Annotated in this window: 49 protein-coding genes and 1 tRNA gene (2 of these 50 running past the window's edge); 26 read left to right on the top strand and 24 right to left on the bottom strand. The window is 67.3% G+C overall.

Annotated elements, in window-relative coordinates; genetic code table 11:
* A protein-coding gene (locus DFR50_RS04145) for an MmcQ/YjbR family DNA-binding protein (RefSeq protein ID WP_113887932.1) crosses the window boundary here: on the bottom strand, positions 1 to 12 show its start. Its footprint begins 327 nt before the window's first position; only the first 12 of its 339 coding nucleotides appear in the window; the start codon lies at positions 10 to 12; its stop codon lies off the left edge, out of view.
* A 72-nt stretch (positions 13 to 84) separates the two neighbouring features.
* On the opposite strand from DFR50_RS04145, the gene DFR50_RS04140 reads away from it, so the two are divergent.
* Entirely contained in the window at positions 85 to 1,329 is a 1,245-nt protein-coding gene (locus DFR50_RS04140; protein WP_113887931.1) for a BaiN/RdsA family NAD(P)/FAD-dependent oxidoreductase, read from the top strand.
* Between the two features lie 120 nt (positions 1,330 to 1,449).
* Here the strand turns inward: DFR50_RS04140 and DFR50_RS04135 are convergent, their stop codons facing one another.
* A complete protein-coding gene (locus DFR50_RS04135) occupies positions 1,450 to 3,780 on the bottom strand; it encodes a Z1 domain-containing protein (protein WP_113887930.1) in 2,331 nt (776 codons plus the stop codon).
* 319 nt (positions 3,781 to 4,099) lie between these two features.
* Between DFR50_RS04135 and tcuC the strand changes: the two genes are divergently transcribed.
* Positions 4,100 to 5,386, top strand: a complete 1,287-nt coding sequence (tcuC, locus tag DFR50_RS04130) for an MFS transporter (protein ID WP_113887929.1) — start codon at positions 4,100 to 4,102, stop codon at positions 5,384 to 5,386.
* Positions 5,387 to 5,408: 22 nt separating this feature from the next.
* On the opposite strand, the gene DFR50_RS04125 is transcribed toward tcuC, so the two are convergent.
* A complete protein-coding gene (locus DFR50_RS04125) occupies positions 5,409 to 6,665 on the bottom strand; it encodes a 2-hydroxyacid dehydrogenase (protein WP_113887928.1) in 1,257 nt (418 codons plus the stop codon).
* Positions 6,666 to 6,721: 56 nt separating this feature from the next.
* Between DFR50_RS04125 and recF the strand changes: the two genes are divergently transcribed.
* A complete protein-coding gene (recF, locus tag DFR50_RS04120; RefSeq protein WP_113887927.1) occupies positions 6,722 to 7,897 on the top strand; it encodes a DNA replication/repair protein RecF in 1,176 nt (391 codons plus the stop codon).
* On the opposite strand, the gene DFR50_RS04115 is transcribed toward recF, so the two are convergent.
* Positions 7,888 to 8,490 (bottom strand): YqgE/AlgH family protein, encoded by a 603-nt coding sequence (locus DFR50_RS04115; RefSeq protein WP_113887926.1) that lies wholly within the window; start codon positions 8,488 to 8,490, stop codon positions 7,888 to 7,890. The genes recF and DFR50_RS04115 overlap by 10 nt on opposite strands.
* A gap of 76 nt (positions 8,491 to 8,566) precedes the next feature.
* Here DFR50_RS04115 and DFR50_RS04110 point away from each other — a divergent pair, with 76 nt between their 5' ends.
* Positions 8,567 to 9,367, top strand: a complete 801-nt coding sequence (locus DFR50_RS04110; protein ID WP_113887925.1) for a protein-disulfide reductase DsbD domain-containing protein — start codon at positions 8,567 to 8,569, stop codon at positions 9,365 to 9,367.
* Between the two features lie 128 nt (positions 9,368 to 9,495).
* On the opposite strand, the gene DFR50_RS04105 is transcribed toward DFR50_RS04110, so the two are convergent.
* Positions 9,496 to 9,924, bottom strand: coding sequence for a DUF2721 domain-containing protein (locus DFR50_RS04105; protein WP_113887924.1), 429 nt, complete (start codon positions 9,922 to 9,924; stop codon positions 9,496 to 9,498).
* A gap of 207 nt (positions 9,925 to 10,131) precedes the next feature.
* Between DFR50_RS04105 and DFR50_RS04100 the strand changes: the two genes are divergently transcribed.
* Positions 10,132 to 10,671, top strand: a complete 540-nt coding sequence (locus DFR50_RS04100; RefSeq protein WP_245427298.1) for a YbhB/YbcL family Raf kinase inhibitor-like protein — start codon at positions 10,132 to 10,134, stop codon at positions 10,669 to 10,671.
* A gap of 108 nt (positions 10,672 to 10,779) precedes the next feature.
* Positions 10,780 to 11,325 (top strand): YbhB/YbcL family Raf kinase inhibitor-like protein, encoded by a 546-nt coding sequence (locus tag DFR50_RS04095; RefSeq protein WP_113887923.1) that lies wholly within the window; start codon positions 10,780 to 10,782, stop codon positions 11,323 to 11,325.
* Positions 11,326 to 11,395: 70 nt separating this feature from the next.
* Here the strand turns inward: DFR50_RS04095 and DFR50_RS04090 are convergent, their stop codons facing one another.
* On the bottom strand, positions 11,396 to 12,433 hold the full coding sequence (locus DFR50_RS04090) for a nickel/cobalt transporter (RefSeq protein ID WP_113887922.1): 1,038 nt from the start codon (positions 12,431 to 12,433) through the stop codon (positions 11,396 to 11,398).
* Positions 12,430 to 13,077 (bottom strand): DUF1007 family protein, encoded by a 648-nt coding sequence (locus tag DFR50_RS04085; RefSeq protein WP_210208801.1) that lies wholly within the window; start codon positions 13,075 to 13,077, stop codon positions 12,430 to 12,432. Before DFR50_RS04085 ends, DFR50_RS04090 begins: the two co-directional genes overlap by 4 nt.
* 131 nt (positions 13,078 to 13,208) lie before the next feature.
* Between DFR50_RS04085 and DFR50_RS04080 the strand changes: the two genes are divergently transcribed.
* A complete protein-coding gene (locus DFR50_RS04080) occupies positions 13,209 to 14,183 on the top strand; it encodes an extensin-like domain-containing protein (protein ID WP_113887921.1) in 975 nt (324 codons plus the stop codon).
* A 704-nt stretch (positions 14,184 to 14,887) separates the two neighbouring features.
* On the opposite strand, the gene DFR50_RS04075 is transcribed toward DFR50_RS04080, so the two are convergent.
* From DFR50_RS04075 to DFR50_RS04055, 5 genes are all read right to left on the bottom strand, one after another.
* Positions 14,888 to 15,886: a glutathione S-transferase family protein gene (locus DFR50_RS04075; RefSeq protein ID WP_113887920.1), complete on the bottom strand. Its 999-nt coding sequence runs from the start codon at positions 15,884 to 15,886 to the stop codon at positions 14,888 to 14,890.
* 6 nt (positions 15,887 to 15,892) lie between these two features.
* The gene (locus tag DFR50_RS04070; RefSeq protein ID WP_113887919.1) at positions 15,893 to 17,695 is read right to left on the bottom strand and encodes a B12-binding domain-containing radical SAM protein; all 1,803 of its coding nucleotides are present in this window, start codon (positions 17,693 to 17,695) and stop codon (positions 15,893 to 15,895) included.
* A 102-nt stretch (positions 17,696 to 17,797) separates the two neighbouring features.
* A complete protein-coding gene (locus DFR50_RS04065; protein WP_113887918.1) occupies positions 17,798 to 18,409 on the bottom strand; it encodes a hypothetical protein in 612 nt (203 codons plus the stop codon).
* Positions 18,410 to 18,491: 82 nt separating this feature from the next.
* Positions 18,492 to 19,358 carry a prephenate dehydratase gene (locus tag DFR50_RS04060; protein ID WP_113887917.1) on the bottom strand — a complete coding sequence of 289 codons (867 nt, stop codon included), beginning with the start codon at positions 19,356 to 19,358 and terminating at the stop codon, positions 18,492 to 18,494.
* Positions 19,355 to 20,098, bottom strand: coding sequence for a 3-deoxy-manno-octulosonate cytidylyltransferase (locus DFR50_RS04055; RefSeq protein ID WP_113887916.1), 744 nt, complete (start codon positions 20,096 to 20,098; stop codon positions 19,355 to 19,357). Before DFR50_RS04055 ends, DFR50_RS04060 begins: the two co-directional genes overlap by 4 nt.
* A gap of 138 nt (positions 20,099 to 20,236) precedes the next feature.
* On the opposite strand from DFR50_RS04055, the gene DFR50_RS04050 reads away from it, so the two are divergent.
* Together DFR50_RS04050 and DFR50_RS04045 are read left to right on the top strand one after the other, a co-directional pair.
* Complete coding sequence (locus tag DFR50_RS04050) at positions 20,237 to 20,776, top strand: c-type cytochrome (RefSeq protein WP_113887915.1); 540 nt, start codon at positions 20,237 to 20,239, stop codon at positions 20,774 to 20,776.
* Positions 20,777 to 20,845: 69 nt separating this feature from the next.
* A complete protein-coding gene (locus DFR50_RS04045; protein ID WP_113887914.1) occupies positions 20,846 to 21,259 on the top strand; it encodes a GNAT family N-acetyltransferase in 414 nt (137 codons plus the stop codon).
* Positions 21,260 to 21,523: 264 nt separating this feature from the next.
* Here the strand turns inward: DFR50_RS04045 and nadC are convergent, their stop codons facing one another.
* From nadC to DFR50_RS04025, 4 genes are read right to left on the bottom strand one after another with little or no spacing between them, the layout of a single operon-like run.
* Complete coding sequence (gene nadC, locus DFR50_RS04040) at positions 21,524 to 22,375, bottom strand: carboxylating nicotinate-nucleotide diphosphorylase (RefSeq protein WP_113887913.1); 852 nt, start codon at positions 22,373 to 22,375, stop codon at positions 21,524 to 21,526.
* 2 nt (positions 22,376 to 22,377) lie between these two features.
* Positions 22,378 to 23,931 carry an L-aspartate oxidase gene (locus DFR50_RS04035; RefSeq protein WP_113887912.1) on the bottom strand — a complete coding sequence of 518 codons (1,554 nt, stop codon included), beginning with the start codon at positions 23,929 to 23,931 and terminating at the stop codon, positions 22,378 to 22,380.
* Positions 23,928 to 24,908 (bottom strand): quinolinate synthase NadA, encoded by a 981-nt coding sequence (gene nadA, locus DFR50_RS04030; protein ID WP_113887911.1) that lies wholly within the window; start codon positions 24,906 to 24,908, stop codon positions 23,928 to 23,930. Before nadA ends, DFR50_RS04035 begins: the two co-directional genes overlap by 4 nt.
* Before the next feature lie 56 nt (positions 24,909 to 24,964).
* Entirely contained in the window at positions 24,965 to 25,924 is a 960-nt protein-coding gene (locus DFR50_RS04025; RefSeq protein WP_425376061.1) for an NUDIX hydrolase, read from the bottom strand.
* Between the two features lie 154 nt (positions 25,925 to 26,078).
* On the opposite strand from DFR50_RS04025, the gene DFR50_RS31205 reads away from it, so the two are divergent.
* The 4 genes from DFR50_RS31205 to DFR50_RS04010 all read left to right on the top strand — a co-directional run bounded on the left by DFR50_RS31205 (position 26,079) and on the right by DFR50_RS04010 (position 30,079).
* Positions 26,079 to 26,513, top strand: coding sequence for a hypothetical protein (locus DFR50_RS31205; protein WP_147262649.1), 435 nt, complete (start codon positions 26,079 to 26,081; stop codon positions 26,511 to 26,513).
* A gap of 1,106 nt (positions 26,514 to 27,619) precedes the next feature.
* Complete coding sequence (locus tag DFR50_RS04020; protein WP_170153046.1) at positions 27,620 to 28,855, top strand: acyl-CoA dehydrogenase family protein; 1,236 nt, start codon at positions 27,620 to 27,622, stop codon at positions 28,853 to 28,855.
* Positions 28,852 to 29,895, top strand: coding sequence for a phosphotransferase family protein (locus DFR50_RS04015; protein ID WP_113887910.1), 1,044 nt, complete (start codon positions 28,852 to 28,854; stop codon positions 29,893 to 29,895). Before DFR50_RS04020 ends, DFR50_RS04015 begins: the two co-directional genes overlap by 4 nt.
* Positions 29,896 to 29,989: 94 nt before the next feature.
* Positions 29,990 to 30,079, top strand: a tRNA-Ser gene (locus DFR50_RS04010).
* 142 nt (positions 30,080 to 30,221) lie between these two features.
* On the opposite strand, the gene DFR50_RS04005 is transcribed toward DFR50_RS04010, so the two are convergent.
* Positions 30,222 to 31,193: a helix-turn-helix domain-containing protein gene (locus DFR50_RS04005; RefSeq protein ID WP_113887909.1), complete on the bottom strand. Its 972-nt coding sequence runs from the start codon at positions 31,191 to 31,193 to the stop codon at positions 30,222 to 30,224.
* 384 nt (positions 31,194 to 31,577) lie between these two features.
* Between DFR50_RS04005 and DFR50_RS04000 the strand changes: the two genes are divergently transcribed.
* From DFR50_RS04000 to DFR50_RS03975, 5 genes are all read left to right on the top strand, one after another.
* Positions 31,578 to 32,549, top strand: coding sequence for an ABC transporter permease (locus DFR50_RS04000; RefSeq protein ID WP_245427304.1), 972 nt, complete (start codon positions 31,578 to 31,580; stop codon positions 32,547 to 32,549).
* A gap of 30 nt (positions 32,550 to 32,579) precedes the next feature.
* Positions 32,580 to 34,184, top strand: coding sequence for a tannase/feruloyl esterase family alpha/beta hydrolase (locus DFR50_RS03995; protein WP_113887907.1), 1,605 nt, complete (start codon positions 32,580 to 32,582; stop codon positions 34,182 to 34,184).
* Between the two features lie 115 nt (positions 34,185 to 34,299).
* The gene (locus tag DFR50_RS03990) at positions 34,300 to 35,295 is read left to right on the top strand and encodes a sugar ABC transporter substrate-binding protein (protein ID WP_113887906.1); all 996 of its coding nucleotides are present in this window, start codon (positions 34,300 to 34,302) and stop codon (positions 35,293 to 35,295) included.
* 160 nt (positions 35,296 to 35,455) lie between these two features.
* Positions 35,456 to 37,492, top strand: a complete 2,037-nt coding sequence (locus DFR50_RS03985; protein WP_245427296.1) for an ABC transporter permease — start codon at positions 35,456 to 35,458, stop codon at positions 37,490 to 37,492.
* 1,114 nt (positions 37,493 to 38,606) lie between these two features.
* Positions 38,607 to 40,088: a sugar ABC transporter ATP-binding protein gene (locus tag DFR50_RS03975; protein ID WP_113887903.1), complete on the top strand. Its 1,482-nt coding sequence runs from the start codon at positions 38,607 to 38,609 to the stop codon at positions 40,086 to 40,088.
* 115 nt (positions 40,089 to 40,203) lie between these two features.
* Here DFR50_RS03975 and DFR50_RS03970 read toward each other — a convergent pair whose 3' ends face one another.
* A complete protein-coding gene (locus tag DFR50_RS03970) occupies positions 40,204 to 40,992 on the bottom strand; it encodes a GntR family transcriptional regulator (protein WP_113887902.1) in 789 nt (262 codons plus the stop codon).
* A gap of 297 nt (positions 40,993 to 41,289) precedes the next feature.
* Between DFR50_RS03970 and DFR50_RS03965 the strand changes: the two genes are divergently transcribed.
* The 6 genes from DFR50_RS03965 (at position 41,290) to DFR50_RS03940 (ending at position 47,333) form a co-directional block, all read left to right on the top strand.
* Positions 41,290 to 42,501 carry a thiolase family protein gene (locus DFR50_RS03965; RefSeq protein WP_113887901.1) on the top strand — a complete coding sequence of 404 codons (1,212 nt, stop codon included), beginning with the start codon at positions 41,290 to 41,292 and terminating at the stop codon, positions 42,499 to 42,501.
* 51 nt (positions 42,502 to 42,552) lie between these two features.
* Positions 42,553 to 43,941, top strand: a complete 1,389-nt coding sequence (locus DFR50_RS03960) for a TIGR00366 family protein (protein ID WP_113887900.1) — start codon at positions 42,553 to 42,555, stop codon at positions 43,939 to 43,941.
* A gap of 83 nt (positions 43,942 to 44,024) precedes the next feature.
* Complete coding sequence (locus DFR50_RS03955; protein ID WP_113887899.1) at positions 44,025 to 44,954, top strand: beta-keto acid cleavage family enzyme; 930 nt, start codon at positions 44,025 to 44,027, stop codon at positions 44,952 to 44,954.
* A gap of 106 nt (positions 44,955 to 45,060) precedes the next feature.
* Positions 45,061 to 45,927, top strand: coding sequence for a 3-hydroxyacyl-CoA dehydrogenase family protein (locus DFR50_RS03950; protein WP_113887898.1), 867 nt, complete (start codon positions 45,061 to 45,063; stop codon positions 45,925 to 45,927).
* A 115-nt stretch (positions 45,928 to 46,042) separates the two neighbouring features.
* Positions 46,043 to 46,783, top strand: coding sequence for a 3-oxoacyl-ACP reductase FabG (fabG, locus tag DFR50_RS03945; RefSeq protein ID WP_113887897.1), 741 nt, complete (start codon positions 46,043 to 46,045; stop codon positions 46,781 to 46,783).
* 271 nt (positions 46,784 to 47,054) lie between these two features.
* Positions 47,055 to 47,333, top strand: a complete 279-nt coding sequence (locus DFR50_RS03940) for a GlsB/YeaQ/YmgE family stress response membrane protein (RefSeq protein WP_113887896.1) — start codon at positions 47,055 to 47,057, stop codon at positions 47,331 to 47,333.
* A gap of 29 nt (positions 47,334 to 47,362) precedes the next feature.
* On the opposite strand, the gene DFR50_RS03935 is transcribed toward DFR50_RS03940, so the two are convergent.
* From DFR50_RS03935 to DFR50_RS03910, 6 genes are all read right to left on the bottom strand, one after another.
* Positions 47,363 to 48,511 carry a RuBisCO large subunit C-terminal-like domain-containing protein gene (locus DFR50_RS03935; protein ID WP_113887895.1) on the bottom strand — a complete coding sequence of 383 codons (1,149 nt, stop codon included), beginning with the start codon at positions 48,509 to 48,511 and terminating at the stop codon, positions 47,363 to 47,365.
* A complete protein-coding gene (locus DFR50_RS03930) occupies positions 48,508 to 49,512 on the bottom strand; it encodes a transketolase family protein (protein ID WP_113887894.1) in 1,005 nt (334 codons plus the stop codon). Before DFR50_RS03930 ends, DFR50_RS03935 begins: the two co-directional genes overlap by 4 nt.
* Before the next feature lie 10 nt (positions 49,513 to 49,522).
* The gene (locus DFR50_RS03925; RefSeq protein ID WP_113887893.1) at positions 49,523 to 50,449 is read right to left on the bottom strand and encodes a transketolase; all 927 of its coding nucleotides are present in this window, start codon (positions 50,447 to 50,449) and stop codon (positions 49,523 to 49,525) included.
* Between the two features lie 167 nt (positions 50,450 to 50,616).
* The gene (locus DFR50_RS03920; protein ID WP_113887892.1) at positions 50,617 to 51,669 is read right to left on the bottom strand and encodes a substrate-binding domain-containing protein; all 1,053 of its coding nucleotides are present in this window, start codon (positions 51,667 to 51,669) and stop codon (positions 50,617 to 50,619) included.
* 67 nt (positions 51,670 to 51,736) lie between these two features.
* Positions 51,737 to 52,657 (bottom strand): ABC transporter permease, encoded by a 921-nt coding sequence (locus tag DFR50_RS03915; protein WP_245427302.1) that lies wholly within the window; start codon positions 52,655 to 52,657, stop codon positions 51,737 to 51,739.
* A 148-nt stretch (positions 52,658 to 52,805) separates the two neighbouring features.
* Positions 52,806 to 54,335 carry a sugar ABC transporter ATP-binding protein gene (locus tag DFR50_RS03910; protein WP_113887890.1) on the bottom strand — a complete coding sequence of 510 codons (1,530 nt, stop codon included), beginning with the start codon at positions 54,333 to 54,335 and terminating at the stop codon, positions 52,806 to 52,808.
* A 131-nt stretch (positions 54,336 to 54,466) separates the two neighbouring features.
* Here DFR50_RS03910 and mtnK point away from each other — a divergent pair, with 131 nt between their 5' ends.
* Together mtnK and mtnA are read left to right on the top strand one after the other, a co-directional pair.
* Complete coding sequence (gene mtnK / locus DFR50_RS03905) at positions 54,467 to 55,729, top strand: S-methyl-5-thioribose kinase (protein ID WP_113887889.1); 1,263 nt, start codon at positions 54,467 to 54,469, stop codon at positions 55,727 to 55,729.
* Positions 55,726 to 56,574, top strand: the 5' portion of a protein-coding gene (gene mtnA / locus DFR50_RS03900) for an S-methyl-5-thioribose-1-phosphate isomerase (RefSeq protein ID WP_113887888.1). The gene runs 246 nt beyond the window's last position; 849 of the gene's 1,095 nt are visible here — the first part of the coding sequence; its start codon is at positions 55,726 to 55,728; its stop codon lies off the right edge, out of view. The genes mtnK and mtnA overlap by 4 nt, the downstream gene beginning before the upstream one ends.

The raw sequence follows: 56,574 nt of genomic DNA, 5'->3' as shown, positions 1-56,574 counted from the left end.
GGCGTCGGTCATGGCGGCGCTCCGGCGGCGAATTGCGGCTCCTCATGCTAGGAGCGTCCGAACTTGCATGAAAAGGCGGACGAAATGGCGGCGGACAATGCAGCGGCGCGGCCGGCGCTCGTGGTCGGAGCGGGCCCGGCGGGCCTGATGGCGGCCGAGGCGATGGCGCGCGCCGGCCGCAAGGTGGTGGTTCACGACGCGAGCCCGAGCCCGGCGCGAAAATTCCTGCTCGCCGGGCGGGGCGGCCTCAACCTCACCCACTCCGAACCGCTGCCGCTTCTCCTCGGCCGCTACGGCGCGGCGGCGGACCGCCTGCGGCCGGCGATCGAGGCCTTCCCGCCCGAGGCGCTGCGCCATTGGGCCGCCGAACTCGGCGAGGAGACCTTCGTCGGCTCGAGCGGCCGCGTCTTCCCCAAGAGCTTCAAGGCGACGCCGCTCTTGCGCGCCTGGCTCAGACGGCTCGCTGCGCTGGGCGTCGCGCTGACGTCCCGCTCGCGCTTCGTCGGCTTCGGCGACGGCGGCGCCCTGCGCTTCGCATCGCCGCAAGGCGAGGACATCATCGAGGCGGCGGCGGTCGTGTTCGCGCTCGGCGGCGCGTCGTGGCCGCGGCTGGGCTCCGACGGCGGCTGGGTCGAGGCCTTCGGCGCGGCGGGCGTCGAGGTCCGGCCGCTCGCGCCCGCCAACTGCGGCTTTCTGGTCGCCTGGTCCGACCACGTGCGCGGCCGGTTCGCCGGCGCGCCGCTCAAGACCATCGCGCTTCGCCACGGCGACGCCCGCGTACGCGGGGAAGCGGTGGTGACCGCGACCGGCCTCGAAGGCGGCGCGATCTACGCCCTCTCGGCCCGCCTGCGCGACGCGATCGCGGCCGACGGCGGAACGACGCTCGCCCTCGATTTCCGCCCCGACGTGGACGAGGGCGCGCTCGCCGCGCGGCTGGTTCGCAAGCCGGGCCAGTCGGTCGCCACGGTCCTGCGCAAGGCCGGGCTGGCGCCGGTCGCGGCCGCGCTGATGCGCGAGGCGGGTCCCCTGCCCGAGAGCCCCGAGGGCCTCGCCACCCGGGCGAAGCGTTGTGAATTGCGCCTCACCGGCGCGGCGCCGATCGCCCGCGCCATCTCGACCGCCGGCGGCGTCGCCTGGAGCGAGATCGACGACGATTTCATGCTCGTCCGCCGCCCCGGCCTGTTCGTCGCGGGCGAGATGATCGACTGGGAGGCGCCGACCGGCGGCTATCTGCTGCAGGCCTGTTTCTCGACTGGCGCCGCGGCGGGCCGCGCCGCCGCCCGCTTCGCTGCGGCGGCGGATTTGCCGGCGGCGGGTCGAGCCGGGTAGCGGGGGCGAGGGCCGTCCGGCCCTTCGGTCCCATTGGGCGAGGTCGGCGAGGGGAGTTTCCGGCTGGAGCGGCTTGGGTTGCCGGCCGGACCGAAAGTTATGGTTCGGGCGGCGGCTAGACTAGGCGGCGACCTTTGTGGCGAACACGCACGGCTCGGCGTCAGTGGGGGCTGCAAAAATTGGCCACCAGAAGTTGTGCGCGGTCCAGCCCAACTCCCGACCGCCAACCTGCTGGAGCAGGATCAGCGCCGGCTTCGAGCGATGATCGTCAAGGACCTTCTTTCGGAGGGCGGTGCCGAGGATCGACCTGCCGGACTTGTCGCCTGAAGCGGCTCGCGACAGCTTTCTCCCGGTCTCGACGTAGATCAGGATCTGTCCATCCCCACCTTGTGCCACGGCGGCGTAGTAATCGATCAGGCCGCGCATCGCGCCCCATTCGAACTCGACCGTGTCGAACTCCATGCTCTTTGCAATGGAGTCGATGATCGTGATCGCTATCTCGCGGTCGACGGCGACGAAGTCCCCCGTGTCGCGCCACTCCGGCGCGATAAGGCGATCCAGGTCGGCCTGGATGTTCGCCATAATCGCGCCGCCCTTGGTCTGGAAGTCGCTGGGCAGGAGCATGTCGTCGGGAGAGACGGCTACGACATTGCTGAGTAGCACCTTGTTAGGGGCGCAGGGACGTACTCGACGTTCGGAATCCGACTGGATGAACACGACGCCGGCATCGTGTGCTCCCGTCTCGAAGGCTTTCCTCAAAGACCCTTCCAAGGCATTGATGGTGAACAGGCGATCGTACACGGCCCGTGATGTGTAGAACCGGGTGACTGCCAGATCGCGGCGATCGCGATTTCCGTACATTCTGGAGTGCTGGAGTACCGTGTCCGCTTGCATCGTCTTTGGGTTACGTCCGTAGTAGAACGATATTAGATTCGGGATGGTGATGCCTCGGTCAAGGATGTTACCCCCAACCCAAATATTGTAGGGCGTGCGTAGTTTTAGCTCGGCGTTGGAGTCAAGCAAAGCCATGACATCGGTGTCTGAGTTGACCTTCTCGACGGCAACATCGTCGCTCTGCAGCGCATCGATGAAGGCCTCGAAAGCTTCCTTGCGGTCTGGAAGATTGCCCTTGTCGGCAAGGACCGACGTTTCAAGGTCCTTGAATGCAGCGTCAAAGAGCGGACGCAGTTGCGTCGGATCGTTCTCAGCGGCGTTGACGATGGCCTGAAACATCCAGTCGATGACCTGATCCTGCCACGCGTGCGCGGCGCGCGCGATGTCGTTGTGGATCACCATGGCGTACTTCTTCGCGCGCTCGCCGCCTTCCCGTTGTTGCCATCGGCGGACACCAACAGCGACAACGAAGGTGACGATCGCCCTACGCAGACCTGAAGCATTATCCGTCTCAAGAACGTTGTTAGCGCTGATGCGCCGCTTGTCGGGACGTCGGAGCGCGTCCTGCTCTTGCTCGGCGACCTCGACGATCAGCTTCGATCGAGGATCGTCGGTATCGAATTGGCCGAAGTAGTCGTTTCCGCCGACATAGCCGGAGTGGATGGGCAGAAGCTTCGTGAAAGCGGGGCGCTTCGGCTTGAACACGCAGGTGGCATCTACCTCTTCGTAATCTTGAGGTTGTAGGTACAGCGAGTAGGGTGTGGCCGTAACCTGCAGGAACGCGATCCCTTTCGTCATGTTGCGCAGCTGATCGATCTGATCGGCGATGGCGCCCTGGTTGACGGCAGCGTCGCCGACCTTCCGAACGAAACGCACGCTAGCTAAGTCGGCCTCGTCATCCACAAGCAGGACCTTGCGATCGTGCAGGTCTTTGTGCTGCTCGATGAACTCGATGAGGCGGGCGAGATTGCGGGCCTGCTTCTTCGCCACGATGACCACCTTCTTGCGTAACTCGCTGCGGCGCAGCGTGCCCGGCAGATTCATAATGTCGACCACCAAGAATTCGTCATCCTCGATGAACTCCGCGAAGTCGCCTTCAAGCCGACGGACCGTCTGCGCTGAAAGCGTCTTGGTACCCTTGGTCAGCACGATGGCCATGTCGTATCCACAATCGAAGGCCCGGGCGATGACACCGACGAAGGCGCGGGTCTTGCCAGATTGGATCTTGCCAAGGAGCATGCCCGGCTTGTCGCCAGTGGTCGAGGCGTTCTCCAGTTCCCCGACGATCTCCTCGATGCAGTTCGAAAGAGCTTCGTCGTCGCTCCGGAAACTCTTGAGCCGCGAGTAGAAGGACGAAGAATTATCCAGAGAGCTCAGCTTCCGGTTGTTGCGCTTAAGCCACGCGCGAATCTGAGTACGCCGGAACACCGGGCCGGACGCAAGTTCCTTGAGGGGTTGCGGAAAATCGGGCGAGCGCACTCGCCAGTTCGCAACCGCTTGTGTGCTGACGCCCCCCATCGCCGCAATTTCAGCGATGCCTACCAGATCGTGTTCCATGTCGCCTTCCTGTGAGCGCCTGCCAGTCCGTGTACATCACTCACAGATCAACGTCAACTCGCGTGACGTTACCGCGCGGGTCACCAATCCCTCACGCCCAGCGCGGAGCGCCGTCGCAAGGTTCCGAGCATTGCACAGGCTCGCAATGGTTTTACATTCCAAGAGCGAAACCTCAGCCTCGATAGGAAGACGTGGCTCGAAGACGCTTCGCGGCTTCCTCCCATTTGCACGAATTCGGCAAGCAGGCGTAGCATGGTGGACGGCGGACATCGCCGCGGGGCATCGCGCGAAGACGCGAGTTGCGCAGGGAGGAAGGGCCATGGGCGCGGATCGCTTCGGGAAGGTCAAGACCGTCCTTCGCGTCACGAGCGGCAACTTCCTCGAGATGTACGACTTCTTCCTGTTCGGCATCTACGCCCGGCCGATCTCTCACGCGTTCTTTCCGAGCGACAGCGCCTACGCCTCGCTGATGGCGACCTTCCTCAGCTTCGCCGCCGGGTTCGCCATGCGTCCGATCGGCGCGCTCGTGCTCGGGCCGTACATCGACCGGATCGGCCGGCGCAAGGGCCTGATCGTCACGCTGTCGATCATGGCCTGCGGCACGGTGCTGATCGCCTTCGTGCCCTCCTACGCCGCCATCGGCATGCTGGCGCCGGCGCTGGTGGTGCTCGGCCGGCTGCTTCAGGGATTTTCGGCCGGCGTCGAGCTCGGCGGCGTGTCCGTCTATCTCTCCGAGATGGCGACCCCCGGCCACAAGGGCTTCATGGTCAGCTGGCAGTCGGCGAGCCAGCAGGTCGCGGTCGTGGTCGCGGCGCTGCTCGGCTTCGCGATCGCCAATCTGATGGCGCCCGCCACCGTCGACGCCTGGGGCTGGCGCATCCCGTTCTTCATCGGCTGCGCGATCGTCCCGTTTCTCTACGTCATCCGCCGCTCGCTCGAGGAGACGGCCGAGTTCGCGGCGCGAAAGGTTCATCCGACGCTGGCGCAGATCTACGAGACGCTGGCCGCCAACTGGGCGATCGTGCTCGGCGGCGTGGCGATGGTGATGATGACCACGGTGTCGTTCTATCTCATCACCGTCTACACGCCGACCTTCGCCCGCGGCGTGCTGAAGCTCAGCGAGTCGGACGCGCTGCTCGCGACGATGGCGATCGCGGCGTCGAACTTCGTCTGGCTGCCGATCTCCGGCGCGCTCAGCGACCGGATCGGGCGCAAGCCGATCCTCCTCGTGTTCACGGCGCTGGCGATTCTCACTGCCTATCCGGCGCTCGCCTGGCTCGTTTCCGCGCCGACCTTCGGCCGGACGATGGCGGTCGAGTTGTGGCTGTCGTTCCTCTACGCCGGCTACAACGGCGCGATGGTGGTGGCGCTGACCGAGATCGTGCCGGCGACGGTGCGCACCGCCGGCTTCTCCCTCGCCTACAGCCTCGCCACCACGCTCGGCGGCTCGTCGCTGGCGATCTCGACGTTGCTGATCGAGACCACCGGCGACAAGGCCGCGCCCGGCTACTGGATGAGCTTCGCCGCCGTGTGCGGGCTGATCGCGACGCTCGCGCTCTATCGCCGGCGGGCGCCGAACCCGAGGTTCGCGCCCGCGGCCGGGTAGCTCGCCGCTCCCGGCCGGGCCGCTATCGCGATTCTCTTACGGTGTCGACTGCGCGGTCGACGATCGCGCGAACGGCGTCCACCGGCTGCCTGTCGAGGCTTTTCTCCTGGACGCCGGCGAGGAACGCGGTCAGCGCCTCCCGGTCCTGGCCCTCCAGGATCCGGTCGCAGAGCTGCTCGGCGTAGGCGGTGAGCTCCCCCTCGTTGCAGTCGGCCGGCAGGTCCCACACGCCCTTCATGATCTCGACGATCGCTCCGATCGACGCGGCCCTGTCGGCCGGCGGCGGCCCTTCCGCCGCCGGCTCGCCCGCGCCCCAGGCGCCGCGCCACGGCGTCTCGGGCACCGGCGTCAGCGGCGGCCGGCCCGCCGCCCAGGCGATGAGGTTGTCGATCACGCACTGGGCCATGGCGTGGCGCGTTGTCACCGAGGCCGAGCCGACGTGCGGCAAGAGCACGACATTGTCGAGCGCGAGCAGCGCCGGCAGAATGTTCGGTTCGTTCTCGTACACGTCGAGGCCCGCCGCCAGGATCGCGCCGCTCCGCAGCGCCTCGACCAGCGCCTGTTCGTCGACCAGCGAGCCGCGGGCGATGTTGATCAGCACGCCGTCCGGCCCGAGCGCGTCCAAAACCTCGCGGTTGACGATGTGGCGCGTCGCCGGCCCGCCCGGCGCCGCGATCATCAGGATATCGCAGGCCTCGGCCATGCCGATCAGCGTCGGATGATGGCGGTAGGGGACGCCCGCCTGCGCCCGGCGGCCGTGATAGGCGACGGCGAGGCCGAACGCCTCGGCGCGGCGGGCGATCGCCTTGCCGATCCGGCCGAGGCCGAGAATGCCCAGGGTCCGCCCGCGGAGGCTCGCGGTCAGCGGATAGGGCGCGTCGAGCCACTGGCCCGCCCGCAGGTAGCGCTCGGCCTGCGGCAGCCGGCGCACCGCCATCACCGTCAGCGCCATGGCGATGTCGGCGACTTCGTCGTCGAGCACGCCCGGGGTGTGGGTGACGACGATCCCGTGCTCGCCCGCCCATTTCGCGTCGACGTGGTCGTAGCCGACGCCGAAGCTCGCGACGATCTCGAGGTTCGGCAGCCGGCGCATCAGCGCTGCGTCGATCCGGCCATGGCCGCCGGCCGACGCCACGGCGCGGATCGAGGGTCCGTGCGCCGCAAGCCAGGCCTCGCGGTCGGGCTCGAGCCACAGGCGATGCAGCGGGAACCGCTGCTCGATGAGTTCGGCGACCACGCCCATGCCGGCCGATGGCATGACGACGTCGGGTAGCTCCATGCGAAAACGCCCTTTCCGCTTTCCAAGGGCCGGCCGGACATGGCACATGCCCGCTCATGACCAGCCTCGACGGCGCCGCGCCCGCCCGGCGACTCCCCCTCGTGCGGCGCCTGATGCTGCGGGATTTCCGCTCCTACGGCGCGCTCGATTTGAGGATCGGCGGCCGGCTCGTCGTCCTATGCGGCGAGAACGGCGCCGGCAAGACCAATCTGCTCGAGGCGCTGTCGCTGCTCGGGCCGGGCCGCGGCCTGCGCCGGGCCGAGCTTTCCGAATGCGCGCGCCTCGACGGGGCCGGCGGATTCACGCTCTCCGTCGAGGTCGAGGAAGACGGAGAGACCCGGCGCCTCGGCTCGGCCTGGAGTCCGGCCGAGGCGGGCGGCGGCGAGCGCAAGCACCGGATCGACGGCGCGCCCGTCGCCTCGTCGCGCGCGTTCAGCGACCACGTCCGCATCGTCTGGCTGACGCCGGCGATGGACTCGCTGTTCGCGGGCCCCGCCGGCGAGCGGCGGCGGTTTCTCGACCGCTTCGTGCTGGCGATCGATCCCGGCCACGGCGCCCGGGTCAACGCATTCGAGCGCGCCTTGCGCGGGCGCAACCGGCTGCTCGAGGAGGACCGGCGCAACGCCGCCTGGCTCGACGCGGTCGAGCGCGAGGCGGCCGAACTCGGCGTCGCGATCGCGGCGGCGCGGCTCGAATGCGTGAGCCGGCTCGAGGCCCTGATCGCCGCCGAGCGCGACGACGCCTCGCCCTTCCCCTGGGCGCGGCTCGCCCTCGACGGCGAGGTCGAAGCGCTCGCGGCGAGCGGCCCGGCGCTCGACGCGGAGGACCGTTACCGCGCCCTGCTGCGCGACAATCGCGGCCGCGACGCCGCCGCCGGCCGCACCCTGGTCGGTCCCCACGTCGGCGATCTTTCGGTCTGGCACGGCCCCAAGGACGCGCCGGCCGCGACCGCCTCGACCGGCGAGCAGAAGGCGCTGCTGGTCGGCCTCGCGCTCGCCCACGCCCGCCTCGTCGCCGACATGTCGGGGATCGTTCCGATCGCCCTCCTGGACGAGATCGCGGCGCATTTCGATCCGCGCCGCCGGGCCGCCCTGTTCGTCGCCCTCGCCCGCCTCGGCGGCCAGACGTTCGTCACCGGCGCCGACCCGGCAACCTTCGCCGACCTCGCGGATCGAGCGGAAGCGTTCGAGGTGTCGGCGGAGACCGGCGTCAGGAGCCGGGCTCAGGCGTGACCGGCGTCGGACGACAGCGTGCCGAGGTTGGCGCCGAGCGTGGCCAGCGCCCGATCGTACTTGCTGGCGTCGTCGGCGTCGAAGATCAGCTTCGGATCGGCCGGGCAGGTCAGCCAGCCGTTGGCCAGGATCTCGCTCTCGAGCTGGCCGGAGCTCCAACCCGCGTAGCCGAGCGCGAGCACCGCGCGCGACGGGCCGTCGCCGCTGGCGATGGCGCGCAAGATGTCGATGGTCGCCGTGAGGCAGATGTCGTCGGCGATCTTCACCGTCGAGTCGGACGCGCCGTAATCGGCGGAATGAAGCACGAAGCCGCGCCCGGTCTCGACCGGGCCGCCGCGCACCACCCGCACCGCCCCGGCCTTCGGCGGCAGGCGGATCGCGGGCTCCGCCGGCACGACGCCGAGCTGGCCGAGCAACTCGGCGAAGTCGATCTCGTCGACGCGCTGGTTGATGATCAGGCCCATGGCGCCGTCGTCCCGGTGCGCGCACATGTAGACGACCGACCGCGCGAAAGGCCCGTCGCGCAGCGATGGCATGGCGATCAGGAACTGGCCTTCCAGACTGACCGGAGGCGGGGGATTCGTCTTCCTCATTCGCCCTCGCGGGTTCTCCCTGCCCCTGAGTGAGGAGTCATGCTAGTTGAATTCGCGGCCGGGGTACAGGAGCGCTATGACGTACGCCCATGAGATCAAGGTCGCAATCGGCGCCGCCGGACTCGTCGCCCTGACGCTCGGCGCGCCGCCGCTGGCCGCCGACGCCTTCTCCACCGACTGGGCCAAGGCCGCGAAGTCCGACGCGCGCCTCGTCGCCGCCAGCCGCACCCTCGCGGGGTTTGAAATCCGGCTCGCCCCGGGCGCGATCACCTATTGGCGCGATCCCGGCGACGCGGGCGTTCCGCCGACTTTCGATTTCTCGAAATCGAGCAACGTCGCCGGGGTCGAGGCGTCGTTTCCGGCGCCGAAGCGGATCCGGGAGCAGGACGGCAGCGAGGCCTTCGGCTACGATTCCGACGTCGTGATCCCGCTGACGGTCGAGCCGAGCGATCCGTCGAAGCCGGTGACGCTCGCGCTCGAGGCGAGCTACGCCGTCTGCGAAAAACTCTGCCTGCCGGCGCGCGCCAAACTCGAGCTGACCTTGCCCGGCGCGGCCTCGCCCGATGCCGGAAGGATCGAGGCGGCGCTTGCCGCGGCCCCGCGGGTCGTCGCGCCCGAGGCCTTCGCGATGACCGGCGACGCCGCCGGAGGCTGGCGCGTCTGCGTGGCCCGCGAGGAGGGGGCGCCGCGGGACCTGTTCGTCGAGCCCCCGTCGGGCTGGTGGGTGACGGCCGCCCCGGACCGGAGCGACGGGGCGCGCGACTGTTTCGCCGTCGCGGTGCGCGACAAGCCGGCGGGCGCCGCGCCGCCGGTCGCCCTGCGGCTGACCTTGACGGGCGGCAAGGCGCCGGTCGAGACGACCGTCGTCGCGCGCTAGCGGCGGTTCGACCTTTCCAGTCCGGTCGGGCTGTTCGCCTCTCGAGGTCTCCGCGGATGTCTCGACTCTTCCGTTTCGCGAGGATTTCGACGTTGCGGCTCCCCAGGAGGGCGGCGGGACGCCCCCGGTCAGTCGAGATGCAGGGAGCGGATCGCCAGGCGCACCTCCAGGGTCAGCATGACGAGCGAGCCCATCAGAAGGAGAAGGGCGAGGACAAACATCACGGCGACCCCGACACGATGTTCCAGTCCCAGCGCCGCGAAGGTGAACGCGACGATGAGCAGCGCCGCCGTGCTCAGCGCGCTCAGCACCGAAAGATAGATGGCGCGGTTCAGGAGGCGGCAGCGCTCCGCGAGCACGGCGAGGTCGTCGGACGAGTCGCCGCCGACGCCCGGGATCCGGACGGGCGTCATCGCCCGCGTGCGGTCGGCTGTTCGCTGCAGGCGCGAGGTCAGGATCGACAGAAAGCCGGCGACCGCGCCGAGCAGAAAGGCGGGCGCGGCCGCATGCGCGATGACCTGGCTCAGCCGATCCATGTTCGAAATCTGGTCGAGCATCCCGCCTCGCCTTTCCGCCGCGCCGTTCGCCGACGTCGCCCTTGGACCGGCGGCGCGCGCTTGGCAAGACGCGAGGGACGGGATCGCGTCCGGCCTCGGGCGCGGGCGCCTGGCCGGGCGGCGGTCCCGACCCTTCGGGTCTCGTCTTGCGTCGGGTCCTGCGAAGGCCAATGATGGCCGGACAGGCGAAGCGCCGGAGCGGATCCAATGCGCGCCCTTGCGTCAGCGACCGTTTTCGCCCTCGTCGAGCAGGCCGGCGTCGCGCTCGCCCTGACCCTGACGAGCCCCGACCTCGGGCCCGGCGGGCGCATCGCCGACGAGCAGGCGTTCGACGGGGCCGATTGTCCGGGACGCAACGTCTCGCCTGCGCTGCTCTGGTCCGACGTTCCCGCAGGGACGCGGAGCTTCGCCGTCGCCATGGTCGACCCGGACGCGCTCTCGGCCGGCGGCTTCTGGCACTGGTGGGTCTACGACCTTCCCTCCGACGCGACCGGCCTGAAGAAAGGCGCCGGAAGCGGCGCGGGCCTGCCGGTCGGCGCGGCCGAAGGGCGCAACGACTTCGGCCCGATCGGCTACGGCGGCCCTTGCCCGCCGAAGGGACAGCCGCACCACTACGCGATCACCGTCTATGCGCTCGACATCGACCGGCTCGGCCCCGCGTCCACCGCCTCGACCGCGACCTTCGACGCCGCCGTGCGCGCCCACGCGCTCGCCAAGGCGACTCTGGTCGGCGTCTTTGCCCGATGACGCGGTCCTCGGCGCTTGCGTCGACGCCCCTGGCGCGGAATGCTTCGTATCGCAGGGAAGTCGGCGATGGCGCGCCGGGCGCCGTTCGCCCAACCAGGGAGACGCAGGATGCGCGGATTCGGTTTTGCGGCGGCGGTCGCTCTCGGTGGGCTCGCAACCTCGGGCGCCGGGGCCCTGACCCTGACGAGCCCGGACATCAAGCCTGGCGGCAAGATCGCCGACGAGCAGGTGTTCAAGGGCTGGGACTGCGCCGGCGGCAACGTGTCGCCGGCGCTCGCATGGTCCCAGGCGCCGAAGGGGACGAAGAGCTTCGCCGTCAGCGTCTTCGATCCCGACGCGCCGACCGGCTCCGGCTTCTGGCACTGGTGGGTCGTCAACCTGCCCCCCGACACGACCGGCCTGGCGAAGGGCGCGGGCGGCGGAACCGGGCTGCCCGCCGGCGCCGTGCAGCCCCGCAACGATTTCTCCACGGCCGGCTATGGCGGCCCATGCCCGCCGAAGGGCCTGCCGCACCATTATCAGATCACCGTCTACGCCCTCGATGTCGACCGGCTCGACCTCGACGCGAACGCCTCGCCCGCCGTGTTCGGCTTCAACGTTCACGCTCATACGCTGGCGAAAGCGACGCTGACGGGCCTGTACGGGAGGCGTTGAGCGCGCGCGGGAGGAGATGCGTCGCGCCGCCGGGGGAGCGCGAGACCTGCGGCCTCGCCTCGCCCGACCGTCACGCCCCGCCGCGCGCGCCGATCAGGAGCAGGAGCCCGAAGGCGAGCACCGCGAGCGAGGCGGCGAACTCGAAGGCGCGGGCGACGAGAGCGGCGCGGCTATCCTCGCCGGAGGCGAAGCGCATGGCGACCGCCTTGGCGGCTGACGCCATCGCGGCGAGCGACGCGGTCGTGACCGCGACGCCGAGCGCCATGGCGAAGGTCGCTGCGATCCCGGCCGGGAAAACTCCCTGCGCGAGCGCGAACACCAGCATCAGGATCGCGCCCGAGCAGGGTCGCGACCCGGCCGCGATCACGGTTCCCGCCGCCTCGCGCCAGGTGAGCGGACCCGAAATCGCCGCGGCGTCCGGCGCGCAGCACAGATCCGCGGCCGCCCCGGGCTCGGCTGCACGGTAGGGCGCCGCGGCGGACAGCGCCCGGGGCCTGGCTTCCCACGCGATGCCGGCGAAGACGGGCGCCGCGGCCAGCGCCTCGCGACGCTCGAACCGTTCGCGCAGGGCGGCGACGAGCGCGCCGCCCTTGCGCCAGCAGAGCCACAGGCCGATGGCGGCGACGCCGGCCGAACTCGCGACGCTCAGCCAATCGGCCGCGGCGTTCATCTGCGAGGCGGTCGCGTGGACAATCAGCGCTGCGGCGCCGACGAGGAGGATCGCGACGATCGCCTGCAGGAGGGCGGCGAGGAACGCCATGACCACGCCGCGCCTGAGCGCGCTTTCGTTGGCCATCATGTAGGAGGCGATCAGCGCCTTGCCGTGCCCCGGCCCGGCCGCGTGGAAGACGCCGTAGCCGAGTCCCAGCGCCGCCAGGCCCCAGAACGCCGACGGGTCGCTGTGCAAAGCGTGAACCTGCTCGGCCATCAGGTGCGTGAGGCGGGACTGCGCGGCGATCACGAAGCCGGTGACGCCGCCTTCGGCGCCGCCGCCGCCCTCGCCGCCGCCGACCGCGAACGGGCGATGCGCGATTTGCGCCGCCGCCGCCGCGGGCGCGAGCAGCAGGGCGGCGAGGGCGCGGGCGAGGGTCGTCAGGGCTTTCGTCATGGGCAGGCGATGATCGCGGCGCTCGCCATCTTGAACCCGAAGTTCGCGCCCGGCGACAGATTGGTGAAATAGGACTCGGTGAGTTTCGACTTGTCGCCCGCCTCGAGCGGCTTCGGCTTGGCGACCGAGGCCGAGCATCCGGCGGGCGCCGACACGAGCGTGATCGGCGTCTTGTCGTCGTATTCGAAATCGATGAAGAATTCCGGATCGGCGACGCGCAGGGTGAGGAATTTCGCAGGCCTCGTCGGCTCCTTCAGCGGCACCGCGACATGGAAATGCACGAGGTGATCCGGCCTCTCCTCCATCCAGTAGTCCGTCACCGAGCCGAAATCGACCGGCTTGCCGCCGTTCTTCAGCGTGGTGAAATAGCCGACGTCGGCGAGGCCGGCCGCGTTCTCGCGGGCGAGCGGGGCGAATTGTTCGCGCTTGACGAGGTCGCCGGGCTTGGCGAGTCCCTGGGTCGCGAAGGACGAGTACATCTCGTCGAACACCCAGTCGTGCACCACCGCCGCGATCCTGCCGTCGGGCGTGAAGGTCAGCGCGCTCTGCACCGTCACCCAGACGTGCGGGTGCGCCGCGGCGGGCGCCGCTCCGAGGCCGACCGTCAACGCCAACGCCGTCGCTCGCTGTCTCCACAAATCCAAGGACTCGATTCTCCTCAGCGGCCGACCCTCGCCGGCGCACTTGCCGCCCAACTGCGGCGACCCGATGGCCGGCGCGGCGCGGCGACCGCATCCTTCAGCGATTGTTAAAACAAAAGCGACAGATTGCCGCCATGGCGCGTTGCGTTTTGCCGTGGATTGTCGCATCGCTCGCAGCCCTGGGCCTGGCGGGCTGCGGCTTCGTCGGCCGTCCCGAGCGGCCCGCGTGGCGCGCCCAGGCGGAAAACGCCTGCTTCGCCCGCGACCTCGTCAAGCCCTCGGCCTTCGTCGTCCCCTCGCGCGCCATCGACGGCCCCGGGATCTGCGGCATGACGCGGCCGCTGAAAGTCTCGGCGCTCGACGACGGCAAGGTCGGCTTCGACAAGACGCTGACCGTCGACTGCCCGATGACGGCTGCGCTCGAAGCGTGGCTCGACGACGTCGTCCAGCCCGCGGCGCAGGCGCGCCTCGGGCAGAGGGTCGTGACGGTGAACGTGTTCGGCGCCTATTCCTGCCGTTCGATCGACAACGAGCCGGGCGCGCGGTTGTCCGAACACGCCTTCGGCAACGCCGTCGACGTCGCGGGCTTCACCCTCGCCGACGGCCGCACGCTGCTCTACGTCCGCGACTGGAAGAGCGCCGGCACGCAGGAGGCCGCCTTCCTGCACGAAGCGCACGCCGGCGCCTGCCAGGTCTTCACCACGGTGCTCGGGCCGGGATCGGACGTCTTCCATTACAACCACGTCCATGTCGATCTCGCCAACCACGGCTCGACCAACACCGGCCCGCGGCGCATCTGCAAGCCAGCGCCGCAGCCGAACCTCCTGCCGCCGCCCGCGGCCCCCGATAGCCTGCCGCCCGCCCCGGAGATCGAGGAGCCGCTCGACATCGCCCGCCATGGCGATCCGCGCGCAGTCGCCCTCGCTCCCGCTTCGCTCGCTCCGGTCTCCCTTCCGCCGGCGGCGATCGCCGGCCCCGGCGCCGGACCCGACGGCGCCCTTCCCCCGCCTGTCGGGGACATGGACCCCGTCCCGCCGGTGCTGCCGAAGGGCGCGGGCTACAGCGTCGATTCCAGCCCGACGTCGTCCATCGCCGACCACGACGAGTGACGCCGTCGGGAGGATCGGGGAGCGGCCGTCGCCGACCGTTGCGGGCCTGTTTCGCGGGCAGGGCAGGGCCGCCGGCCGGCCGCGGTCGCCGCGCCGCCCCTACGAATTCCGTCCGTTCGATCCGTGAGCTGTTCGCGCCGGGCTTCGGCTTTTGCAGGGAAACCGGCGCCCCGGCCGGTTCCGATCCAGGCGGCGATCACCCCGGCGAGGACGGCGCGTTCGCTGTCGAGGATCATGGCGAGGCCGGTCGGCGGCGAAGGCGGAAGCGCGGACCGCGCCGCGTATCACGGCGCGCTGTCGGGGTCCGGAGAGTCGGGGAAGACGCTGTCCCAGGCGATCGCCATCCAGAAGGTGATCGAAATCGCGAACAGGATATGCCCGACATGGAGAGCCATCACGGGTCGCTCACCCGCCGGTCGCGGCGAGCAAAAACGGAAAAATTCGTCATCTGCGCCTGATCTGAAAAAAAAACGCGCTGGACGCCGGCTGCATCGGCAGGTCGGCAGTCCGGCGCGACCAAGTACGAGAAAACAACGAGGGGAGGACTCGCGCTTTCGAACCAGAAACAGTCTACTGTAGGGAGTAATCTGTCTCTGCTGAGTACGCTACCAGCAAAAACAAATGATGCAATGCGACATTCTGTCACGATTAAATAGTGGCAAGTTTACCGCGCTCGTATAGGCGCAGTCAAGTCTTGACGCGTGTCAACTCTGGTCGCCCTCGACGCGCTCGCGCGCCGTCGCTGAGCCCTTTGGCGTCCACGAGAGCGCAGGCCCGACCGGGACGATGCAGGTCGGGTCGAGGCGCGCGATCGAATAGTAGCCGCGTTTGATGTGGTCGAGGTCGAACGTCTCGGCAAAGGCGGGAATGGCGATCAGCCGCCCGAGATAGGCGCTGAGCTTGGGATAGTCGGCGATCCGCCGCAGGTTGCATTTGAACTGGCCGTGATAGGCGGCGTCGAAGCGGGCGAGGGTGACGAACAGGCGGATGTCGGTCTCGGTCAGCCGCTCGCCGAACAGGTAAGGCCCCGCTGCGAGCCGCGTCTCCAGCCGGTCGAGCATGGCGAACACCGCGGCGCAGGCCTCCTCGTAGGCCTCTTGCGTGGCGGCGAACCCTGCGCGGTAGACGCCGTTGTTGAGCGCCGGATAGATCGCCTCGTTCAGCGCGTCGATCTCCGGCCTCAGGTCTTCGGGCGCGAGGTCGACGCTGTCGTCGGCGAGCGCGCCGAACCCGCCGCCGAACATCCGCAGCAGATCGGCGGACTCGTTGTTGACGATGGTTCTGCGCTCGCGGTCCCACAGCGCCGGAACCGTGGCGCGTCCGGTGAACTGCGGATCGGCGCGGGTGTAGATCTCGTGCAGGAAGGTCGCGCCGTTGACCCTGTCGCGGGTCGCGCCGGGCGTGTCGCCGAAGCGCCAGCCTTCATCGGTCAGCGCGGGCTCGACGATCGAGACCGTGACGGCGCGCTCGAGTCTCTTCAGCTTGCGGGCGATCAGGACGCGCGTCGCCCACGGGCAGATCAAGGCCGCATAGAGGTGATAACGGCCGGCCTCGGCGCGAAAGCCGCCCTCTCCGGTCGGGCCGGCCGAGCCGTCCGGCGTCACCCACGATCGGAAGGTCGAGATCTGGCGGACGAAGCCGCCGCCGGCGTCCGTCGCCTGCACGGGTTGCCACGCCGCGGTCCATTTCCCGTCGACCAGCACGGCCCGCTACTCCGCCGCCGCAGCGGTCGTCCCGGCGCGGACGGCGTCGCCGAGTTTCATGCGCGCGAGCGCGGCCTCGCCGCCGTTCGTGGCGTGGTAGAGCGCGAGCGCCTCGAACTCGTCGGCCCTGGGCGGCGCGATCGCGACATCGCTGTAGGCGGCGCGATCCGGCGCCGCCATCACCTCCTTCAGGATGGCGCGCGACTTCACGAAGAAGCGCAGGTATTTCGCCGCCTTGAACGCCGTTTCGCCCCAGTACCGGGAATAGAAGACGAGCGGAGACTCGAGCGGCAGGCCGTGGCGGCGGTCGCGCCGCGACTTGAGCCTGAGCGCGCCGCCTTCGAGCGGATGCACCCCCTCGTTGTCGATCATCAGCTTGAACCACAGGATCGTGCTCAGGATCTGCCGCGGACGGCCGTTCGGGATCGCCGCCGCCCGCTTCAGGATCGTGCGGATGTGGTCGGGCGTGTAGAAGGCGTCCCACGCCTCCCGGTAGGCCTCCTCCCATTCCTCGTCGGACATTTTCGAATGGTGGGAGACGCGATGATTGAGGTCGTACTTGTTGATGTCGGCGTCCATCCACACCCTGGCCTTCAGCTGGTTGCGGTGATCCTCGGAGCCGGGAAGCGGGGTGAGGAAGAAGAACTCCAGAACGTCCAGCGGCAGCTCGCGCTTGATGATCTCGATGTCGCGAAGGATCGATTCCTTCGTATCGGCTGGAAAGCCGAGGATGTAGCCGGCGTAGGTGATCGCGCCGTGGGCGCGCCAGCTCTGCAGCATGGCGCGGTATTCGGTGATCTTGTTCTGCCGCTTCTTGGCGGCGATCAGATTGTCGGGGTTGATGTTCTCGAGGCCGATGAACACCCGCTTCACCCCGGCGGCCGTGGCCTTCTCGATGAAGTTCGGAATCTTGTGGCAGAGCGTGTCGACCTGGATGGTGAGGCCGACCCTGACGCCCTCCTCTTGCAGGGCGATCACCCGGTCGAGCAGGATTTCCCAGTCGCTGTTGCGGGCGAAATTGTCGTCGGTGATGAAGAACCGGTCGATGCCCTGCGCCTTGTTGGCCCGGATGATCTTCTCGAGGTCGTCGGGGGTGCGGAACCGGCTCTTGCGGCCCTGCACGTTGATGATGGTGCAGAACGAGCACTGATAGGGGCAGCCGCGGCCGAGGTCGATGCTGGAGTAGGTGCCGGAGGTGCGCGCGACGTGCTTGCGCGGCAGGATCGGCGCCGGGGCGCCCTCGAGCGACGGCAACTGGTCCATGAAGTCGTACAGCGGCTTCAGCTCGCCGTTCCAGGCGTCGCGCAGCACGGTGTCGAGCCGCCCCTCCTCGGCTTCGCCGGCGAACAGCGCAACGCCGAGCGCCTGCGCTTCCTTCAGTTCCGGCGGCAATTCCGGCAGCATGGCGATGCAGCCGGAGACGTGAAAGCCGCCGATGCACACCGGGATCCCCGCGGCGCGGAGCCGCCTTGCGATGTCGAGCGCGCGCGGGAACTGGTTCGACTGCACGCCGACGAGGCCGACCAGCGCCCGGCCGCCGCGCGCGGCGAGATCGCGGATAATCTGCGTGGGCCGAATCCGCCGGTTCGTCTCGTCGAAGGTTTCGATCGCGAAGTCGACGTTCGCTCCGAGGACCTCGCGATCGCGCGCGTCCTCGGCGAGGCTGTTCATGCAGGCGAGCGTATTGGAAGGCAGGGCCGACCGGAACCACTGAATGGGATAGCCGCGGTCGTCGTAGTGGGTCGGCTTGATCAGGACGAAGGTGAATTTGGCGCCGCCGCCGGGCGACCCTGTCGACTTCTTGTCCATGTGCATGACGCCCAAACCACGAAAGTCGGAGATCGAGCGCTAACACGGACACAACGAGCGGGCAAATCGTGCGATTGCCGACGTTTGCCGGCGACCGGACGGTCACAGCGGCGGGACGAGTCCGTCCTTGCCGACGAGGATGCGCATGGCGTCGATCGTCCCGTCGCCCTCCCGCGGCCCGCGCGCCACGACCGCCGCTCCGGGCTTCAGATCGGCTCGCGCGCCCGGCGCGAAGGAGACGATCGGGGCGCCGGGATCGACCGCAATCACCTGCTGGCCGCCGTTGTAGGTGACGGTGACGCTCGCGCCGCCGACGCCGTCGACGCGCGCCGCGACCGCGCCGTTGGTCATGGTGCTGCCGGGCGCGAGGTCGAACGGCCGGTGACCTTCGCCGGTCCCGCGCATCGATTCCGGGAAGATATGCACCTCCATGGCCTTCAGCGCGCCGCCGTCACCCGGCACAGCGGCGACCCCGATGAAGGCGCCCGGCTTCACGTCCGCGAGCGTCGCCGAGAGGACGAGCGTCACGGTCGAGGCGTCGCCGAGCCGGATCGTCTGCTCCCGGCCGTCGCGCGTGCGCGTCACCAGGGTCGCGCCGTCGGGCGACACGCGTTCGATGGCTCCGCGCGCGACCGCGGTCGGCTGGGTCTGGGCGCCGGCCGGCGGCGGGAACAGCGGCAGGAGCGCGAGAAGCGCGAAACGGGCCGGCTTCATGGGCGGTCTCCGGGCAACGGGGGCGCGCCCAGTCTATCGAACCGGCGCCGGGGCGGGCAAGCGACGGTCTGTCCGCCCCTAATCACATTCCGTTGCGCCCGTTCTGCGTCTCGATCCGGAACGGGTGGGCGGGATAGACGCCCAGAACGCGCACCTCGCGGGAAAAGAACGTCAGCTCCTCGAGCGCGCGGGCGAGCGGCGGGTCCTCGGGATGGCCGTCGACGTCGGCGAGGAACTGGGTGGCGGAAAATTCGCCCTCGACCATGTAGCTCTCGAGCTTGGTCATGTTGACGCTGTTGGTGGCGAAGCCGCCGAGCGCCTTGTAAAGCGCGGCCGGGACGTTACGCACGCGGAAGATGAACGTCGTGACGACCGGCCCGTTTCCTTTCGCCGCCCACGCCTCGGTCTTGGACAGGACGACGAAGCGGGTGGTGTTGTGCGTCTCGTCCTCGACGTCGCCGACCAGCGTCTCGAGGCCGTAGATGCGGCCGGCGAGCGCGGTCGCCAGCGAGGCGCGGCTCCGGTCGCCCCATTCCGCCACCTCGCGCGCCGACCCGGCCGTGTCGCTCGACACCACCGGCTTCAGCTTGTGGCGGCGGATGATGTTGCGGCACTGGCCGAGCGCGTGCACGTGGCTGTGCACCGTCTTCAGCTCCTCGATCCGGGCGCCCGGGAGCGCCAGCAACTGGAAATGGATCGGCAAAAACGTCTCGCCGACGATATGCAGGCCGGAGGCGGGCAGGAGGGCGTGGATGTCGGCCACCCGGCCCGCGATCGAGTTCTCGATCGGGATCATGCCGAGGTCGGCCGAGCCGTCCTGCAGCGCGGCGAAGGCGTCCTCGAAGGTCGGGCACGGCAGCGGCGCGAATTCCGGAAAATTCTCGACGCAGGCGATGTGCGAATTGGCCCCGGGTTCGCCCTGGTAGGCGATCGAACGCGTGTCGGTCATTCTGGCGTCCTGCTGGCGAGCGCGGCGCGCGCCCGCTCGAGATCGTCGGCCGTGTCGACCCCGAGCGGAAAGGCGTCGACGACGGCGATGTCGATGCGCATCCCCGCTTCCAGCGCCCGCAGTTGCTCGAGGCGCTCGCGCCGCTCGAGGGCCGAGGGCGGCAGGGCGACGAATCGGGCGAGCGCCGCGCGGCGATAGGCGTAGAGCCCGATATGGTGCAGCAGCGCGCCCTCGCCCCAGGGCGCGCGGGCGCGGGTGAAATAGAGCGCCCGCAGCCGCCCGGGGGCGATCTCCGCGCCGACCGCCTTCACCACGTTGGGGTCGTCCTTCTCGCTCTCGCGCACGATCGGCGCGGCAAGCGTCGCGATGTCGACGCGAACGTCCGCGAGCGGCGCGAGGCAGGCCCGGATCGCGCCCTTTTCGATCGTCGGCAGATCGCCCTGGACGTTGACCACCACGTCGTGCCGCCCATGCGGGTCGACGGTCCCGGCCGCCTCGAAGATGCGGTCGGAGCCCGACGGATGGTCGGCGCGGGTCATGACGGTCCGCCCGCCGGCCGCCTGCACCGCCGCCGCGACGCGGGAATCGTCCGTCGCCACCACGACCGGGCCGATGTCGGCTTCGACCGCCCTGCGCCAGACGTGGACGATCATGGGCTCGCCGCAGATGTCGGCGAGCGGCTTTCCCGGCAGGCGGGTCGACGCCATGCGCGCCGGGATCAAAACCAGAGGATTGGCCATGCTCGCATAAAATGAGAGGACGCCGTGGGCGGCGAGCGGGCTTATACGGGTTGCCAGCGAGCCGGCAAAGCGGCTTAATCAAGGCCGTCCGGGCGCCGCCCGGGGCGATAGGCAACTCGAACCGACCAAGGGCGCGCAATGGCCTCGTTAGATTTCAACCGCACCATGCTGGCTTTCTTCGGCGCGCTGGTGTTCTACGGCGTGATCGTGGAATTCACGAGTCTCGTGTTCATGCCCTGGCGCACGGAGCGGCCCGGCTACGCGCTGCCGGGATCCGCCCCGGCGGCGGCGGTCGCCGCGGCGCCGGCCGCGGCGAAGGAGCCCCCGCTGCCCGAGCTTCTGGCCAAGGCGGACGCCGGCAAGGGCGCGGCCGACGCCAAGATCTGCGCCACCTGCCACAGCTTCGAGAAGGGCGGACCGGCGAAAATCGGCCCGAACCTCTGGGGCGTCGTCGGCCGTCCGGTCGCCTCCGCGCCCGGCTTCGCCTATTCCGACGCGGTCAAGAGCCTCGGCGGCGACTGGACCTACGACAAGCTGAACGGATGGATCGGCAATCCGAAGGGGATGGCCGCCGGCACGAAGATGGCCTTCGCCGGCGAGAAAGAGCCGCAGAAGCGCGCCGACATTCTCGCCTACCTGCAGAGCCTGTCCGATTCGCCCGTTCCGTTCCCGAAGTAAGGCGCGCCTGACGCCGGATCGGCGGATGTCCGTCGCGACGGAGGATCGACCCTGACCACGGCTCCCGCCTTGACCCTGGTCCGCGAGACCTCGCCCGACGATGCTACGGTCGAGGCGATCAGCGACGGGCTGGACGCCTTCAACCTCCTCCGGGCCGGACCCGCGGATTGGTCGCCGCGCTTCGTCGTCGGCAGGGACGGCGCCGGCGCGGTTCAGGCCGGTATGCAGGTCGTGGTCGCTTACGAGTGGGTGTTCGTGCGCTGGCTCTGGGTGGCCGAGCCGTTCCGAAACCAGGGGACCGGGTCGCGTCTGCTCGAGAGCGCGGAGGCGATCGCCCGCGAATCCGGCTGCCGGGGGGTCTACCTCGACACCTTCACCTTCCAGGCTCCGAAGTTCTACGAACGGCGCGGGTATCGGGAATTCGGCCGGCTCGACGATTTTCCCTCCGGCCATTCCCGGATCTGGCTGGCCAAGAGGCTATAGATAAATGAAATCAGTCGGAAACACCGCCGTCATTGCGAGCGACCCCCGGGTCGAAGAGCCCGGGGGGAAGCAATCAACGCCGGGGCCAATGCGGCGTCATGGATTGCTTCGCTTCGCTCGCAATGACGGACCTCAATTCATCCTGCGCTAAAGCAGCCGCCGCCTCCGCCAGACGGCTGTCCGGCGATCCGCGAGCGCGCGCGACGCCGGGCTGACTTCGGTCCCGGCGCGTGAGGCGATTGGGGTAACTCGCGACGGCGACCGTCAGGCCGTGGCGTCGAGGCCGACGTCGAGGATCGGCGCGCTGTGCGTGAGCCACCCGACCGAGATGAGATCGACGCCGGTCTCGGCGATCGCCGCGGCGGTCTCCGGCGTCACCCGCCCGGAGGCCTCGCTGATGGCGCGGCCGCCAATTATGGCGACGCCGCGCCTGAGATCGTCGAGCGACATGTTGTCGAGCAGAATGGCGTCCGCCCGCTCCGCGAGCGCCTCATCCAGTTGGGCGAGCGAATCGACTTCGACCTCGATCTTGACCAGATGGCCGACATGGGCCCGGACGCGCCGGATCGCCTCGGCGACGGAGCCGGCGATGGCGACGTGGTTGTCCTTGATCAGCGCCGCGTCGTCGAGGCCGAAGCGATGGTTGGCGCCGCCGCCGGCGCGCACGGCGTATTTCTCGATCGCGCGCAGGAGCGGCGTGGTTTTCCGGGTACAGACGATGCGCGCCTTGGTGTGCGCCACCGAGGCGGACAGGCGCGCCGTCGCGCTGGCGATCCCGCTCAGCCGGCAGACGAAATTGAGCGCGGTGCGCTCGGCCGTGAGCACGCCGCGCGCCGGGCCTTCGATGATCGCGAGCGCCGTTCCGGGGGCGACTGCGGCGCCGTCGGCGAGGCGGGGTTCGAAGCGGATCGCCGGATCGATCAGGCGGAAGGCGTGGGCGGCGAGACCCAGCCCGGCTGCGACGCCGTCCTGCCGCGCCGCCATCACGCAGCGGACGAGGCAATCGGCCGGGGCGATGGCGTCGGTCGTGATGTCGCCGGCGCGGCCGAGGTCCTCCAGCAGCGCCTGACGGACGAGCGGCTCGACGAGAATCGCGGGAAGGGGGACGAGCGGCATGATCAGGCTCTCCTGGCGTGGATTTCGGGCGCGGCTTGGGCAAGCGCCGCGGCTTGGGCGAGCGCCTCCGCCAGGGTCAGCCGGATGCGCCGGCCGTCTGCGGGAGGTTGGGGGAAATCGAGCCGGCTGTGCGCGCCGACGCTGTCGGCGCGCCGCAGCGCGGACACGGCGATCGTCAGCGCGACGGCCGCTGGATCGGAAGCGGGGCCGCCCGAGGCGGCGAGCGCGGCCAGCGCCGCCGCCGCTTCGCGAAGCGTGTCTCCGTCGCGGACGACGCCGGCCGCCCGCGACAGCAGCCTGCGCGCCGGCGCCGGATCGGGGGCGGGAGGCGCGAGAGCGGCGAGGAGGGGGGGCGGCGGCCGGCGCACGGGCGCGCCCTCGATCGAGCGGGCGACGATCGCGGCGAAGACCGCGGCTTCGGTCAGCGAATTGCTGGCCAGCCGATTGGCGCCGTGGAGGCCGGTGCAGGCCGCCTCGCCGCACGCCCAAAGGCCCGCGATCGAACTCCGTCCCTCGGCGTCCACGGCGATCCCGCCCATGTGATAGTGCTGCGCCGGCCGCACCGGGATCGGCTCGCGCGCCGGATCGACTCCGGCGGCGCGGCAGGCCTCGGCGATCACCGGGAAGCGCGCCTCGAACCGCGCCCCGATCGCGGCGCGGGCGTCGAGGAAGACGCGTCGGCCCGCAGCGCGGCGCGCCGCGATCGCGCGCGCGACCACGTCGCGCGGCGCAAGCTCCGCCCCGGCGATGCCGGCCATGACCGGTTCGCCGGCGTCGTCGACGAGGATCGCGCCCTCGCCGCGCACGGCCTCGCTGACGAGCGGCGCCGGACGGCGCGCGCCGTCGAGCGCCGTCGGGTGAAACTGCACGAACTCCATGTCGGCGAGGACCGCGCCGGCGCGGGCGGCGAGCGCGAGCCCCTGGCCGAAACTGCCGGGCGGGTTGGTGCTGTCCTCGTAGAGCCCGCCAATTCCGCCGGTCGCGATGACGACCGCGTCCGCCGGCAGCCGCGCCGGCCCCGCCGGCCCCGCGGCCAGCAATCCGATCGCGACATTGTCCTCGACGAGGAGCCGCCGCGCCTCATAGCCTTCGAGGATTTCGATCGAGGGCGCGGCCCGCGCCGCGGCGAGCAGGGCGCGCATCACTTCGCGCCCGGCGCCGTCGCCGCCGCAATGAGCGATGCGCCGCCGGCTGTGGGCGGCCTCGAGGCCGAGCGCGAAGCGGCCCGCGGCCGTGCGGTCGAAACGAACGCCGAGACGCGCGAGCGTCTCGATCGCCGCGGGCGCAGCCTCGGCGAAGCGCTCGACCACGGCGCCGTCGCACAGCCCGTCGCCGGCGGCGATCGTGTCGGCGGCATGGAGCGCGGGCGAATCGCCGGGCCCCAGCGCCGCCGCGAGGCCCCCCTGCGCCCAGAGCGTCGAGCCTTCGGCGCCGAGCGCCCCCCGCGAAAGCACGACGACCGGGCGCGGCCGAAGCGCGAGCGCCGTCATCAGCCCGGCGATCCCGGCGCCGACGACGACGACGCGTCCGCGCAACGCCACCGGTTCGGCGGTCACAGCGCCAGCATCCGCTCGACGGCCCGCCGCGCCGGGGCGGCGATCGCCGGGTCGATCGTCACCTCGCCCTCCATCGTCTCGAGCGCGCGGCGAATTCCGGCGAGCGAGATCCGCTTCATGTGCGGGCACAGGGCGCAGGGCCGGAGGAACTCGATCTCCGGATAATGGACCGAGACGTTGTCGCTCATCGAGCACTCGGTCACGAGCGCGACGCGCGCCGGCCGCCTGGCTCCGACGAAGCCGATCATGTCGGCGGTCGAGCCGGCGAAATCGGCCTCCGCCACGACTTCCGGCGAGCATTCGGGATGCGCGAGCACCACGGCGCCCGGATAGGCTTCGCGCAGCTCGCGGATGTCGCGCGCCGTGAACTGCTCGTGCACCTCGCAACGCCCGCGCCACGCGATGATCTCGACCTTCGTCCGGGCGGCGACGTTTCTGGCCAGATATTCGTCCGGCGTCATGATGACGCGCGGGACGCCGAGCGATTCGACGACCTTGAGCGCATTGGCGGAGGTGCAGCAGATGTCCGAGGCCGCCTTCACCGCGGCCGAGGTGTTGACATAGGTGACGACCGGCGCATCCGGATAGGCCTGGCGCAGGAGCGCGATGTCGTCGGGCTCGATCGACTCGGCGAGCGAGCAGCCGGCGCGCGGGTCGGGGATCAGCACCGTCTTGGTCGGATTGAGCAGCTTCGCCGTCTCGGCCATGAAATGCACGCCGGCCATGACGATGACGCGCGCATCGCCGCTCGCAGCCTCGCGCGCCAGGGCGAGGCTGTCGCCGACCACGTCGGCGACGCAGTGGAAGATCTCGGGGGACTGGTAATTGTGCGCGAGGACGATCGCGTTGCGCTCGCGCTTGAGCCGCAGGATCGCCTCGATGTCGGCCTCGAAGGCCGGCCATTCGAACGGCGGGATGAAGCGGCTCACCCGGTCATAGAGGGCGCTGGCGGCGTGCGGCAGGTCGAGAACGGTCATGGCTTATACTCATGGTGAGCATATCTGTCATATACTTATCATGAGAATAAGGGTTGTCAAGCGCGCGTTAGCGGCAGCTTGGTTCCGGCCGCGGCGCGCTCCTCGCGCACGGCGGCGCGGAAGCGGTAGGTCTTGGCCGGGCGCCCGCCGGTGTCGGCCATGGTTTCGCCGGTCTCCTCGACGAGTTGCTGCTGTTCGATCAGGCGGCGGAAATTGGGCTTGTGCACGTTGAGGCCGGAGACCGCCTCCACGCAGCGCTGCAGTTGCAGCAGGGTGAAGGCGGGCGGCATCAGTTCGAAAACGACGGGATTGTACTTGATCTTGGCGCGGACCCGCGCGATCCCGGTCGCCAGAATCCGGCGATGGTCGCCGATCATCGGCGCGCCCAGCGGCAGGCCGTCGGCGTCGCCGAGTCTGCGGCGGGCTTCGGCGATCAGCCCGGCTTCATAGAGCAACTCGTAGCGCTGCAGGACGAACTCCTCGTTCCAGGGCCGCCCGTCGAGGCCGAAGGCGATGGCTGCGCGCCTGCGGCGCACCGACGGGTCGCCGCCGCTCTCGGCCCAGCGCGCCAGTTGCGGCGCAATCTCCGCCGCGATCTGCGCAGGCGGCCCCGCGCGATGGTCCTCCCATGGGAAGTACTCGTACCAGGGGCGCCAGGCCGCTTGCGAGGCGGCCAGCCGCTCCTCGCGCGTCAGGGCGAGGTAGCTGATCGAAATGGCCCGGGCTCCGTTCGAAGGGATGCGCCGGTCCGAGTCGGCGAAGGTGTACAGCTGTTCGAGGTAGCCGAGCGTGTGTCCCGTCTGCCGCTCGACCCAGGCCCTCAGGCCCGATTGCAGCGATCGGTGCTCGACCCCGAACGACCCCGAGGGAAGCGCGCGCCCGCCTTCGATCGTCATGACGAGGGGCGAGCCGTCGGCGACCGCAGCCAGCACAGCGATCAGTTCCACTTCGATGGGCTGGGTCGCCACTCCGTCCGCCGCTGCTGGCCGATCCATCTCCCGCCCCGTCGCGTCCATACGGATCGTCTAGCCGGAAACGTCGGGCGCGGAAACGCGCGCGTTCCACTCCGATCGCGAGCCGGGCGCGCATGGCGCTTCTCCAGGGTCCCTGCAGCGGGACGTCGCGAGAATCGACCCGAAGTCTTCGCTGTCGCGGGCGCGCCGTCAGCCGATGTCGGCCAGTTCGCGGCGGCAGGCGGCGGCGAAGGCCGCGATCACATTGGCGTCGGCCTGTTCCATCATCGCCCGCATCTCGTCGGGCGTTCGCTTCGGTCGGAAGCGCGAGGTCGACGACAGAGCGCATCGCGCGGTCGGCGGCGTCGGCGACCGGCTGCGAGGCGGTGAGGGCGATCCGGCCGCTGAGCGCATAGGAAGCGGTCAGGCGCTCGTCGTCGACGCCCACTGCGTTGAGGGCGCCGGCGTAGAGGCGGGCGAGATCGTCCATGAACCGCCCATAAAGGTCCTCGCGCTTGGCGCGTTCGGCCGCCGCGCGCGCCGCCCGCGCCTGGGCGTTGGTCGTCATCCAGGTCGTGGCGAGCGACGACACGGGCGCCGATGGCCGTGCCGGCAAGCGCCGAAAGGGTGGGAAGAAGCCCGGAGTCGATGATGACAGAAACCTGGTCGGAGAGAGAGGCGGTCCGCCCGCGAGAACCGTTTCCCGCGCCCCTCGCCAAGCAGGAAGCCGGCCGCGGCGCAAGGCGGGCCCGCAATCAGGGCGGCGTCCGTGGCGAGCCCTCGGCGGCGCCGACCGCCGCGCTCGGCGACATCGGCGTCGGGAGACCCGCAGGCGTTTCGGCCGACGCTCGGATTTCGGCTCTCTCCGAGAGGATGACGGCAAAGTCTTGCGGAAAACCAGAACATCAGTCAGAATGGGCGCGTCGCTTCCGGATCGTAGCCGAAATGCCTGCGCCCCGCTTACCGCACCGCCGCCGACCGAACGCTCCGGTCCGTTTCCGCAATCCGGACGGCAGACTCGGACTCGGGACCGGCGCACCGCTCTCGGCGCCGGGGCGGCGCCGTCTCCGCCCTGTTCCGGCGCTTCATTCGACGCCGGAGGAAAGCGCGGCGGCGCCGATTTCCTCCCGCGCTTCGCAGGGGAGGGGAGAAGGAGGCCTCGGCCGGGCCGCGCAAGTCGCCCGTAACACCCGAGCCGCCGTCCTCGCGAGGAGCCCGAAGGGCGACGCGGCGACCCAGGGGCCGCCTGCGCCGACGTTGAAGCGGGCGACGCCCGGCATACGGCAGACTTTGGCCGCGTCCCCCTGGATCGCCACGTCGCTTCGCTCCTCGCGAGGACGGCGCGAAGCGTCATCGCCCCCGCCACGGCGTCGACGACCGCCCGTCATTCCCAAGGCGCCCCAAGGCTTGGGCGTTACAGTCGCCCGGGAATTCGGCCGCAACGCCCTGAAAGCATTGATTCCGCGCCCGGACTTTCCGGGGCCGGGAGACCGGCGTCGCCGCGCCGCCGTGGAAACGCCTGTCACGGCCGAGTCGACGACCTTGCCCTGCAACGCGGAGCGTCGAGATCGACGGCCCGGGCGTTGCGATCGCCCGATTGGCGCAAAGGAGGCCTCGAGGCGACGATTTCGTTGCGCCGCGTGACTTTGTGCGCGAAGCCTGACGGAGAGCGACCGGCCGACGGCCGCTCGGGCCGCTTGCGCGGGCGCCCTCCGATGCGCCAACTTGAGCGGGCGTTCGACAGACAGGGAGAGAAACGTGGATTTGGGCGTCACCGAAAGAGTTCGTCCGCTGGTCGCCGCCGTTCGCGCCATGGTGCGCGACGAGATCATGCCGCTCGAGGAGGAATACGAGGCCGAGATCGGCCGCGACGGCGACCGCTTCAAACCGACCGCCCGGATGATCGCGATTCTCGAATCCCTCAAGGCGAAGGCGCGCGGGCAAGGTCTGTGGAACTTCTGGCTGACCGGCTCCGACAAGGGCTACGGCCTGAGCACCGTCGAATACGCCTACCTGGCCGAGGAGATGGGCTGGTCGCCGCTCGCCTCGGAGGTGTTCAACTGCTCCGCGCCCGACACCGGCAACATGGAGGTGCTGGAGCGGTACGGCGACGCCGCGCAGAAGGCGCGCTGGCTGCCCGATCTTCTGGAGGGGCGGGCGCGCTCGGCCTATCTGATGACCGAGCCCGCCGTCGCCTCCTCGGACGCGACCAACATCGCGATGGAGGCGCGCCTCGAGGGCGACGAATGGGTGCTGAACGGCGAGAAATGGTGGTCGTCGGGGGCGGGCGACCCGCGCTGCTCGCTCTACATCACGATGGCGCTGACCGACCCGGAGGCCGGCCCGCACGCGCGCCACTCGATGGTCCTCGTGCCGGCCGCGAGCAAGGGAATCGAGGTCCTGCGGGCGATGACGGTCTACGGCGCCGACGACGCGCCGCACGGGCACATGCACATCCGCTTCACCGACGTGCGCGTGCCGAAGGAGGCGATGATCCTGGGCCGCGGCCGCGGCTTCGAGATCGCGCAAGGCCGGCTCGGGCCCGGGCGCATCCATCATTGCATGCGGGCGATCGGTCAGGCGGAGCGGGCGCTCGAGGCGATGTGCCGTCGCGCCGCCAATCGCACGGCCTTCGGCCAAAAGCTCTCGCGCCTCGGGGCGAACCCCGACATCATCGCCGAGAGCCGCATCAAGATCGAGATGGCGCGCCTGCTCTGCCTCAAGGCCGCCTGGACGATGGACACGCTCGGCGCGCGGGCGGCGGCGGCGATCATCTCGCAGATCAAGGTGGTCGCGCCGCGCGTGGCGCTCGAGGTGATCGACGAGGCGGTGCAGATGCACGGGGGCGCCGGCGTCAGCCAGGACTTTCCGCTCGCGCGGATGTGGACCCAGGTCCGCACGCTGCGTCTCGCCGACGGGCCGGACGCGGTGCACCGAAGAGTGATCGCCAAGGCCGAGATGAAGCGCTACAGCAACGAGGCGACAGGTCGATGAGCGAAACGTTTCCAGACGACACGAGCGGGTTCGACGCCTGGGCGAGCGCCGGGATCGCGGGCTTCCGCGGGCCGTCGCGGGCGAAAAAGTTCCCCTCCGGGCAGTCGAACCCGACCTTCCTGATCGAGGCCGCCAGCGGCCGCTATGTCCTGCGCCGAAAACCGTCGGGAAAGCTGCTCAAGAGCGCGCACATGATCGAGCGCGAGTTTCGCGTCCTGAGGGCGCTGCAAGGCACGGGCTTTCCGGCGCCCCGCGCGCTGGCGCTGTGCGAGGACGAGGGCGTGATCGGCTCGGCCTTCTACGTCATGGCGCATGTGGACGGGCGCATCTACTGGGACCCGGCGCTGCCCGAGCTTCCGCGCGCCGCGCGCGCGCCGATCTACGACGCGATGAACGCGGCGCTGGCTGAGCTCCACGCCATCGACGTCGAGGCCGCCGGCCTCGCCGATTTCGGCAAGCCCGGCAGCTATTTCGCCCGCCAGCTGCAGCGCTGGAGCGAGCAGTACCGGGCGAGCGAGACCGCGCGCGTCGCGGACATGGAGCGGCTGATCGCCTGGCTCGGGGAGAACGTCCCGGCCGACGACGGCCGCGTGGCGCTGGTTCACGGCGACTGGCGGATCGACAACATGATCTTCGCCGCCGATGCGCCAGAGCTGCTGGCGGTGCTGGACTGGGAGCTCTCCACCCTCGGGCATCCGTTCGCCGACCTCGCCTACCAGTGCATGCAGTGGCGGCTGCCGAACGCCGGAGCGTTCCGCGGCCTCGGCGGCGTCGACCGCGGCGAGGCCGGGATCCCGACGGAAGAGGCGTACGTCGCCGCCTATTGCCGCCGCGCCGGGCTGGAAGGCGTTCCCAACTGGACGTTCCTGATCGCCTTCAGCTTCTTCCGCGTCGCGGCGATCGTGCAGGGAGTCTACAAACGCTCGCTCGACGGCAACGCGTCGAATCCCGAGCGGGCGCGCGCCATGGGGGCCGCCGTGCCCTTGATGGCGAAGCTCGCCGTCGAGGAGGTCGACAAGGGCGCGCGGCCACAGCTTTGAGGACGGAACCGCGACGGTCTTGCGGGTCGCGGCGCGGCGTGCTAAGCGCCCCGCGACCCCGCCTGCGACGCGACAGCGTTCGGCTCGCGGCCCCGGAGAGGTGGCAGAGTGGTCGATCGCGCCGCACTCGAAATGCGGAGTACGTGCAAGCGTACCGGGGGTTCGAATCCCTCCCTCTCCGCCAGACCTGCCGTTCCAGGCCACCTGCGTTCGACGAACCCCGGCGTCTCCGCGGCCTGGCTTCGCTCGACCGAGTGCGCGCCGAAAGCTGTTGCAGGCGCCGTTTCGCGCCGAAATCCGGCTGGATCCTCATCGGCTCCCGCCGCTCAGGCGGCGCGTCGAGATGATCGCACGTAGGCGCCCTTCACATCGGACGGACGCACTTTGAACTGGGCGCGAAACAGGTTGCTGAAATGGGACGAACTGCTGAAGCCCATGGAATATGCGATTTCCGTGATTGACCGATTTGCGTTTTGAGGCGAGGCGAGCAGATCGTGGCACCGTTGCAACCGCCTCAGCCTCAACCACTCCGAGACGGACATGTCCGTCAGGCGGAAGAGCTGGTGAAGGTAACGCAGCGAAATACCGTTCTGCTTCGCTATGATCGCGGGGGACAAGCTCGGGTCGCCTAAATTCGCCTCGATGTAGGCCTTGATCGAACCCAAACGCGCAAGCTGTACGCTCTTTTCGTCCGCCGACTGGCGGCCGGGTTCGCCGTGGAGCGCCAGCGCCAAAATGTCCATGAGCTGCTCGCCAAGCCGCTCTCTCGACGCCCCGTCGACATGGGCGTTCTCTTGCGCCAGCGAGGAGCAGAACTCGGCGGCAATGCGGCCCAGACCTCTGGTGAGGTCGACCGAGGTCAGCAGTGGCGGTCGACCCGAGTCGAACCGACGGTCAAAGGCTTCTCGGGGAAGTTCGGCCCAGAACTGCCGTGATTTGACGTAGCAGCGCAAGCTGTAAGGTTCGTTGGCGTAATAGAGAGTGCCAATGCCGGTTCGGATGGGAAACGACAATCCAGCCTGATCGATATTGATCTCCCCGACATGCTCTATTCCAAAATAGTAACAGTCCTTATCGAAGTGAGCCGTGTGATGCGCGCGCCGCTGAATCGACTGGGGCGAGCATAGGGTGTCTGTCAGGGTCACAGCGCCAAACCGCGCTTCTCGTACAAAACCGGTATAGTCCTTCTGTTTCTCGGCCATGCAATCGACTTGCAAATAGATTTCACAAATCGCTTCGCGCCAAGCCTCTCCACGCCGGGCGGTCGCTAGAGTCTTCGTGTCGAAAACGACCCGCATATAACGTCCTCCCTGCGTGCCGTCCCAAGTTGGAAACGGTCCCTTTGTGCGATTTCAGTCCTGAGATCGTCGCGGCTTCGCCGACCGCCGCTGGGCGTCGCGGTCGTCGGCGGAGCCGCAAGCCGCCGACCGTTGCCGCCCGGCTCGCGCCAACGTCAACGTAGCTTTCCGGCAGCGAAAGGCAATAGCGTCCGGACGACGGTGTAGGCGAACGACGCAAGAACTCCGCCAGGCGAATTGCACTGCGGAGCAAGAGTTTGTGCGCTGGCGCGCAAGCGAAGTCGCATCCGGTCTGAGAAAATGTAAGGGAGGAACGAAAGGAGCGCGCTCGCCCAAGCGCTCTGACGTTTCGGAAAGCAAACCGGGGCGGACATGCTCGGACGGATACGAAGTTTGGCTGTCAGCCAGGAGAAGATCGTCCTCCTGATCGCTGTCGTCTTGTTTGTCGGCTTTTCGGTTTTCCTTAAAGGGTTCTTGAGCTCGGGCAACCTCGTGACGCTCGTTCGCGGGGTCGCCATCCTGGGGATTCTCGGGGTCGGCATGGCCATCGTCGTGATCGGACGGGGGATCGATCTAACGATCGTTGCGATCTATGCGATGTCCGCGGCTTGGACGCTCCAGCTTGCGAGTCTCGGCGTTTCGATACCGGCCGCGTTGGCGCTGGGATTTCTGCTGGCGCTGGCGGCGGGGGTGATCAACGGCGTGTTGATCGCCTACCTCGAGATTCCGGCGCTGTTTTGTACGTTAGGCATGGCCTCGCTGGTCTACGGCTTCGTCCATTACGCCCTCGTTCCCCTCCAGGTCGTTTATTTGCCCGCCAGCCTCAACGCGATCTCCTGGATCGGGGGCGGCTTCGTTTTCGGCGCGCCGACGCCGATCCTGTTCTTCGCGTTGATCTCCTTCCTTGGTTTCGTGTTCCTGCGTTTCACCAAGCCAGGGCGATTCATTTATGCGATCGGCGACAATGTCCTGGCGGCTCGCATCAGCGGCGCGCCTGTGCGGCCCATCATCGTCCTGCAATACGGACTGTCCGCGTCGATCGCCTATCTCGCCGGGATGATCACAGCGACCGCCGTTTCCAGCATGAACACCAATGTCACGAACTCCTCGCTGGTCGCGGATGTGATCCTGGTCGTGGTGCTCGGCGGCGTCGGACTTTCAGGAGGACGCGGCGGCGTCCGCAATGTCATCGTTGGAACGCTGCTGATCGGCATCTTGCTGAACGGGATGACCATCATGAACATCGAGTACACGCTGCAGAATGTGATCCGGAGTCTGATCCTTCTCGCCGCGATCGTTATCGACAGCATCGTCAATCCGCGGGACGAACAGACCGCGCAGCAAGGCGACATCTAGAGCGCCGGCGCCTCAAAGGGAGTTGAAACCATGCGATTGAGACAAATGGGCGGAGCCGTCGCGCTCTCGACACTTACGGTTTTGTCGCCTGCTCGCGCCGCCGATTGCGGTGGGCTGAAAGCGCTGAAAATCGCCGATACGACGATCATCAGCGCAGAGGCGGTTCCAGCCGGCGACCTCACGACCGCCGACAAAGTGACCCGCAAGGACATGCCGGCGTTCTGCCGAGTCGTCGCCTCGATAAAAGACGCTCCCGACTCGGACGTTCGAGTCGAGCTGTGGATGCCGAACGAAGGGTGGAAGGGCGTATTCCACGTCAATGGCAACGGGGGGTACGCGGGCATCCTCGCCTATAATTACGGGGCGATGGAAGCCGCGATCAAGCGCGGATACGCTTCCGCCGAGACCGACCTCGGGACAGCGCCGGCGACCCCCCTCAACGGCGACGCGCTCGTCGGGCATCCCGACAAGTGGAAAGACTGGGGAATGCTGGGGACCCACGAGGCGACGGTCGCCGGCAAGCAGATCGTCAAGGCGTTCTACGACGCTGACGCCAAGCGCTCCTATTTCACCGGCTGCTCGACAGGGGGGCAGCAAGGCATCATCGAAGCGGAGTACTTCCCGGAGGATTTCAATGGAATTCTATCGGGAGCGCCTGTCGTCAACAGAACATGGGGACACGCGGTCGCCGTCACGAGTTATCTGGCCGCCAACCTCAAGCCCGGGCACAAGCTTTCCGGCGCCAATCTCGCTTTGCTCACCAAGTCGGCCGTAGCCGCCTGCGGCGCCAAGGGCAACGGGCTCAAATCCGATCCGTTCATCGCGGACCCCTTGTCCTGCGACTTCGACCCGGCGACGCTGACCTGCAAAGGCGCCGCGGCCGACGATTGCTTGACCCCGGAGCAGGTCGAGGCCGCGAAGGCGATCTATCTCGGACCGGCCGACAAGAACGGCAAGCCGCTCTTCTACGGTGAGTTGCCCGGGAGCGAATCCGGGGTCTTCAACTGGGGCTTCCTCGAGGCGCCGGGCAACGCTCCTGGCGAGCCGGGCTTTGACGGTCTCTTCAAGTGGGTATTCGGACCCGACTGGGATTGGCGCAGCTTCGACGTCGAGCGGGACATGGTCACTGTCGACGCCAAGCTCGGTCCGGCGCTCAACGGCGCAGTGGCCGGCGACGTCGCCAAATTTCGCGACCTTGGCGGGAAACTCATCTTCTTTCAGGGCTTGGCGGACCCGATCGTACCGGTCGTCCAGACCATCGACTATTATAAGAGCCTGACGAGCAAGTTCGGCGGCGAAGAGAAGACGAAGGAATTCGCCCGGCTCTTTCTCGCTCCCGGCATGGGCCATTGCGGCTTCGGCACCGGGCCGAACCGGTTCGATTCTGCGGCCTTCGGCGGACTGCAGCCGCCGGCCCTGGACCCTGAGCACGATATTTTCACTGCGCTCTCGCATTGGGTCGAGGATGGCGTCGCGCCGGACCAAGTCGTCGCCACGAAGTTCGTCGGCGGCGATGCGTCGAAGGGAATCGAGATGCAGCGACCGCTTTGCCCGTATCCGCAACGCGCCTGGTACAAGGGCGAGGGGGACGCCAGCTCCGCCGCGAATTTCGTTTGCGCGGTCGACAGAAAGTAGATGCGGAGCGTGATCTTGGGCTGACGAGTTCGACAGCGCCATCAATCCGCGGAGCGAACAGGCCGCGCAGGAGGCGACATCTGAGAGCGCCGACAAACAGCAAGGGAGTAGAAACATGCGAAAGACAGTTGTGGCGACCGCCTTCGGCTTGGCGCTTGCAGGCATCACGGCGCACGCCGTGGCGGACGGCATCGACGACCCCAGGCGCGCCGACTATTTCAAGACCTTCGAAGGCAAGACGATCGCCTTCGTGCCGGTCTCGATGGGCATCGACCTCACCGAGGGCTGGGCCGCGGTGATGAGGAGCCAAGCCGATCGGCTGGGTATGAAGCTCGAGGTCCGCGACGCGCATTTCAGCGCCGACGCCGGAGCGCAGGCGATCACGTCGCTGATCTCGGAAAAGCCGGATGTCATCGTCGTTCATAACCCCGACGTCCAATCGTACGCGAAGTTGCTGAAGCGCGCCGAAGAAGCTGGAATTCACGTCATCCAGATCAACATGCGCTCAAACTACAATTCGGATGTTTATGTCGGCGCCGATTGGATCGGCATCGGCGAGGCCGAGGCGCAAGGGGTCATCGACAAATGCGGCGCCGGCACCAGCGGCAAGGTGGCTGTCCTGCAGGGCCAGCCGACATCCGGGTCGGATAGCGGCATGATGAAAGGAGTCGAGAACGCCCTGGCCAAGCATCCCGAGATCAAGCTCGTCGCCAACGTGGCCGGAGAGTGGGACGCGACCAAGGCGCAATCCGTGATATCGACCGTCATCCAGCAGAATCCCGACCTCTGCGGCGTGATCGGATTTTGGGACGTCATGGACCTCGGCGCGGCGGCCGCGATCAAAGAATCGGGCAAGCCGATCGTTCTGGTCACCTCCGGCGGCGGCGAGCAGATGGCCTGCGACAATGTCTCCAAAGGCGTGTTCGAGAAGGAGATCGCCTATCAGGTCATGGATCAGGGGCGCGATCTCAATGACATGATCACGACCGTGCTCGAATCCGGCCTGCCGGCCGGCAAGCTCAAGGCGGTCGTCTACAGTCCGCAACTCATCATCTCCAAAGACACCCTGCGCCCGGGCCTGTGCTGGAGCGCGAGCGCCCTGAAGAAATAGGCGCATCGTCGATTTCGGAGTCGCACTGAGCCGCGGGGGCGGCTCAGCGCGGTTTTTTTGTCAGCTGGGACGGATCATGACGGTTGGAGAATGGGCAGGCCGGCTTCGCTATCGATATGTCCCTGATCATATCGTCGGTGAAGTGCTCGGCCGGAGGTGGATGGACAACGTCATCCCGGTCGCGTTGCTGGTTGCTCTGACAGTCTATTTGATCTGGACGATCCCGAATTTCGCTTCGCTCGGCAATCTGTCCGACACGTCCCGGCAGCTCGGTGAATTCGGATTGGTCGTCATCGGGATGACGATCGTCATGTTGGGCGGCGGCATCGATCTGAGCGTCGGCTCGTCGTTCGCGCTCGCCAATCTGACCGCGCTGGCGCTGATCAATGTCGCGAAATGGCCGCTGGAGGCGGCCATCGCCGCGACGGTGGGCGTCGGAGCCCTGGTCGGGCTGGTCAACGGCTTCCTCATTGGATTTCTCAGGCTGCGCGCCTTCCTGACCACGCTCGTCATGATGACCCTGCTGAGGGCGATCTTCGAGCTTCTGCTCCGACACTATTCCGTGCGGATCGCCTCGAGCGACGTGGATTCCGACGCCTGGAATTTTATCGGCTCGGGATCCATCCTGGGCGCGCCCGTGAGCTTTGTGGTTCTGGTCGTCGTGGCGACCGTCGCACACGTCGTCCTCTCCCGGCTGCGGATCGGCTGGCGCATCACGGCGGTCGGGGGATCGCGGCGCGCGGCCTATAACGCAGGCATTCCCGTGCGGGCCACCGTTTGCCTGACCTACGTGATCTCGGGCGTGCTGACGAGTTTCGCCGGAACTCTTTATGCGGCGCGCCTTTCGGGCGCCGGCCCGGACACCGGACTCGGACTCGAACTCTCTGCGGTCACGGCCGCGCTCCTCGGCGGCAACAGCATCGGCGGCGGGCGAGGCTCGGTCGGCAAAGCGTTGATGGGCGCAATCATCGTCTCCCTCTTGACGAACGGGCTCGTGAGACTTGGACTCGAGAGCGGCGCGTCCTCGATGGTGGTCGGCTTCGTGTTGCTGCTGGCGATTGCAATCGACGTCCGCTGGGGAAAATGGCGACATAAACTTCGCGCCAGAGTCTATGTGTCGCCCACCTACCTCGCCTTACCCCCCGCGCCGCGGCTCGACGAGGTGTCATCGCCGTTTGCGATCAACGATCGCCTGCGCGACGTGGACATCATCGGCCTGGGCGAAGTCGACGGCCCCGAAGACGTGATCCTCGATGAGGACGACAACCTCTATTGCAGCGTTCGTCAGGGTGAGATTATCCGCTTTCTCGCGCCCGATCATACTCGTCGGGAAGTCTACGCGCATGTTGGAGGCAGGCCGCTCGGCATGGCCTTCGACAGGGACGGCGGCCTCGTCGTGTGCATCGCCGGCATGGGTCTGTATCGCGTCGACAAAGACCGCACCGTTCACAAGATGACCGCTGAGACCAATCGCTCGGCCTTTTCGATCATCGACGATTCGCGCATGCGTCTCGCCGACGATCTCGACATAGCGCCGGACGGCAAGGTCTATTTTAGCGAGGCCACGATCCGTTATGGCTTCGAGGAGTGGGTGGTCGACGCGCTGGAGGGGCGCGGCAACGGCCGAATCCTTCGCTATGACCCGGCCGCCGGCGCCACCCGCACCGTCGTGCGCAACCTGCTGTTCGCCAACGGCATGTGCATGGCGCACGACTGCAAGTCGCTGCTGTTCGCCGAGACCTGGGGTTGTCGCGTAAGCCGCTACTGGCTCGAAGGCCCAAAAGCGGGGACGACCGAAGTGGTCATTCCCGACCTGCCCGGATACCCCGACAATATCAACCGGGGATCGAACGGCGCTTACTGGGTGGCGCTCGCGGGAACAAGGACGCCGAGTTACGATCTGGCGATGACCATGCCGGCGTTCAGACGACGCATGGCGCGGCGAGTTGCGGGCGACGAGTGGCTGTTCCCGAATGTGAATGTCGGATGCGTCGTTCATTTCGACGGCAAGGGCCGAGTGCTCGAGACCCTGTGGGACAGCGCGGGCGAAAATCATCCGGCGATCACCTCGATGCGCGAACATCGCGGCTATCTGTATCTCGGCGGCGTCACCAACAATCGCATTGGCCGGATCAAGATCGACGGCGCCGATCCGCACTGGACTGGGCCGTCCTCGTATTGGGGCGATCGCCGATGACTCCCGTCAGGAAGGCCTTGGACAGGTGGCTCGGGCGCGGGGAGGCCTCGATCACGACGCCGCCAATGGACGGCGCGTTCCGTCCCAACGATTTGCTCGACGCGGCCGCCTCGGTGCTTCAGGCGCCGGCGCCGGATGATCTGGCTATGACGGGGCTGGGTTTGATCGTTTCCTCCGGGCGCTCGTTGCTCCTTGTGAACAGGTCCGGCGACGCGCCCGTGGCCGTGTTCGACGTCGACATCACCGCGCTTGCAGGCTTGCCGGACGGCGGCGCGGCGGTCGCCCTCGTCGACGGCCGCATCGTGTTTGTCGGCGGCCGTTGCGACGGGAAGACGATTGAGGCCAAGACGGAGGTCAGATGCATCACCGCGCTGGCGACTTCGGCGGATGGCGCCTTGCTTGTCGCCAATGGCTCAGCGGCGCGCGGACCCGCCGAGTGGAAACGAGATCTCATGGAAAAAGGCGCGTCCGGGTCGGTGTGGCGGTTGGAGCCGGCGAGCGGCGCATGGACGCAGATCGCGGGACGGCTGGCCTACCCGAACGGTCTTCTCGACAATGGCGATTCGATCGTCGTTTCCGAAAGCTGGCGCTGCGCGCTGACGCGGGTTTCGCGAGGCGCCGGCGGCCGGCTCGCGCCCGTGCTGGAGGACCTTCCCGCATATCCGAGCCGGCTATCGAGGGATCGCGACGGAGCTGTGTGGCTGGCCCTGTTCGCGCCGCGCAGCCAGCTGGTCGAATTCGTGTTGAGCGAAGATCGCTATCGCCGTCGCATGATCGACGACATCGACGCCGACTATTGGGTGGCGCCTTGCCTTCGTTCGGGGAGCTCTCCGCTGGAGCCGACCCAACAGGGCGGCGTCAAGCAACTCGGGGTGACGAAGCCATGGTCGCCGAGTCGGTCCTATGGTCTGGTCGCGCGCCTCGATGGCGCGTTTCGTCCGCAAGCGAGCCTGCATAGTCGGACCAACGGGCGCCGGCATGGCGTCACCTCGTGCCTGGCGTCGGAGGGACGCGTCTATTTCACCGCCAAGGGCGACGGAGTCGTGGGCTCGCATGCATACAGGGGATCGATGTCGTGAGCGTCCGGCCAGACGTTGAGCCTCCGCTCCTCGAGATGCGGGGCATCGGAAAGTCATATCGCGGCGTCCCGGCGTTGAAGGACATCGACTTCGACCTGCGACGCGGCGAGGTGCACGCAATACTGGGCGAGAACGGCGCCGGCAAATCGACGCTGGTCAAGATTCTGTCCGGGGCGGTCATGCCGAGCCAAGGCGAAATCCGTCTCCAGGGCCAGCCGATCCATATCGCCGGCCCGGCCCTCGCGCGGCGATACGGCATCGCGATGGTCTACCAGGAGACCAGTCTCGTTCCTTCGATGACCGTCGCGCAGAACCTCTATCTGGGCGACGAAAAATTCTTCAACCGCCTCAGAGGCGTCTATATCGAAGCGCAGCAGTTCCTTCAGTCGCTCAATTTTCCGGTCGATCCGACGGCGCCGGTGATGTCGCTCGGCACCGCCAAGCGCCAGATGGTGGAGATCGCCAGGGCGGTCCGGCTCAAAGCGCAAATCATCATCTTCGACGAACCCACCGCCACGTTGACGCCCGAGGAGAAACACCATCTCTTCGCCTTGATCGGTCGCCTGCGCCAGGAAGGCGTGGCGATCGTCTTCATCAGCCACGCACTCGAAGAAGCGCTTGAAATCTCCGATCGAATAACAATCCTGCGCGACGGCGCGCATATCGTCACCGACGACGCCAAGACGTTTTCCCGCGAAACCATCGTCCGCCACATGGTCGGCCGGTCGCTGACCGACGATCTCTACAGCCGCGCGTCGGATACCCGAAAGCTGCGGCCGGCCGGTGAAAAGGTCCTGAGCGTCCAGAATCTGTCGATGCAGAATCTCGTCCGCAACTCCTCGTTTTCAATCTTCGCCGGGCAAGTGACGGGGGTGTTCGGGCTGGTCGGGTCGGGGCGAACGGAAATGGCGAAGATCATCGCCGGCGTCGCCAAGCGCGACTTCTTTCATGGCGGCGAGGTGCGATTCGAGAACAGATCCGTCCGTTATCAGACCCCGCGCGCGGCGGTGAGCGACGGCGTCGTCTATGTCACCGAGGACCGCAAGGGCGACGGGTTCTTCGAGACGATGTCGGTGGCGGAGAATATCTACATCGGCCGGATTTCCAGCCGGCAATCGCATGGCTTCATGGCGAGCGCCAGCGAAACCGAGGCGCTCGCTGCCGATTGGAGAAAAAAACTCAACATCCGCGCGTTGAGCGGCGATTCCCGGGTGGTCGTGCTTTCAGGCGGAAATCAACAGAAGGTGGTCATCGCCAAAGCGCTGGTGCAGAAACCCAAGTTGGTCATCTTCGATGAGCCCACCCGCGGCGTCGACGTCGGCGCGATCGCCGAGATCCATCATCTCATCTCCGCGCTCGCCGACGAAGGGCTCGCCGTCGTCGTCATTTCGTCCTACCTGCCGGAGATCTTGAGCCTGTCCGACCGCATCCTCGTTTCTCGCCAGGGTCGTATCGTCGAAGAGCTGTCTCCGGATGAGGCCACTTCCGAGTCGATCATGTTTGCAGCTGTCTACTAACTCGCCGCGATCGAGCCGTCGTCCCACTCGGTTGGCGCTCGACGGTCGCATGCCGGCTCCGACCGGTTGTCGCCTGGCGTCGCGCCAGGCCATGTCCGGCCGGCTAACAACCGGATCAATCGGAATATGCCTTGACGTTCCGTCTGGGTTCGTCCCTGGAGACGGGTCGAACGTCGGGCCCGGTTCCCTCTGTCCCGTCCCGTTTGAGCGGTCCGCCCAGTCTATTGTCGGAAAAGTCGTAGGTCTTGACGAACCATGCAAATGCGAACCGTAAATCCATCGCCAGGGAAAATCGCGCCGCCTTGCGATCGCCGGTCCGGATCGCCTCAATAACCCTATCCTGAATTTTGAAACTGTTTGTCGACAATATTTCCGAAGCTCGGGGCTGGCGCTGAACGGCGGCGAGGTAAGGCCCTGCTCTCAGCCACAGGTTTGTGATCATGTCGGTTAACTGAGGAAGTCCAGCGGCCTCGTAAACGCCGAAATGGAACGAGTAATTGGCGGCCAACGCCGCCTCGACATCGTGTCTTTGCGCCGCCTCGAGCATGGATTGATTGAAGCCCTTCAGCCGCCCCACCAGGCCTCGATCTTTCGACATACAGGCGCGTTCCGCGGCAAACCCCTCCAGCTCCATTCTTATCCGCATCAAGTCTTTGAAGTTTTCGTAGGTGAACGGCGCCACGATGATCGCCCGGCTGGCGGTCTGGACAAGCGCTTTTTCCGCGATCAGCCGTTGGACCGCGGCCCGCACCGGCATCGGGCTGGTCCCCAGCGACGCCGCCAGACTTCTGAGCGACAGCGCTTCGCCGGGCACGAACTTGCCCCTGAGCAGCGCCAGCCTGAGGGCCGTATAAACCCTCTCCGAAAGCGAAGAATCTTCGAGCGTCAGCAACCTTTCGGGCATCACCGGTCCCTTTCCGTCACCCCTGATTTGCCGGGGTTGGCTCGAACGATCCTGCAAGCCCGCAGCCAGACTAATCCTTTCGTTGCAAAACAGCAAATGTGATCACGATGTGAGATCACATCCCTTGACACCTTATGGCTGCTATGTGATCACGAGATGTGATCACAGCGCTGGACAGACTGTTGTCCACGATGGATCACAGATCAACGCCTCCCGTTGCCGACTCTTGCCCAAAGAATGGCAGGGCGGCTCCAGAAGAAGAGGCCTGTCCCCACGGGACACGAGAAGGCGGCGCAAGTGGAACACTGTGTCATTACAAGCGCGACCCGCACAGCGGTCGGTTCATACCTAGGAACGCTCAAGACGGTCCCCCCCGAGCAACTCGCAGCCCTTGTCATCAAGGAAGCTGCTGCGCGGTCCCAGCTGGCGCCGGGACAGGTGGAGCGGGTCGTCATGGGCCACGTGCTGGCGAACAGCGAGGCCCCCAACATCGCCAGAGTCAGCGCGCTGCTGGCCGGTCTCCCCGAAGCCACCGCCGCCTTTACGGTCGACATGCAGTGCGGTTCGGGACTTCAGGCGCTGCGGCTGGCGATCATGGAGATCCAGACGGGGGCCTCCGCCATCGCCGTCGCCGGGGGCGTCGAGAGCATGTCGCGCGCCCTCTATTACCTGCCGCCTTCGGTCCGGTACGAAGGCTTTCGCCTCGGGGAACAGACCATACACGACGCCTTCACCCGGGCGGTGACGCGGGTTCAGCCGCCCGCTCTTTATCCCGGGCTCAACATGGGCCTGACCGCCGAGGCGATCGCCGACCGGCACGCCATTTCGCGCGAGCAGCAGGACGCCTTCGCCCTGGACAGCCAGAAGAAGGCGTGCGCGGCGATCGCCGCAGGCCGGTTCAAGGATGAAATTGTGCCGGTCGAGGTCGCCGATCGGAAAAGCAGCATCCTCTTCGCCCAGGACGAATACCCCAAGGCGAACGCGACGCCGGAAGGATTGGCGAAACTCAACCCGGTCTTCCGGAAGGGCGGAACCGTCACGCCCGGCAACGCCTCCGGAATGAACGACGGCGCCTCGGCGGTGGTCGTGATGGGAGAGGCCAAGGCGCGAGAATTCGGGATCAGGCCGCTGGTCCGTGTTCTCCGGCATTCGGTGACGGGCCTTGACCCCAGTGTGATGGGACTCGGTCCGGTAACGGCGATCCGCTCGGTCCTGAAGCAGGGCGACCTCGCTCTGGAAGACGTCGACCTGTTCGAAATCAACGAAGCCTTCGCCGCACAGTCGCTTGGCGTGCTCAAGGAACTCGGCATGCTTCCCGGCTCGCGGCTGTATTCCCGCGTCAACGTCAACGGCGGCGGCATCGCCCTTGGCCATGCGCTGGGCTCGAGCGGCGCGCGAATCCTCACCACCCTGATCCATGAGCTGAAGCGTCGCAGCGGCCGCTACGGCGTCGCCAGCCTCTGCATCGGCGGCGGACAGGGCGTCGCGATGCTGGTGGAAAACATCTAGCCCAGACCATCAATCTTACTTGGAAAACCACCGGTCCTCGGGAGGATCAACATGACCAATGCAAGCACAGAAATCAACGTTAAACAACCGCCTAGAGCGGCGGGTTTAATCGACAAATTTACAGAATGGAGTTTGAACTGGGTTCCAGACTCCATGGTGTTTGTCCTTGTTTTGACAGTTATCGTATTTGTCATGGCGCTTTGCCTGACAAAATTCGGTATCTTCGATCTGATCAATTTTTACGCTGGAAGCTTTTGGATCCTGCTGACATTCGCCATGCAGCTATGTATATTGATGATCACCGGTTTCGTCATTGCCGATTCCAAGCTGGTCAAGCGCTTCATCGTGGCGGTGGTGGACAAGCCGAAAACCCGCGCCGGATCCATTGTTCTGTTTTGCCTGGTCGGCGGCGTCGTCGCCTGGATCCACTGGGGTGTCGGGCTCATGTTCTGCATGGTCATGGGCCGCGAACTCGCCGTCCGTAAGCGCGGACTCGGCATCCATTACCCGTTCATCGCCGCTTTGACGTACGGCCTGGTCAACATCATGTGCAACGGCCCGTCGCAGTCGGCGCCGCTGGTGGTGGCGACCCCGGGGAATTTCATGGAGAAAGTGATCGGGGTCATTCCGCTCACGCAAACCGCGCTGTCGCCGTTCCTGCTTTCGCTTCAGCTCTTCATGTTCTTGACCATTCCGATCCTGGCGGTCCTCCTGATGCCGAAGAAGGCCAATTCGGTCGAGATGGACGACGAGACCTTCAAGGAATTCACCACAGTTCTGCCCGAGGAAGACGTGAAGTCCCTTCGGCCGGCAGAGCGGTGGGATCGGTCGCGAATCCTGCAAAGTCTGCTCGCGATCGGCATGCTGATCTGGGTCGGAAACTACGTCTACACCAAGGGTTTCGGGAAGCTCGACCTCAATTCGATCAATTTCGCCTTCCTTGGCCTGTCGCTGCTGCTTCATGGATCGCCCCGCAGCTTCACCGCCTCGGTGAAGAAGGGCGTCGGCACCACCTTCGGCGTCATGGTTCAGTTCCCGATGTACGCCGGCCTGTTCGGCGTGATCAGCAATTCGGGTCTGGCCGGCACCATCACGCATTGGTTCGTGTCGATCTCGACGCCGGGGACGTTTTCCTGGATCGTCTTCCTGTACACGGGCGTTATGGATTTCTTCGTGCCGTCGGGCGGTTCGAAGTTCGTCATCGAGGCGCCCTACCTTCTTCCCGCCGGGCAACAGTTGGGCGTGTCGGTGGCGCAGACGATCAACGCCTACAGCACCGGCGCCCAATGGGCGAACAACATCCAGCCGTTCTGGGCGCTGCCGGTGCTGGGGGCGTTCAAGGTCCGGTTCCAGGATATTCTTCCCTACACGTTCCTGATCTGGCTTTACGCGGGGATCATCTCGACGATCGCCTTTCTGCTCTTCCCCAACGGACTTTGATCCACTGTGGGTCTGAGGGTCGGCCGTGAAAAGCCGGCCGACCCTCGGAATCGATACGACGAGACCGACAAGGAACACCAACAATGCCCGCAGCATCCAACAAAAGAGTGATCAGCTGTGCGATTACCGGCGCAATTCACCTTCCCAGCATGACGCCGTATCTTCCGATCACCCCCGAACAGATCGTCGAAAACGCCCTGGGCGCAGCCAATGCCGGGGCGGCCATCGTGCACATCCATGCCCGCAACCCCGAAACCGGCCAGCCTTCGTCCGATCTGAACCTCTATCGCCGGATCGTCGATGGGATCAGGGCGAACAACGACGACGTCGTCATCTGCATCACCACGGGCGGGGGCGCCGGAATGTCGGTCGAGGAACGTCTCGCGGTGGTGCCGGCGTTCAAGCCTGAACTGGCCTCGATGAACACGGGGTCGATGAACTGGGGCATGTTCCCGCTCGCCAACAAGCTGAAGGAATTCCAGTTCCCCTGGGAAGGGCAGTTCCTGGAGTCGAGCCGGGACTTCGTTTTCCAGAATACCTTCAAGTCCATGGAGGCGATGTGCCGAATCATGGACGCGAACGGAACGAAGCCGGAGCTCGAGGCCTATGATGTCGGGCATCTCCACAACATCGCCTATCTGCTCCAGGCCGGCGTCGTGAAGCCGCCCATCACCATGCAATTCGTGACCGGCATCCTCGGCGGGATCGGTTCGAGCCCCTACGACATCATCACCATGCATCAGACCGCCGATCGGCTGTTCGGCAAGGACAGCTACAACTGGTCGGTGATCGGGGCCGGCAAAGCCGAATTTCCCGATGCGACGCTGGCGCTGATCCTGGGCGGCCACGTGCGCGTCGGCATGGAGGACAACCTGTATCTGAGCAAGGGCAAACTGGCGAAAACCAATGCGGAGATGGTCGCGAAAATGGCGCGGATCATGGCCGAACTGGACCTGGAGCCGGCGACTCCCGCCGAAGCCCGGCGCATTCTGAGCCTGAGGAATGCGGGCTGACGACAGGACACAGGTCATTGCGAGCGCGGGATGGCTCGGGATCATCACCGACGCGCGGATTGCGTAGCGACCGCCAAATTGAAGACAGAAACTAGGGACGCCGAAAATGATCAAGCTTCCGGAGATTGATGAGTTGGAGTCTCGGCCGATCGCTGTGATCGGCATGGGCACGATGGGTCGACGGCTCGCCGCGAGGTTCGCCACCCGAGGCGGCGAGGTCCGCGCCTACGACAGCAACCAACGCGTCGCCGACGAGGGCGCCGCCTATGCGCGCGAGACGGTCGCGGACGCCTGCAAGACGATTCCCGGCGCAACGCCCGGCCGAATCGTGACCGCGCCCGATCTCGCCTCCGCTGTGCGGGACGCATGGCTCGTCGTCGAGGCGGTGGCGGAGAAACCGGATCTGAAGACGGCCCTTTTTGGCGAGTTCGACCGACTCGCGCCCCCGGGCGCCATCCTGGCCACCAACTCCTCTTCCTATAAATCGAGCGAGGTGATCGGCAAGGTCACCCGGCCCGAGCGCGTGCTCAACATGCATTTCTACCTGCCGAAGCTACGCTCTGTCGAGTTGATGACCTGTGGGAAGACGGATGAGGCCTATATTCACTTCCTGAAGGAGACCCTGCCGCGGTGGGGCTTCGCGCCCTATGTCGCGATGAAGGAAAGCACCGGCCTGATCTTCAACCGCGTCTGGGCGGCGATCAAACGCGAGGCGATTCAAGTGATCGCCGAGGGGATCGCCACACCGGAGGACGTCGACGCGCTCTTTCGGGAGGTGCTCGCCACCGAGGCCTCCCCGTTCCGGCTGATGGATCAGGTCGGTCTCGATGTGGTCCTCGATATCGAGGACCATTATGCGGCCGAACGGCCGGGTCTGCCGGTCGAAGCGCGCGAGCTTCTCAGGCGTTACGTCGCCCAGGGCAAACTCGGCGTGAAGACGGGCAGTGGTTTCTACGACTATCCGAAACCGTAACGGTGAACCGCCAAATGCGGATTTGATCGATCAAGATATCGCGATCGCCCCGGAACAACGTGGACGTCAAGGCGCGAGGGCGGAACCCGCAGCCCGACGTCAAAGAGGTCGAGTGATGAGATTCCAAAACGAGGTCGCCGTCGTCAGCGGCGCCGGACGCGGCATCGGCGCCGCGACGGCGAAGAAACTCCTTGATGAAGGATGCCGGGTAGCCATTCTGGACATCAACGAAAGCGCTGCAGTCGATTGCGCACATTCACTCGACCCGTCCGGCGGGAGAAGTCTGGCGCTTCCCTGCGACGTCAGCAGTCAGGACTCCGTCACCGCCGCGATCTCGGCAATCGCAAAGAAACTTGGAACCGTCGATATTCTTGTCAACAATGCCGGCATAACCAGCGACGCCATCTTTCATAAGATGTCCCTGGAGCAGTGGAAACGGGTGATCGACGTGAATCTGACCGGCACATTTCTGCTGACCAGCGCCGCGGCGCCCTATATGCGAGAAAAGAAATGGGGACGCATCATCAATATTTCGTCAACATCCGCCTATGGGAACATCGGTCAGGCTAATTATGCAGCTGCGAAAGCTGGTATGCTCGGGCTGACGAAAACGCTCGCCAAGGAATTAGGACGCTACAACATCACTGTGAACGCGATTGAGCCTGGCGTGATCGAAACCGATATGCTCAAGGATGTTCCGCAAGCGATAAAAGAGGGTTGGCTTAAGAGCATGCCGCTGACCCGCATGGGGCAGCCGCAGGATATTGCCAACGCCGTGTGCTTCTTTGCGTCTGATGAGGCGAGCTTCATCACCGGCGTCGAATTGCCGGTTTGCGGTGGGTTTATGATCAACTGATCCAGCCGCCGATCTGACGCGTCGATTCGTTGGCGATGTCGGTCCGCCGCGCAGAGTCCCCACATTGCCGCGAGGCGCGCCAGAGGGCTTCGCGCCTCCCACGGCCCGCTGTTCCGCCGGCAGAGCGTCGCAATCGCATGGCCGCCATGCCGGCAAATCCGCGACGGTTGCGGAACAACGACGCCGCCCAGGCGTCTCTGGGTCGGCGGTCGCGGATGACCAGCGCCAATGGAGCCTTCCCATGGACAACGTTGCGAACACTGCTCCTTACATGGGCTTTGTCAGTTGGATTATTCTCGGTTTGATCGCGGGATTCATAGGCAGCAAGATCGTGAACAGAACGGGCGAGGGAATCGTCATGGACATCGTCCTCGGCGTCATCGGCGCCGTGGTCGGCGGGTACCTGTTCAGCGCGTTCGGCGAACGTGGGGTGACGGGCCTCAATCTGTGGAGCCTGATCGTCGCGGTGATCGGAGCGATCGTCGTGCTCGTGGTGTACAGGATGATCGTCGGCGGCGGGCGACTCGCCCCTCCTGCCTCGGGCCTCTGATTTCAGCGCATCGAACCCGACTGCTGCGCTCAGTCGGCTGGCTCCGACTGGGCGCGGCCGTTCGCGGCCCTCAGCGCGCTCCTCATTGCGGTGATCGCCTCGCCGATCCGGTCGCCGTAGCGCAACAGGCTGCCGCCGAGCAGGAACACGACATCGTCGCCGTACATCTGCTTCATGTCGCCGGCGCGTTCCACGCTCATGCCGCCGCCGGGACTGGGAAAGATCCGTCTGCCGACGCCGGCCGGGTCGCGGCACGCGCCGGCGATGTCGAGGCACTCGGCCGCACTGAAGCCGAATCGGCCGCCGACGTTGGGGAAGATCGAGATGTCGGCGCCGGCCAGGCGCTGAAGGACGCCGAACATCATGCCGTGGGTGAAACCGAACGTGTCCGAGAGCACGGAACTGCCGAGGAAGCTCGGGTGCGCCATGATCGGCAAGTCGAACGTCTCGTCCGCCGCCAGCCGGCGGATCAGGTCGAACCCGAACAGGCCCGGGATGACGAGGACGCCGCCCGCGCCACAATCCCTGGCGAAACCGGCGAAATCCATCAGGTCGTCGCTGCGCCCCGCCAGATTGGGAAAATAGAGGCACGAGCCGCCCGTCTCGCGGTTGGCCCGCGCGACCGCAGACGCGACCTTTTCGCACCGCGTCCGGAACGGCGCCATCGCCTGGTCGGTCAGGCCGTGATCGTCCTTGACCACGTCCGCCCCGGCGAGCGCACAGCGATAGGCGATGCCCGCGAGGGTGTCGGCGTCGCTGCCTTGCGGCTTGATGACCGGCGCAATCAGCCCTCCCGCCGGCCGCCCGGCGCGCCGGCGCACGCCGTCGACGCCGAACCGGGCCCCGGGAAAGCGCTCCGCGAGCGTCGCTCCGAGATCGAGCCCGACGACCTTGATCCCCTTCTGGATCGAGGAGTTGCCGAACATGACGTTGAGCAGCTGCGGCAGTTCGGCCCCGACGCTGTCGGGGCTGTAGGAGATCCGCGCCAGATGGCGCCCCTCGTCCTCCTCGGCGAGCGACTCGATCCGCCCGACGATTTCGTCCTCGATATAGCCGCGCGGCACGACGTCGCGCGGAATCTCGACCGTCTGCTCGAGGGCGATTCCCGCGGCGCGCTCGGCGGCTTCGTCGCGGCTGGAGGCGAAGATGCGATAGTGGACGACGAACCGGCTGGTCATAGCGCCTCCGCCTTGGCGGACGAATGGACGGCGTCGACGCGAACGGCGTCGAGGTCGGCCTCGGTAACGCCGAATATGCGCCCGAGCAACCTTTCGACGCCCGCGACCAGCGCCGAGGCGTCGAGTCCGTAGTGGCGCATCAGATAGGGCCGCGATCCGCCGTGGGCGTAGGTGTCCTTGAGGCCGAGGCGGATCAGCCGCTTGCCGACGCCGTGATCCGCCATGATCTCGGCGACCAGTGAACCGATGCCGCCTTCGGTGACGTGGTTTTCGAGCGTGATCACGCCGTGCTTGACACTGGCGATGTGGTCGAGCAGCGGCCGCTCGTCGAACGGCTTGACGGTGTTGATGTGGAGGTGGCGGATCGAAACGCCCGCGGCCTTCAGCGCGCCGCGCGCGCGCAACGCCTCCTCGGTCGCGACGCCGGCGGTGACGACCAGCACGTCCGACCCGGCGCTGAGCTCGCGCATCCGGCCGACCTCGATCGGGCTGTCGAACAGGCGCGGCACGGAGCCGCGCAGCACGCGGCAATAGACTGGGCCGTCGATCGAGTCGGCGGCCGCGCAGATCGATTCGACCTCGGTCGCGTCGCCGGTCTCGAGGATCGTCATGTTGGGGATCGAGCGCATCACCGAGATGTCCTCGATCGCCTGATGCGTCATGCCGCCCGGCGTCGTCACCCCGGGCAGGAACCCCATCAGCCGCACCTTGCGGCGCGGATAGGCGACCGAGGCGATCAGCTGATCGTAGGGGCGGCGATAGAGGAAGACGCCGAAGGTGTGCAGGAACGGCCGGAAGCCGGCGAGGCCGAGCCCGCCGGCGAAGCTCATCATGTTCTGCTCGGCCATGCCGAGCGAGACGAACTGCTCCGGATGGCGGTCGCGAAAACCGTCGATCTCGCACGACGAGGTCAGGTCCGCCGACAGGCAGAGCACCTCGGGGTGGGCGAGCGCGTAGGCCTCGAAGGCGCCGGCGTAGGGACGTGTGACCATCTCGACCATGGGCGCGACCTCAATGAGCGTAATCGACGGGCGGGATTCCGAGTTCCTCGGCGATGGCGCCGTTCATGTCCGCCCGCTCCTCCTCAGACTGGAAGCGGACGTAGTGCAGCCGCGGGAATCGGCGCTTGAGGAAGCTCATTCCCCGATAGGGAACGGTGTGGGCGAGGATGATCAGCGGCTTGCCCGGGTGCGGTTCCCGCGCGGCCTGGCGCAACGCCTCGAGGTCGTGGCCGTCGATCTCGACGCAGCGGGCGCCGAACGCCTCGAACTTCGCCCGGATGTCGCGGGCGTCCATCACGCTTTCCATCGCGCCGTCGCACTGCTGGGCGTTGACGTCCATGATGGCGTAGAGATTGTCGATGGCGTGGTAGGCCGCGGCCTGCACGGCTTCCCAGACCTGGCCCTCCTGCACCTCGCCGTCCGACATGAACACCCAGACCCGGCCGGGTTCGCCCTTGCGGCGACGCCCCCAGGCGAGGCCCGCCCCGGTCGAAAGGCCGATGCCGAGCGTGCCGTTGTGCATCTCCATGCCGGGAGAATGCTCGGCGCCGATCATCTCGACCGAGGAGCCGTCCTTGTTGAACATCTCGAGGCCTTCGGGCGCCATTCGGCCCACCTCGATCAGCGTCGCATAGGCGACCAGCGCGTAATGCGCGGGCGCGATGAACAGGCGGTCGTATTGCGGCTCGGCCGGCCCATTGTAGCCGGCGCCGGTTTGATAGTCCGTGTTTCCCGCGCTCGGGACGCCGCCGAAGGGTTTCGGGATCATCGGCAGCGTGGGTTCGCCGAGGCGCAGTTCCTCGTTGTAGAGCCAGGCGAGCTGTTCGGCCGCCGAACACGCCTGGCTCATGTAGCCGCCGTTGTTGCGGATCGAATGCTCGAAGACGCGACGGCGAATGCCGAGCGCGACATCCCCGGTCGACTTTGCGTTGTCCATGTGGCCGTCTCCGTCGATCGGTCGTTCGCGGGCCTCGCCCGCCGTGCGGGCGCCTCCCGACGATGTCCCGGCGGGGACGGGGAGGCGCCGCTCCGGTTTTCGCTGGTCCGCGGGGTCGCGATCTGATCGGCCGCTGGCCGGGACCCCGCGGAAACCAGTGAAGAGCCCTATTTTGCGCCGGGCAAGGGCATCCACTTGGGCACGGCGACATCGGCGTGGGCGAACTGCGGCAGCTTGACCGCGAGCTCCTCCATATTCTTGATGTCGTTGTCGTTGAGCTGCTTTTGCGTGATCAGCGTCGGCGGCACGATGACTTCGTGTCCCGGATCTTCGCCCGCCAGCAGCATCGCCAGCGCGCGCACGGACACCTGACCGACCACCGCCGGGTTGGTGGCCGCGGTCGCCGCCCAGGCGCTGCCGGGTTCGCGCATCGCCGAGATGTCCGAGGTCGAGATGTCGGCCGAGTAGATCTTGACCTTGGACGACATGCCCGCTTCGTCGACGGCGATTTTCACGCCCTTGGCGAATTCGTCGTAGGGCGCGAACATCACGGTGATGTCGGGGTGGGCGGAGATGACCGAGCGCGCCTGGTTCGCCACCGAATTGGCGATCGGGTTGTCGAGCGTGCCGAACATCGCGACTTCCTTGATGCCCGGGTATTTGGCCTTGAACGCCTTCCAGGTCTCGTCGCGCCGGTCGAGCGGGGCGATGCCGGCGACGTAGACATAGCCGGCCTTCCAGCTTTCGCCGTTGTCCTTGATCGCTTGCTCGAGCGCCAGCCGCGCCAGATCGCGATCCGACTGCTCGATCTGGGGAATCTTGTCGTTCTCGACGTTGACGTCGAAGGCGACGACCTTGATGCCGGCCTTGACGGCGCGGGCGGCGGCCTCCTTCATCGATTCGGTCAGGCCGTGCTGGATGATGATGCCGTTGACGCCGAGCGCGATCGCCTGGTCGACCATGTCCGCCTGAAGCGCTGCGTCCTGACGGCTGTCGAAGACGTGCAGGTCGACGCCGAGCGCCTTGGCCTGCGCCTGCACGCCGGCGAGATAGGACTGGAAGAAGTCGCCGGTCGAGAGATAACGCACCAGCGCGATCTTGACCTTCTCGGGGTGATCGAACGGGGCCGGCTCGCCGGCGGCCCAGGCAGCGCTCCCCAGCGCGGTCGCGCCCAGCAGCCCCAGGACGAACCCGGCCAGACCTCTACGCGTCATTGTCATTGGTTTCTCCTCCGCGTTACACCGGCTAAAGCGCTCGATTCGCTGACGCCCCGATGTTTCTTTGCCGTCAGCGTTTGCCTGTCTTCGAGAGCGCAAAAGTGAACACCAGGGCGATCACGAGCACCGCCCCCTTCACGAAATCCTGGGTGTAATAGGGCGCGTTCATCATCGTCAGCCCCTGCAGGAGCACGCCGACGAACAGCGAGCCGATGGCGGTGCCGAAGGCGTTGGGCTTGGAGGCGCCGAGCACCGCGTAGCCGATCAGCGCCGCCGCGACCGAATCGAGCAGAAGATTGTTGCCCGAAGCGATGTCGCCCCGGCCGAGGCGGGCAGCCAGCATGACGCCGCCGATCGAGGCGAACACGCCGGAGATGACGTAGGCGCCGATCCGGTAGGCGTTGACCGGGGTTCCGGCGAGTTGCGCCGCGCGCGCGTTGGAGCCGACGGCGTACATCAGGCGGCCGAAGCGGGTGTATTCGAGAAAGAACCAGATCAGCACCGCCAGCGTCAGCAGCACGACCACCGAGACCGGCAGGAGATCGGGAACGACGAGATCGAAGCGGTGGCGACCGAGGGCGAGGAATCCGGGGCTGAACTTGCCGGTCGCGACCGATCCGTCGGGGAGAGTCATGCCGGTGGCGATGGAGCGGCCCTCGGTCGGGATGCGTTGCAGCCCCACGAGCAGGAACATCATGCCGAGCGTCGCCAGCAGGTCGGGGACGCGCATGTAGACGATCAGGAAGCCGTTGAGGAGGCCGACGATCACGCCGATGGCGAGGCACGCCAGAGTTGCGCTGACCGCGTCGCCGCGCAACACGACCATGACATAGGCCGAGGCCATCATCGCGGTCGTCGCGACCGCGCCGATCGACAGATCGAACCCGCCGACCACCAGCGTCGCCGTGACGCCGAGCGCCAGAATGCCGGTGATGGAGACCGATTGCAGGATGAAGACCGCGCTCTGCGCCGAGGCGAAGCCGGTCGACATAACGCTGAAGAACACGATCAGGCCGGCCAGGAGGGCGAGAAAGCCGTACTTGATCGCGATGTCGAGGGCCGCCGTCGTGGTCGCGACCCGCGCGGGTCGCCCCCCGGAAGCGGCAAAGGCGCCGTCGCGTTTCGTCTCGTCCGTCATTTCAAGCGGCCTTCCCGATCCGGCCCGCGATCTCGGCCAGAAGCCTCTGACTGTCGACGCCGGAATTCCGGTGTTCGCCGACCAGCGTATGTTCCGACATCACCAGGATCCGGTCGGCCACTTCGAACACTTCGTCCAGCTCGGTCAGGAAGAACAGCGTGGCGCGCCCGCGCGCCGAGGCGCGCAGCTTGCTCGCGATGTCGCGCCGCGCGGCGATGTCGACGCCCTGGAACGGCTCGTCGAGGATCAACACCCGCGCCGACTGGCTCAACCAGCGCCCGACCACCACCTTCTGTTGATTGCCGCCCGACAGCGTCTGCAGGTCGTCCCGCTCCGTCCGGCAGACGATGCCGAGCGAGTCGATCTGGGCGCGCGCCTGCGCGCGTTCCCGGCCGCGATTGGCGACGCCGAACGAGGACAGGCGCTTCAGGAAGGGAAGGCTGATGTTCTCGTAGAGATTGAAATCCGGGACGACGCCGCTTTCCGTGCGCTCCTTGGCGATCAGGAAGACGCCGCGTTCGATCGCGCGCCGCGTCGAAGCGGGCGCGTAGGCCGCGCCGTCGAGCGTCATGGTCCCGCCGATCGGCGCGCGGGCGCCGAACAGCGTTTCGGCGAGCGCCGTCTTGCCGACCCCGACGAGCCCGGTGACGACGACGATCTCGCCGTCGGCGAGGGTGAGCGAAAAGGGCCGCGCCCCCGGCGCGAGCCGCAGAGCGTCGACCCGGAGCACCGGGTCGGACGCGTCCTGCACGACCACGGCGTCGAGACTGGTCTTCTTGCCGAGCATGGCGTCGACGGCGCCCTCGTAGTCGAGCGCCGGTCCCTCGAAAACGCCGGAGACGCGGCCGTCGCGCAAGGCGACGATGGTGTCGGCGAGGCGCCGGATATCCGACATGCGATGCGAAATATAGAGGATGGCGACGCCGTTGGCGCGCAGGCGATCGAGCACCTCGAACAGCCGGTCCGCCTCGGCGCTGGAAAGCGACGACGTCGGCTCGTCGAGAATCAGGACCTTGGGTTCGTGCGCCATCGCGCGGGCGATCGCCACCAGCTGGCGATTGGCGAGGGTCAGGGCGCTGACCTCGGCTTTCAGATCGAGGCGAAGCCCCATGCGCTCGGCGACCGCGCGCGCCTGGCGACGCACGCGGCGCGGATTGAAGAAGAACCCGGCGCCCGAGCCGTTCAGCCGGTCGAGGGTGAGGTTGGTGGCGACGTCGAGGCCGGCGACGACGCCGTCGTTGATGTTCTGGTGCACGGTGACGACGCCCGCGCGGATCGCTTCGGCGGGCGAGGCGGGCGCATAGGGCTGTCCGGCGAGGGTGATCCGCCCGGCGTCGCGGGGGTGGACGGCGCTGACGATCTTGACCAGCGTCGATTTTCCCGCTCCGTTGGCGCCCATCAGGACGGTGACGGAGCCCGGGCGCAGCGTCAGGTCGACGCCGTCGAGGACCTGAACCGGGCCGAACGACTTGCGCAGTCCCTCGATACGGAACGCCGCATTCTCGACCACCCAGTCCTCCCCTCGGCCCATCAGGACGGCGACTCCCTTGCCCGGTCATGTGGTAAATGTCAAGTCAATTGACATTTGCTAGCGATATCGCGTATCGAATTGGCGTTTCGGCGCCGCCGGCGCCGTTCGCTCGACACAAACGGGGGGCGACCATGCAAGGGTTCCAAGCGCTGACCGTGGAGACGCTCGCCGAGCGGCTCGCGAGCAACGCGGCCTTACGCGCGCGGATCGGCGAACGCACGGCGCGATGGCGCGTGCGCGAGGTCGGCGACGGCAACCTCAATCTGGTCTTCATCGTCGAGGGCGAGGCCGGGAGCGCGGTCGTCAAGCAGGCGCTGCCCTACGTGAGGCTGGTCGGCGAAAGCTGGCCGCTGCCGCTCAAGCGGACGTTTTTCGAGACCAACGCGCTCATCAGGCAGGCCGAACGCGACCCCGGCCGCACGCCGCAAGTGTTCCATTTCGACGCCGACCAGGCGCTGGTCGTCATGGAATACCTGACGCCGCACGTGATCCTGCGGCGGGCGCTGATCGAGGGCCGGCGACTGCCGAAGGTCGCGCGCGATCTCGGCCTGTTCGCGGCGCGCACGCTGTTTCGCGGCTCGGACCTTTCGATGGAGACCGCCAGACGCAAGGCGGATCTCGCGCTGTTCGCCGACAATGTGGCGCTGTGCGCGATCACCGAGGATCTGGTGTTCTCCGATCCCTATTTCGCCGCCGAAAAGAACCGTCATACGAGCCCACAGCTCGACGAACTGGTGGCCGAGCTCCGCGCCGATCGCGATCTCAAGGTCGAGGCTCAGCGGCTGAAGCACCTGTTCGCAGCCAACGCCGAGACGCTGCTTCACGGCGACCTCCACACCGGATCGGTCATGGTCACCGACGACGACACCCGCGTCATCGATCCGGAGTTCGCGTTCTACGGACCGATGGCGTTCGACGTCGGCATGATGCTGGCGAACTTCTGGATGAACTACTTCGCGCAGGCCGGGCACGAGGCGAACGGCGATCGCGGACCGATGCGGGCCTATCTCCTCGGCGTCGTCGAGGAGATCTGGCGCGTGTTCTGCGCCGAGTTCGGTCGGCTGTGGCGCACCGAGCGGACCGGCATTCTCTACCCGCGCGCCCTGTTCGAGGATCAGGGCGACGCCCTCGCCGCCGAGCAGGCGCTCGATTGCGTTCTGCACGGGGTCTGGGTCGACATGCTCGGCTTCGCCGGCGTCGAGATTCATCGCCGCATCCTCGGCCTCGCCCACAACGCGGATTTCGAGACGATCGAGGATCCGAATCTGAGGGCGCGCTGCGAAGCCGCGGCGCTGAAGTTCGGGCGGCATCTGGCCGTCAACCGGAGCGCGCTTCAGGGCCTGGGCCGGATCGCCGCCCTCGCCGAGCGCCTCGACGCGGGGAGCGTATCGTGAACATCCAGGGCCGCCCCTACCGTACCATCTGGCTCAACCAAGACGGGCGCAGCGTCGATATCATCGACCAGCGCTGGCTGCCGCACGCGTTTCGGGTGGTCACGCTCGGCAGCGTCGAGGACGCCGCCGTCGCGATCCGCGACATGTGGGTGCGCGGGGCCCCGTTGATCGGGGTCACGGCCGCCTATGGCGTGGCGATGGCGATGCGCGAGGACGCCGGCGACGCCGCGCTCGACGCCGCCTGGGAGAAGCTTCACGAAACGCGCCCGACCGCGATCAACCTGCGCTGGGCGCTCGACGACATGCGCAAACTGCTTCGTCCTTTGTCCCCAGCGGCCCGCGCCGCCGCGGCCTACGCGCGCGCCGCCGAAATCGCCGACGAAGACGTCGCCCTCAACCGCGCGATCGGCGCCGAGGGCCTGGCGATCATTCGCCGCATCGCCGCGGGCAAGAAGCCCGGCGAGCGCGTCAACATCCTCACCCATTGCAACGCGGGCTGGCTCGCGACGGTGGATTGGGGCACCGCGACCGCCCCGATCTATCTGGCGATGGAAGAGGGCCTGCCGGTGCACGTGTTCGTGGACGAGACCCGGCCGCGCAATCAGGGCGCCCATCTCACCGCCTGGGAGATGAGCAACCACGGCGTTCCCCATACCCTGATCGTCGACAACGCCGGCGGCCACATGATGCAGCACGGTCTGGTCGACATGGTCATCGTCGGCACCGACCGCACCACCGCCCGCGGCGACGTGTGCAACAAGATCGGCACCTATCTCAAGGCGCTCGCGGCGCGGGACAACGGCGTGCCGTTCTATGTGGCGCTGCCGTCGCCGACCATCGACTGG

It is taken from the genome of Roseiarcus fermentans (assembly GCF_003315135.1).
In the GTDB taxonomy this organism is placed as follows: Bacteria; Pseudomonadota; Alphaproteobacteria; order Rhizobiales; family Beijerinckiaceae; genus Roseiarcus; species Roseiarcus fermentans.
The sequence above is the reverse complement of the archived record's forward strand: the minus strand, read 5'-3'. Positions and strand labels throughout refer to the sequence as shown.

Coding starts and splice junctions, on each gene's coding strand:
- DFR50_RS04140 (WP_113887931.1), top strand. CDS start 85: ATGGCGGCGGACAATGCAGCGGCGCGGCCGGCGCTCGTGGTCGGAGCG.
- DFR50_RS04135 (WP_113887930.1), bottom strand. CDS start 3,780: ATGGAACACGATCTGGTAGGCATCGCTGAAATTGCGGCGATGGGGGGC.
- tcuC (WP_113887929.1), top strand. CDS start 4,100: ATGGGCGCGGATCGCTTCGGGAAGGTCAAGACCGTCCTTCGCGTCACG.
- DFR50_RS04125 (WP_113887928.1), bottom strand. CDS start 6,665: ATGGAGCTACCCGACGTCGTCATGCCATCGGCCGGCATGGGCGTGGTC.
- recF (WP_113887927.1), top strand. CDS start 6,722: ATGACCAGCCTCGACGGCGCCGCGCCCGCCCGGCGACTCCCCCTCGTG.
- DFR50_RS04115 (WP_113887926.1), bottom strand. CDS start 8,490: ATGAGGAAGACGAATCCCCCGCCTCCGGTCAGTCTGGAAGGCCAGTTC.
- DFR50_RS04110 (WP_113887925.1), top strand. CDS start 8,567: ATGACGTACGCCCATGAGATCAAGGTCGCAATCGGCGCCGCCGGACTC.
- DFR50_RS04105 (WP_113887924.1), bottom strand. CDS start 9,924: ATGCTCGACCAGATTTCGAACATGGATCGGCTGAGCCAGGTCATCGCG.
- DFR50_RS04100 (WP_245427298.1), top strand. CDS start 10,132: ATGCGCGCCCTTGCGTCAGCGACCGTTTTCGCCCTCGTCGAGCAGGCC.
- DFR50_RS04095 (WP_113887923.1), top strand. CDS start 10,780: ATGCGCGGATTCGGTTTTGCGGCGGCGGTCGCTCTCGGTGGGCTCGCA.
- DFR50_RS04090 (WP_113887922.1), bottom strand. CDS start 12,433: ATGACGAAAGCCCTGACGACCCTCGCCCGCGCCCTCGCCGCCCTGCTG.
- DFR50_RS04080 (WP_113887921.1), top strand. CDS start 13,209: ATGGCGCGTTGCGTTTTGCCGTGGATTGTCGCATCGCTCGCAGCCCTG.
- DFR50_RS04070 (WP_113887919.1), bottom strand. CDS start 17,695: ATGGACAAGAAGTCGACAGGGTCGCCCGGCGGCGGCGCCAAATTCACC.
- DFR50_RS04065 (WP_113887918.1), bottom strand. CDS start 18,409: ATGAAGCCGGCCCGTTTCGCGCTTCTCGCGCTCCTGCCGCTGTTCCCG.
- DFR50_RS04060 (WP_113887917.1), bottom strand. CDS start 19,358: ATGACCGACACGCGTTCGATCGCCTACCAGGGCGAACCCGGGGCCAAT.
- DFR50_RS04055 (WP_113887916.1), bottom strand. CDS start 20,098: ATGGCCAATCCTCTGGTTTTGATCCCGGCGCGCATGGCGTCGACCCGC.
- DFR50_RS04050 (WP_113887915.1), top strand. CDS start 20,237: ATGGCCTCGTTAGATTTCAACCGCACCATGCTGGCTTTCTTCGGCGCG.
- nadC (WP_113887913.1), bottom strand. CDS start 22,375: ATGCCGCTCGTCCCCCTTCCCGCGATTCTCGTCGAGCCGCTCGTCCGT.
- nadA (WP_113887911.1), bottom strand. CDS start 24,908: ATGACCGTTCTCGACCTGCCGCACGCCGCCAGCGCCCTCTATGACCGG.
- DFR50_RS04025 (WP_425376061.1), bottom strand. CDS start 25,924: ATGGACGCGACGGGGCGGGAGATGGATCGGCCAGCAGCGGCGGACGGA.
- DFR50_RS31205 (WP_147262649.1), top strand. CDS start 26,079: ATGTCGGCCAGTTCGCGGCGGCAGGCGGCGGCGAAGGCCGCGATCACA.
- DFR50_RS04015 (WP_113887910.1), top strand. CDS start 28,852: ATGAGCGAAACGTTTCCAGACGACACGAGCGGGTTCGACGCCTGGGCG.
- DFR50_RS04005 (WP_113887909.1), bottom strand. CDS start 31,193: ATGCGGGTCGTTTTCGACACGAAGACTCTAGCGACCGCCCGGCGTGGA.
- DFR50_RS03995 (WP_113887907.1), top strand. CDS start 32,580: ATGCGATTGAGACAAATGGGCGGAGCCGTCGCGCTCTCGACACTTACG.
- DFR50_RS03990 (WP_113887906.1), top strand. CDS start 34,300: ATGCGAAAGACAGTTGTGGCGACCGCCTTCGGCTTGGCGCTTGCAGGC.
- DFR50_RS03985 (WP_245427296.1), top strand. CDS start 35,456: ATGGACAACGTCATCCCGGTCGCGTTGCTGGTTGCTCTGACAGTCTAT.
- DFR50_RS03975 (WP_113887903.1), top strand. CDS start 38,607: ATGCGGGGCATCGGAAAGTCATATCGCGGCGTCCCGGCGTTGAAGGAC.
- DFR50_RS03970 (WP_113887902.1), bottom strand. CDS start 40,992: ATGCCCGAAAGGTTGCTGACGCTCGAAGATTCTTCGCTTTCGGAGAGG.
- DFR50_RS03960 (WP_113887900.1), top strand. CDS start 42,553: ATGACCAATGCAAGCACAGAAATCAACGTTAAACAACCGCCTAGAGCG.
- DFR50_RS03955 (WP_113887899.1), top strand. CDS start 44,025: ATGCCCGCAGCATCCAACAAAAGAGTGATCAGCTGTGCGATTACCGGC.
- DFR50_RS03950 (WP_113887898.1), top strand. CDS start 45,061: ATGATCAAGCTTCCGGAGATTGATGAGTTGGAGTCTCGGCCGATCGCT.
- fabG (WP_113887897.1), top strand. CDS start 46,043: ATGAGATTCCAAAACGAGGTCGCCGTCGTCAGCGGCGCCGGACGCGGC.
- DFR50_RS03940 (WP_113887896.1), top strand. CDS start 47,055: ATGGGCTTTGTCAGTTGGATTATTCTCGGTTTGATCGCGGGATTCATA.
- DFR50_RS03935 (WP_113887895.1), bottom strand. CDS start 48,511: ATGACCAGCCGGTTCGTCGTCCACTATCGCATCTTCGCCTCCAGCCGC.
- DFR50_RS03930 (WP_113887894.1), bottom strand. CDS start 49,512: ATGGTCGAGATGGTCACACGTCCCTACGCCGGCGCCTTCGAGGCCTAC.
- DFR50_RS03925 (WP_113887893.1), bottom strand. CDS start 50,449: ATGGACAACGCAAAGTCGACCGGGGATGTCGCGCTCGGCATTCGCCGT.
- DFR50_RS03920 (WP_113887892.1), bottom strand. CDS start 51,669: ATGACAATGACGCGTAGAGGTCTGGCCGGGTTCGTCCTGGGGCTGCTG.
- DFR50_RS03915 (WP_245427302.1), bottom strand. CDS start 52,657: ATGTCGACCGGCTTCGCCTCGGCGCAGAGCGCGGTCTTCATCCTGCAA.
- DFR50_RS03910 (WP_113887890.1), bottom strand. CDS start 54,335: ATGGGCCGAGGGGAGGACTGGGTGGTCGAGAATGCGGCGTTCCGTATC.
- mtnK (WP_113887889.1), top strand. CDS start 54,467: ATGCAAGGGTTCCAAGCGCTGACCGTGGAGACGCTCGCCGAGCGGCTC.